Annotated in this window: 52 protein-coding genes and 1 tRNA gene (2 of these 53 running past the window's edge); 31 read left to right on the forward strand and 22 right to left on the reverse strand. The window is 63.0% G+C overall.

Going from position 1 to position 56,894, the window contains the following annotated elements; translation table 11 throughout:
• On the forward strand, positions 1-487 hold the end of the coding sequence (locus BTM36_RS09800) for a serine hydrolase (protein ID WP_077236098.1). Its footprint begins 701 nt before the window's first position; only the last 487 of its 1,188 coding nucleotides appear in the window; its start codon lies beyond the left edge, outside the window; its stop codon occupies positions 485-487.
• A 124-nt stretch (positions 488-611) separates the two neighbouring features.
• Here BTM36_RS09800 and BTM36_RS09805 read toward each other — a convergent pair whose 3' ends face one another.
• Entirely contained in the window at positions 612-2,927 is a 2,316-nt protein-coding gene (locus BTM36_RS09805; RefSeq protein WP_077236099.1) for a penicillin-binding protein 1A, read from the reverse strand.
• Positions 2,928-3,270: 343 nt separating this feature from the next.
• Between BTM36_RS09805 and pilM the strand changes: the two genes are divergently transcribed.
• From pilM to BTM36_RS09845, 8 genes are all read left to right on the forward strand, one after another.
• The gene (gene pilM / locus BTM36_RS09810; RefSeq protein WP_077236100.1) at positions 3,271-4,170 is read left to right on the forward strand and encodes a pilus assembly protein PilM; all 900 of its coding nucleotides are present in this window, start codon (positions 3,271-3,273) and stop codon (positions 4,168-4,170) included.
• Positions 4,167-4,742, forward strand: coding sequence for a PilN domain-containing protein (locus BTM36_RS09815; protein ID WP_077236101.1), 576 nt, complete (start codon positions 4,167-4,169; stop codon positions 4,740-4,742). Before pilM ends, BTM36_RS09815 begins: the two co-directional genes overlap by 4 nt.
• Positions 4,739-5,317: a hypothetical protein gene (locus BTM36_RS09820; protein WP_077236102.1), complete on the forward strand. Its 579-nt coding sequence runs from the start codon at positions 4,739-4,741 to the stop codon at positions 5,315-5,317. The genes BTM36_RS09815 and BTM36_RS09820 overlap by 4 nt, the downstream gene beginning before the upstream one ends.
• Positions 5,314-6,009, forward strand: a complete 696-nt coding sequence (locus BTM36_RS09825; protein WP_077236103.1) for a type II secretion system protein N — start codon at positions 5,314-5,316, stop codon at positions 6,007-6,009. Before BTM36_RS09820 ends, BTM36_RS09825 begins: the two co-directional genes overlap by 4 nt.
• Positions 6,006-8,051, forward strand: coding sequence for a type IV pilus secretin PilQ (locus BTM36_RS09830; protein ID WP_077236104.1), 2,046 nt, complete (start codon positions 6,006-6,008; stop codon positions 8,049-8,051). The genes BTM36_RS09825 and BTM36_RS09830 overlap by 4 nt, the downstream gene beginning before the upstream one ends.
• 210 nt (positions 8,052-8,261) lie before the next feature.
• The gene (gene aroKB / locus BTM36_RS09835) at positions 8,262-10,070 is read left to right on the forward strand and encodes a bifunctional shikimate kinase/3-dehydroquinate synthase AroKB (RefSeq protein WP_077236105.1); all 1,809 of its coding nucleotides are present in this window, start codon (positions 8,262-8,264) and stop codon (positions 10,068-10,070) included.
• Between the two features lie 2 nt (positions 10,071-10,072).
• Positions 10,073-11,224 (forward strand): deoxyguanosinetriphosphate triphosphohydrolase, encoded by a 1,152-nt coding sequence (locus BTM36_RS09840; RefSeq protein WP_077236106.1) that lies wholly within the window; start codon positions 10,073-10,075, stop codon positions 11,222-11,224.
• A gap of 470 nt (positions 11,225-11,694) precedes the next feature.
• On the forward strand, positions 11,695-12,444 hold the full coding sequence (locus BTM36_RS09845) for a DUF5610 domain-containing protein (protein ID WP_077236107.1): 750 nt from the start codon (positions 11,695-11,697) through the stop codon (positions 12,442-12,444).
• A gap of 174 nt (positions 12,445-12,618) precedes the next feature.
• Here BTM36_RS09845 and BTM36_RS09850 read toward each other — a convergent pair whose 3' ends face one another.
• The 3 genes from BTM36_RS09850 to BTM36_RS09860 all read right to left on the reverse strand — a co-directional run bounded on the left by BTM36_RS09850 (position 12,619) and on the right by BTM36_RS09860 (position 16,201).
• On the reverse strand, positions 12,619-13,038 hold the full coding sequence (locus BTM36_RS09850; protein WP_077236108.1) for a hypothetical protein: 420 nt from the start codon (positions 13,036-13,038) through the stop codon (positions 12,619-12,621).
• A gap of 70 nt (positions 13,039-13,108) precedes the next feature.
• Positions 13,109-13,552, reverse strand: a complete 444-nt coding sequence (locus BTM36_RS09855; RefSeq protein ID WP_077236109.1) for a hypothetical protein — start codon at positions 13,550-13,552, stop codon at positions 13,109-13,111.
• 297 nt (positions 13,553-13,849) lie between these two features.
• Positions 13,850-16,201 carry a Tex family protein gene (locus BTM36_RS09860; RefSeq protein ID WP_077236110.1) on the reverse strand — a complete coding sequence of 784 codons (2,352 nt, stop codon included), beginning with the start codon at positions 16,199-16,201 and terminating at the stop codon, positions 13,850-13,852.
• A gap of 223 nt (positions 16,202-16,424) precedes the next feature.
• Between BTM36_RS09860 and pth the strand changes: the two genes are divergently transcribed.
• Entirely contained in the window at positions 16,425-17,003 is a 579-nt protein-coding gene (gene pth, locus BTM36_RS09865; RefSeq protein ID WP_077236111.1) for an aminoacyl-tRNA hydrolase, read from the forward strand.
• A 69-nt stretch (positions 17,004-17,072) separates the two neighbouring features.
• On the opposite strand, the gene BTM36_RS09870 is transcribed toward pth, so the two are convergent.
• Together BTM36_RS09870 and BTM36_RS09875 are read right to left on the reverse strand one after the other, a co-directional pair.
• On the reverse strand, positions 17,073-17,840 hold the full coding sequence (locus BTM36_RS09870; protein WP_006461481.1) for a DsbC family protein: 768 nt from the start codon (positions 17,838-17,840) through the stop codon (positions 17,073-17,075).
• Positions 17,841-18,023: 183 nt separating this feature from the next.
• Positions 18,024-19,256 (reverse strand): UbiH/UbiF family hydroxylase, encoded by a 1,233-nt coding sequence (locus BTM36_RS09875; RefSeq protein WP_077236112.1) that lies wholly within the window; start codon positions 19,254-19,256, stop codon positions 18,024-18,026.
• 85 nt (positions 19,257-19,341) lie between these two features.
• On the opposite strand from BTM36_RS09875, the gene BTM36_RS09880 reads away from it, so the two are divergent.
• Positions 19,342-19,417: transfer RNA gene (locus BTM36_RS09880), tRNA-Phe, on the forward strand.
• A gap of 325 nt (positions 19,418-19,742) precedes the next feature.
• The gene (locus BTM36_RS09885; RefSeq protein ID WP_168189770.1) at positions 19,743-20,528 is read left to right on the forward strand and encodes a sce7726 family protein; all 786 of its coding nucleotides are present in this window, start codon (positions 19,743-19,745) and stop codon (positions 20,526-20,528) included.
• Here BTM36_RS09885 and BTM36_RS09890 read toward each other — a convergent pair.
• From BTM36_RS09890 to BTM36_RS09905, 4 genes are all read right to left on the reverse strand, one after another.
• Positions 20,525-21,619 carry a beta family protein gene (locus BTM36_RS09890; RefSeq protein ID WP_077236114.1) on the reverse strand — a complete coding sequence of 365 codons (1,095 nt, stop codon included), beginning with the start codon at positions 21,617-21,619 and terminating at the stop codon, positions 20,525-20,527. The genes BTM36_RS09885 and BTM36_RS09890 overlap by 4 nt on opposite strands.
• Positions 21,616-21,981, reverse strand: coding sequence for a hypothetical protein (locus BTM36_RS09895; protein ID WP_077236115.1), 366 nt, complete (start codon positions 21,979-21,981; stop codon positions 21,616-21,618). Before BTM36_RS09895 ends, BTM36_RS09890 begins: the two co-directional genes overlap by 4 nt.
• Positions 21,982-22,491: 510 nt before the next feature.
• Complete coding sequence (locus BTM36_RS09900; protein WP_077236116.1) at positions 22,492-23,349, reverse strand: OmpA family protein; 858 nt, start codon at positions 23,347-23,349, stop codon at positions 22,492-22,494.
• A gap of 12 nt (positions 23,350-23,361) precedes the next feature.
• Positions 23,362-24,057 carry a hypothetical protein gene (locus BTM36_RS09905; protein WP_077236117.1) on the reverse strand — a complete coding sequence of 232 codons (696 nt, stop codon included), beginning with the start codon at positions 24,055-24,057 and terminating at the stop codon, positions 23,362-23,364.
• Between the two features lie 211 nt (positions 24,058-24,268).
• On the opposite strand from BTM36_RS09905, the gene BTM36_RS09910 reads away from it, so the two are divergent.
• Complete coding sequence (locus BTM36_RS09910; RefSeq protein WP_139347117.1) at positions 24,269-27,634, forward strand: autotransporter outer membrane beta-barrel domain-containing protein; 3,366 nt, start codon at positions 24,269-24,271, stop codon at positions 27,632-27,634.
• 72 nt (positions 27,635-27,706) lie between these two features.
• Complete coding sequence (locus BTM36_RS09915; protein WP_077236291.1) at positions 27,707-28,633, forward strand: alpha/beta hydrolase; 927 nt, start codon at positions 27,707-27,709, stop codon at positions 28,631-28,633.
• Between the two features lie 106 nt (positions 28,634-28,739).
• Here the strand turns inward: BTM36_RS09915 and mqo are convergent, their stop codons facing one another.
• Positions 28,740-30,389 carry a malate dehydrogenase (quinone) gene (mqo, locus tag BTM36_RS09920; protein WP_077236119.1) on the reverse strand — a complete coding sequence of 550 codons (1,650 nt, stop codon included), beginning with the start codon at positions 30,387-30,389 and terminating at the stop codon, positions 28,740-28,742.
• A 511-nt stretch (positions 30,390-30,900) separates the two neighbouring features.
• On the opposite strand from mqo, the gene cheD reads away from it, so the two are divergent.
• From cheD to BTM36_RS09935, 3 genes are all read left to right on the forward strand, one after another.
• Positions 30,901-31,512 carry a chemoreceptor glutamine deamidase CheD gene (gene cheD / locus BTM36_RS09925; protein ID WP_077236121.1) on the forward strand — a complete coding sequence of 204 codons (612 nt, stop codon included), beginning with the start codon at positions 30,901-30,903 and terminating at the stop codon, positions 31,510-31,512.
• A gap of 180 nt (positions 31,513-31,692) precedes the next feature.
• Positions 31,693-31,992 carry a type II toxin-antitoxin system RelE/ParE family toxin gene (locus tag BTM36_RS09930; protein WP_077236122.1) on the forward strand — a complete coding sequence of 100 codons (300 nt, stop codon included), beginning with the start codon at positions 31,693-31,695 and terminating at the stop codon, positions 31,990-31,992.
• 27 nt (positions 31,993-32,019) lie between these two features.
• Entirely contained in the window at positions 32,020-32,508 is a 489-nt protein-coding gene (locus BTM36_RS09935; RefSeq protein WP_077236124.1) for an addiction module antidote protein, read from the forward strand.
• A 90-nt stretch (positions 32,509-32,598) separates the two neighbouring features.
• Here the strand turns inward: BTM36_RS09935 and otnI are convergent, their stop codons facing one another.
• The 6 genes from otnI to BTM36_RS09965 all read right to left on the reverse strand — a co-directional run bounded on the left by otnI (position 32,599) and on the right by BTM36_RS09965 (position 38,927).
• On the reverse strand, positions 32,599-33,402 hold the full coding sequence (gene otnI / locus BTM36_RS09940; protein ID WP_077236125.1) for a 2-oxo-tetronate isomerase: 804 nt from the start codon (positions 33,400-33,402) through the stop codon (positions 32,599-32,601).
• A gap of 126 nt (positions 33,403-33,528) precedes the next feature.
• On the reverse strand, positions 33,529-34,842 hold the full coding sequence (locus BTM36_RS09945) for an MFS transporter (protein WP_006461465.1): 1,314 nt from the start codon (positions 34,840-34,842) through the stop codon (positions 33,529-33,531).
• A 322-nt stretch (positions 34,843-35,164) separates the two neighbouring features.
• On the reverse strand, positions 35,165-35,803 hold the full coding sequence (locus BTM36_RS09950) for an aldolase (RefSeq protein WP_077236126.1): 639 nt from the start codon (positions 35,801-35,803) through the stop codon (positions 35,165-35,167).
• A complete protein-coding gene (otnK, locus tag BTM36_RS09955; RefSeq protein WP_077236127.1) occupies positions 35,800-37,086 on the reverse strand; it encodes a 3-oxo-tetronate kinase in 1,287 nt (428 codons plus the stop codon). Before otnK ends, BTM36_RS09950 begins: the two co-directional genes overlap by 4 nt.
• A gap of 45 nt (positions 37,087-37,131) precedes the next feature.
• Positions 37,132-38,028: an L-threonate dehydrogenase gene (gene ltnD, locus BTM36_RS09960; RefSeq protein ID WP_077236128.1), complete on the reverse strand. Its 897-nt coding sequence runs from the start codon at positions 38,026-38,028 to the stop codon at positions 37,132-37,134.
• Positions 38,029-38,225: 197 nt separating this feature from the next.
• Positions 38,226-38,927: a FadR/GntR family transcriptional regulator gene (locus BTM36_RS09965; RefSeq protein WP_006461461.1), complete on the reverse strand. Its 702-nt coding sequence runs from the start codon at positions 38,925-38,927 to the stop codon at positions 38,226-38,228.
• Between the two features lie 252 nt (positions 38,928-39,179).
• Here BTM36_RS09965 and BTM36_RS09970 point away from each other — a divergent pair, with 252 nt between their 5' ends.
• Positions 39,180-40,121, forward strand: a complete 942-nt coding sequence (locus BTM36_RS09970) for a 5'-nucleotidase (protein WP_077236129.1) — start codon at positions 39,180-39,182, stop codon at positions 40,119-40,121.
• Positions 40,122-40,291: 170 nt separating this feature from the next.
• On the opposite strand, the gene BTM36_RS09975 is transcribed toward BTM36_RS09970, so the two are convergent.
• Entirely contained in the window at positions 40,292-40,945 is a 654-nt protein-coding gene (locus tag BTM36_RS09975; protein ID WP_077236131.1) for a hydrolase, read from the reverse strand.
• A 365-nt stretch (positions 40,946-41,310) separates the two neighbouring features.
• On the opposite strand from BTM36_RS09975, the gene BTM36_RS09980 reads away from it, so the two are divergent.
• Positions 41,311-42,213 carry a LysR family transcriptional regulator gene (locus BTM36_RS09980; RefSeq protein ID WP_077236132.1) on the forward strand — a complete coding sequence of 301 codons (903 nt, stop codon included), beginning with the start codon at positions 41,311-41,313 and terminating at the stop codon, positions 42,211-42,213.
• Positions 42,214-42,246: 33 nt separating this feature from the next.
• On the opposite strand, the gene BTM36_RS09985 is transcribed toward BTM36_RS09980, so the two are convergent.
• Complete coding sequence (locus BTM36_RS09985) at positions 42,247-43,134, reverse strand: AraC family transcriptional regulator (RefSeq protein WP_217349577.1); 888 nt, start codon at positions 43,132-43,134, stop codon at positions 42,247-42,249.
• 159 nt (positions 43,135-43,293) lie between these two features.
• Between BTM36_RS09985 and BTM36_RS09990 the strand changes: the two genes are divergently transcribed.
• A complete protein-coding gene (locus BTM36_RS09990) occupies positions 43,294-43,698 on the forward strand; it encodes a VOC family protein (protein WP_077236135.1) in 405 nt (134 codons plus the stop codon).
• Positions 43,699-43,709: 11 nt separating this feature from the next.
• Positions 43,710-44,009 (forward strand): hypothetical protein, encoded by a 300-nt coding sequence (locus BTM36_RS09995; protein WP_254426971.1) that lies wholly within the window; start codon positions 43,710-43,712, stop codon positions 44,007-44,009.
• Here the strand turns inward: BTM36_RS09995 and BTM36_RS10000 are convergent.
• Positions 44,006-45,217, reverse strand: a complete 1,212-nt coding sequence (locus BTM36_RS10000) for an MFS transporter (protein WP_077236139.1) — start codon at positions 45,215-45,217, stop codon at positions 44,006-44,008. The two genes, BTM36_RS09995 and BTM36_RS10000, sit on opposite strands and share 4 nt — an antisense overlap.
• 124 nt (positions 45,218-45,341) lie before the next feature.
• Here BTM36_RS10000 and BTM36_RS10005 point away from each other — a divergent pair, with 124 nt between their 5' ends.
• Both BTM36_RS10005 and BTM36_RS10010 read left to right on the forward strand, forming a co-directional pair.
• A complete protein-coding gene (locus BTM36_RS10005; RefSeq protein ID WP_077236140.1) occupies positions 45,342-46,235 on the forward strand; it encodes a helix-turn-helix domain-containing protein in 894 nt (297 codons plus the stop codon).
• The gene (locus tag BTM36_RS10010; protein ID WP_077236141.1) at positions 46,220-47,779 is read left to right on the forward strand and encodes a CYTH and CHAD domain-containing protein; all 1,560 of its coding nucleotides are present in this window, start codon (positions 46,220-46,222) and stop codon (positions 47,777-47,779) included. The genes BTM36_RS10005 and BTM36_RS10010 overlap by 16 nt, the downstream gene beginning before the upstream one ends.
• A gap of 21 nt (positions 47,780-47,800) precedes the next feature.
• On the opposite strand, the gene BTM36_RS10015 is transcribed toward BTM36_RS10010, so the two are convergent.
• Positions 47,801-48,658, reverse strand: a complete 858-nt coding sequence (locus BTM36_RS10015) for an IclR family transcriptional regulator (RefSeq protein WP_077236142.1) — start codon at positions 48,656-48,658, stop codon at positions 47,801-47,803.
• The gene (locus tag BTM36_RS10020) at positions 48,655-49,542 is read right to left on the reverse strand and encodes an IclR family transcriptional regulator (protein WP_077236143.1); all 888 of its coding nucleotides are present in this window, start codon (positions 49,540-49,542) and stop codon (positions 48,655-48,657) included. The genes BTM36_RS10015 and BTM36_RS10020 overlap by 4 nt, the downstream gene beginning before the upstream one ends.
• 733 nt (positions 49,543-50,275) lie before the next feature.
• On the opposite strand from BTM36_RS10020, the gene BTM36_RS10025 reads away from it, so the two are divergent.
• The 8 genes from BTM36_RS10025 to BTM36_RS10060 all read left to right on the forward strand — a co-directional run.
• Entirely contained in the window at positions 50,276-51,181 is a 906-nt protein-coding gene (locus tag BTM36_RS10025; protein ID WP_077236144.1) for an SDR family NAD(P)-dependent oxidoreductase, read from the forward strand.
• A 24-nt stretch (positions 51,182-51,205) separates the two neighbouring features.
• Positions 51,206-52,123, forward strand: coding sequence for a MaoC family dehydratase (locus BTM36_RS10030; protein WP_077236145.1), 918 nt, complete (start codon positions 51,206-51,208; stop codon positions 52,121-52,123).
• Positions 52,120-52,905, forward strand: coding sequence for a citryl-CoA lyase (locus BTM36_RS10035; RefSeq protein WP_077236147.1), 786 nt, complete (start codon positions 52,120-52,122; stop codon positions 52,903-52,905). The genes BTM36_RS10030 and BTM36_RS10035 overlap by 4 nt, the downstream gene beginning before the upstream one ends.
• Before the next feature lie 3 nt (positions 52,906-52,908).
• Positions 52,909-53,709, forward strand: a complete 801-nt coding sequence (gene paaG / locus BTM36_RS10040) for a 2-(1,2-epoxy-1,2-dihydrophenyl)acetyl-CoA isomerase PaaG (protein WP_077236149.1) — start codon at positions 52,909-52,911, stop codon at positions 53,707-53,709.
• A gap of 64 nt (positions 53,710-53,773) precedes the next feature.
• Complete coding sequence (locus BTM36_RS10045; protein WP_077236292.1) at positions 53,774-54,913, forward strand: ABC transporter substrate-binding protein; 1,140 nt, start codon at positions 53,774-53,776, stop codon at positions 54,911-54,913.
• Between the two features lie 74 nt (positions 54,914-54,987).
• The gene (locus tag BTM36_RS10050; protein WP_077236150.1) at positions 54,988-55,860 is read left to right on the forward strand and encodes a branched-chain amino acid ABC transporter permease; all 873 of its coding nucleotides are present in this window, start codon (positions 54,988-54,990) and stop codon (positions 55,858-55,860) included.
• Between the two features lie 7 nt (positions 55,861-55,867).
• A complete protein-coding gene (locus tag BTM36_RS10055; RefSeq protein WP_006461441.1) occupies positions 55,868-56,764 on the forward strand; it encodes a branched-chain amino acid ABC transporter permease in 897 nt (298 codons plus the stop codon).
• Positions 56,761-56,894, forward strand: partial view of an ABC transporter ATP-binding protein gene (locus BTM36_RS10060; protein WP_077236152.1) — the beginning only. It continues 673 nt past the right edge of the window; the window shows 134 of its 807 coding nt (coding positions 1-134); it begins with the start codon at positions 56,761-56,763; the stop codon falls past the right edge of the window. The genes BTM36_RS10055 and BTM36_RS10060 overlap by 4 nt, the downstream gene beginning before the upstream one ends.

Below are 56,894 nucleotides of genomic sequence, written 5' to 3' on the forward strand. Positions count from 1 at the left end.
GCTGTCGCGGGTACTGGCGCGCGCGACCGGCATGCCCCTCTCCGACTACGCGCAGCAGGCCTTGTGGGAACCGCTGGGCATGGAGCAGGACGCCAGCTGGAGCGTGGACAGCCGCAAGCACGGCGTGGAAAAGGCGTTCTGCTGCCTCAACACCACCGCGCGCGAATTCGCCCGCCTGGGCCTGCTCTATCTGAACCAGGGACGCATCGGCGAGCGCCAGGTGGTCAGCACCGCATGGGCCAACGAACCGCGCCGTCCGGACAACCGCAGCGACATCCTGGAATACCGGGATGGCTGGTGGATTCCACCGGGCAATGCGCAGGACCAGGACTTCTCGGCCATCGGCGTATTCGGACAGTACATCTACGTCAATCCGGCGACCCGCACCGTCATCGTCAAGCTGAGCGACTACGGCGCCGAACAGGACGAAGTCCTGACCACGCTGGCCATGCGCAGGATCAGTCATTACCTGGCTGGCCGGGACTGAGCATCTCGCTGCAGGCAGCAATAAAAAACCGCCGGTTGCGCTCTCGCGACCGGCGGTTTTACATGGGATCAGCAGAAAATCTAAACGATATAAATCATTATCTGATCGTTCCTTCCAGGCAGACTCAGAACAACTCGTTCTTCATCTGGGTCTTGGCCTTTTCTTCTTCAGGCGTGAGGCCACTGCGATCACCCATGCCCAGGTCACGCACCATGGCGCTGGGCGGGAACTCGGCGTAGTAATACTCGCCGCCCGATTCGATCACGCCGTCCGGGACCTTGCGATCCACGTTGGGCACATCCTTGAGCGCCTTGGACATGTAGCTGATCCACACCGGCAGGGCCAGGCCGCCGCCGGTTTCACGGTCGCCCAGGCTCTTGGGCTGGTCGTAGCCGATCCAGGCAATCGCGGTCAGGCCGGGCTGGTAGCCGGCGAACCAGGCATCCATGGAGTCGTTGGTGGTACCGGTCTTGCCAGCCAGGTCGGTCCGCTTCAGCGACAGCGCCTTGACCGCCGTGCCATGACGCACCACGTCGCGCAGCATGCTGTCCATGATGAAGGCATTGCGGGCATCGATGACACGGTTCGACTCATCCTCGGCGGTGGCCGGCTTGGCCTGCGAGAGCACTTCGCCGTTGCTGTCGGTGACCTTGGTGATCAGATATGGATTGACCTTGTAGCCGCCGTTGGCGAACACCGAATACGCACCCACCATCTGCAGCGGGGTGACGTTGCCCGCACCCAGCGCCAGGGTCAGGTAGGGCGGGTTCTTGTCGGCGTCGAAGCCGAAGCGGGTGATGTACTCCTGCGCATACTTCACACCCACGCGCTCCAGGATGCGGATGGACACAAGGTTGATCGACTTCTGCAGCGCGCGGCGCATCGAGATCGGGCCCTCGAACTTGCCGCCGTAGTTCTTCGGCTGCCACACCTGGCCACCGGTCTGGGTGAAGGTCAGCGGCGCATCATTGATGATGGTGGCCGGCGACAGGCCCTTTTCCAGCGAAGAAGAATAGATGAAGGGCTTGAACGACGAACCCGGCTGACGCCAGGCCTGGGTGACGTGGTTGAACTTGTTGCGGTTGAAGTCGAAGCCGCCCACCAGCGAGCGGATCGCGCCATCCTGCGAGTTCACCGAAACGAAGGCCGATTCCACTTCCGGCATCTGGGTGATGATCCAGGCCTTGCCGTCCTGGAAGACGCGGATGATGGCGCCGCGACGGATCTTCTTCTGCGGGGGGGCCTTGTCCGACAGCAGGTTGGCGCCGAAGCCCAGGCCGGCGCCGGAAATGCTGATCTCCTCGCCGGTGGAGAGCATGGCCGTGATTTCCTTGGGCTTGGCATCCAGCACCACGGCCGCGACCATGTCATCGCTGTCGGGGTGATCGGCCAGCTCCACTTCCACGGCGTCTTCCACGGCTTCCTTGGTGGCGTTGTCCGGCAGGTCCATGTAGCCTTCCGGACCGCGATAGCCATGCCGGCGCTCATAGTCGATGATGCCGCGACGCAGGGCGATGTAGGCCGCATCCTGGTCGGTCTTGGTGATGGTGGTGAAGACGTTCAGGCCGCGGGTATAGGTCTCGTCCTTGTATTGCGCGTAGACCAGCTGGCGCGCCATTTCGGCCACGTATTCGGCATGCATGCCGAAGGCGGAACTGTCGCCCTTGACCCGCAGTTCCTCATCCTTGGCTTCCTGGTATTGCGCATCGGTGATGTAACCCAGCTGGCGCATGCGCAGCAGGATGTATTGCTGGCGCGCATGGGCGCGCTTGGGATTGACCACCGGGTTGTAGGCCGACGGCGCCTTGGGCAGGCCGGCCAGCATCGCGGCTTCGGCGATGCTGATGTCCTTCAGTTGCTTGCCGAAATAGATCTGGGCGGCCGAGGCGAAGCCATAGGCGCGCTGGCCCAGATAGATCTGGTTCATGTAGACCTCAAGGATCTGGTCCTTGGTGAGGTTGTTCTCGATCTTCCAGGCCAGCGGGATTTCATAGAAGAACTTGCGCGTGGCCTTCTGCAGGAAGGTCGGCTCGTTGCTGGTCAGGAAGAAATTGCGCGCCACCTGCTGGGTGATGGTGGAAGCACCCCCGCCACCGCCGGAGAGATTGGAGAAGGTAGCCCGGGCAATGCCCTGGTAATCGACGCCGCCGTGCTCGTAGAAGCGGTCATCCTCGATGGCCAGCACGGCCTTCTTCATGATCTCCGGGATGTCCTTGAAGTGCACCAGGTTGCGGCGTTCCTCGCCGAATTCGCCGATCAGCACGCCATCGGCCGAGAAGATGCGCAGCGGGATCTTGGGACGGTAATCGGTCAGCGTATCGAGGTCGGGCAGCTTGGGATAGGTCAGCGCGACAATGAAGGTCACGCCCAGCGCCACCATCACGACCAGGCCCAGCACCGTGCCGAACAGGCCCAGGAGGATGCGCAGCGACCAGTGCATGCGCTTGCGCGGGGCCTTTCCTGCGGGTTTATCCGCCGCCGATGCCGGTTGGTGTTGATCGCCGCCGTTGGAAGATGAAGACATTCGAGATAAGCGTTAAAGCAGGCCGGAGCCGGGTTGGAAGAAACAAGCCCGCATTATAGCGGCTCGCCCTGACGGGCCGCGCGGCCAGGTGTTGCAAATAGACCAAAGCACAGGAGCGCGGTTCCGACCAGGATGGCCGGAAGTGAAGCAATTGACATCATTTACTGCAAATTGACAGGCATTCCTCAAGTTTCCGCTATTCCCCCGCCTTCCCGCCGGCCAGACAATTCCCCCTTTTCCCTTGCGAAAGAACTGCGGCATGGCTAGTTCCATCTTTCCTTCCCGCCGGATGTCGGCGCGCCTGTGCGCCGGAGTCGACATCGGTCCTGACCGGGTCCAACTGGCCTTGCTGCGCCGCTGCGGCCAGCGCGCCCAACTGCTGCGCCTGGATCAGCGCCTGTCGGCCAGGCCCCTGTGCCGCGATGGCCAGGTGGTCGACTTCGATGCACTGGTGCTGATCTGCCGCTCGCTGCTGGACAACCCGGTGTGCCAGGGCGCCACCCTGGCGCTGGCCCTGCCGGCCGCGACGCTGACCGGCCGTCGCCTGGTCCTGCCGGCCTGCTCCAGCGAGGTCCAGCGCCTGGCACAGGTGCGCGCCGAAATGGCCGCCCATGGCGCGTCGGCCGAAGAGCAGGTACTGGATTACCGGATACTCGGTCCACAACCGGCCTCACCCGCCGACGTCCAGGTGCTGGCGCTGGCCGCCTCGACGCTGGCCATCGAAGACCGGCTGGCACTGGCCGAGGCCCTGAATCGCTCCCTGGCGACGCTGGCACCGGAGGACCTGTGCCTGGCCGCCTGGTTGCGCGACGAGCGGCGTGCCGACCAGACTGCGGTCCTGCGAGTGGACCGCGGCGGCAACTGGCTGCTGCACGGCAGGGGCCCGGCCCACAACCTGCCGGCGCAGGCTGCCGCAGGCGGAGCGCTGCCCCTGCTGGCCAGCGTGGCACCGCTGCTCAAACCCCTGCCGCGCAGATTGCTGCTCAGCGGCGACCACCCTCAGCTGGGCGCCATCGGGCGCGCCTTCGTCAAATATGCCGGCATCGATGCGCAGCTCGCCCCCATCCCCTCACCGCTGATGCTGTCGTCCGCGATCGCTGCGCAAATCCCGGCCGACTATCAGTTGGCCCTGGCCCTGGCGTGGGAGGGCATGGCATGAAGCCAAGCTTCGCAAGTTTCGCAAGTTTCGATTTCTCGCGCACCCCGCAGCAGCGTCGCCGCCAGCGCGAACTGGGCTTCTATCGCTGGCTGGCAGTGGCTGCGCTGCTGGGCTGCCTGATCGCCGCAGTACCCGGCCTGCGGGTGTGGTGGCACACGGCATCGCTGCAGCAGGCCAATGCCATGCTGAGCCAGGAGCTGCAAAAGATGGCGCCCCTGGTGCAACAGACCAGCGCACTGCGCGCCCGCATCGAAGCGCTCAACACACAGCTGAGTGTGCAAGAACAACTGGCCCGACGGCGCCAGCAGGCCATCCAGTTGCTGCGCGGCGCGGCCCAGGCCGGCAACCCGCAGACCCGTCTGCAGCGAGTCATGCTGCAAGCCGGGCGGGCCGAGCTGCGCGGCCATGCGGCAACCGCGCAAGCGGTGCAGGAATACGCCGCCGCGCTCACCGGTGCCGGCCTGGACGGTGCCACCCTCAATGATCTGCACGCCGAAGATCGTGGTTACGCCTTCAGCATCGTCATCCCCTTGGCGCCACCCGCCGCGAACGCCACCCAGGAGCCAAAATGAAACGTGCAAGCCTGAGTACCCATCCGGCCCACTGGCCCCGGCCGGCACGGCTGGCGCTGTACCTGCTGACAACGCTGGCGTGCGCGGCCAGCGGGCTGTTGCTGGCGGTCGAAGAACTGGACGAATCGCGCCAGTCTGCCCAACGGCAACAGCAGGACCTGCGCGTGCAGTATCAATCCGCCCTGAACCAGTTGGCGCTGCGGGATGGCCTGCAGTCGCGCCAGACCGCGCTGGAGATGCAACTGGTCGCGCAACAGGTTCAGCTATGGCGCCCCGACCAGCAGCAACCCGAACTGTTGCATGCCAAGCTGGCGCGCCGCGCCGAGGAGCATGGTCTGGTACTGACCTCGTTCCAGCCCCAGCCCGGCAAACTGAGCGCCACCATCAGCCTGCGTGGCAAGCATGCGGGCCTGCTGCGCTTCGTCGAGCAGGTCAGCCGGCCACCGATGCCGGTGCTCTTCGAGAACCTGGAGATCACCAGCGAGCGCGGCACGCAGGCGGCCTTGCTGATGAAGGCCACGGTCTCCGCCCCCACCGGCAATGCCAAGTCGGCTTCCATGGAGTCTCCACCATGAGCGTGCTTTCCCTCGCCTCGCTGATGCTTGCGCCGGTGTTGCTGGCCGCGACCGCCTATGCCGCGCTGGTGACACTGGAACACCCTGACGAGGCCACGGCAACCCGGCAGTGGATCACCCTCAGCCGTGAACAGTCATTGCGCCTGCCACCCGCCACAGCGTCGGCCTCGCGCCCGCCTGCGGGAGAAATCGAACATCCCTCGTCCGACCTTCCCGATCCATTCCAACTCGAAGATGAAGCGGCGACAGCAACGCTCACGTCACGGCAGGCGCGCGGCAAAGCCAGCCCTGCGACGGAAAGCGATGAAGAGGAAGACCTTGCTGTTGCAGCTGTTACAGCCGTTGCCGCCCCATCACCATCCTCCGCCCCGGCAACACCCGCACGCCCGGCGCTGCGCCTGCTGGGTACGCTACGTCGTAACGATCAGCGGATCGCCCTGGTGGAGCTGGACGGCGCCACCCGCAGCCTGCAGGTCGGCGACCAGCTTCCCGGCGCGCTTGGCGAAGTGCTGGCGGTGCACGAAGACCAGATCGCCCTCCACCACGCCGGGTCGACCCAGACCATCACGATGGAAAATTACGCGGCCGGTGCACGCCCAACCGTGACGCCCTACGCACGCAATGCACGCAACCAGCGCCTGGCACCCCGCAGCAACGGGCGCCGCCTGATCCGCCCCCGGAGCCGGCAATGAGAACCCTGCTGCTCTTGTTCGCCGGTCTGCTGTCCCTGTCACCTTGGCCGACCCTGGCCGAGAACCGCCTTTACGGCATCGGTATCCAGTACCGCCCGCAAGGGCTCACACTGAGCCTGCAACTGTCCCATCCCGTGGACCCCGCACAGGTCGGCGCATTCCAGCTGCTTGATCCAGCACAACTGGTACTGGACCTGCCAAAGACCACGCCTGCCGACATGCTGCCCCGCGCGCTGGCCGGCAGCGGCCTGCTCAAGCGCGTGCTGGTGGCCGCCGACGACGACCGGCTGCGGCTGCAACTGCAGCTCAAGCACGCCGTCAGCCATCGTCTGCGGGTCGAGGATGCTCGCCTGCTGGTCGAACTCGACCAGCGCGCCGCGCCCGAGCCCGGCGCACTGCAGAACATCGACTTTCGCCGCGGCGGCGCCGGCGAGGGACAACTGATACTGGAGCTGGGCGCGGCCGATCAACCGCTGCAGGTCCGTCAAATGGGCCGGCGCCTGGTGGTGGACATCGGCGGCGCCAGCCTGTCACCGGACCTGCAGCGGCCGGTCGAGGTCGGGCGTTTCGCCACCCCCGTGACGCAATACCATGCCTACCCGTACGAACAAGGCGTACGCGTGGTGCTCGAGACGCAGGGCCAATGGCGCTACCAGGCCTATCAGAGCGGTCGCCGTCTGGTGATCGACGTGTTGCCCGTCACCGGCGGCAGCACCGTCCCCGCTTCCTCCGGAACACCGACCGACAAGCACGATGGCGGCGACAGGTTATCGCTCAATTTCCAGAACATCGACATCCGCACCGCCCTGCAGGTCCTGGCCGATTACAGCGACGTCAATCTCGTGGCCAGCGACGCCGTGGCCGGGCAGTTGAGCCTGCGCCTGAGGGATGTCCCCTGGGATCAGGCGCTGGACCTGATCCTGCAGGCCGGGCGACTGGAGATGCGGCGCACTGGCGAGGTACTGTGGATCGCCCCGCGCGAGGAAATGCAGGCGCGCGAACGCCAGGAGCTGGAACAGAAAGCCCTGATCGCCGACCTGGAACCGCTGCATGCCGAAAGCTTCCAGCTCAACTACCAGCGCGCCGACACCCTGCGCCGCGCACTCGGCATCGGCGAGGACGGCAACACCCAGGCCGGGCGCCGCAACACCCTGCTGTCACGCCGTGGCAGCGCCATGATCGACCATCACACCAACCAGCTGCTGGTGACCGACACCCTGGCCGTGCTGGCCAACGTGCGCAAGCTGATCGAGCGCATCGACGTGGCGGCACGCCAGGTCCTCATCGAGGCCCGCATCGTCGAAGCTGACGACAGCTTCGCCCGCAACCTCGGCGTCAAGCTCGGGCTGGCGGCGACCACCCGCGGCGCAGCGGTGGGCAACACTTATGCAGCCATCGGCGAGCAGACCCGGCAGACGCCACCCACACCGGGTCTCTACCTGAGCGAATCAGCCCTGAACCTGCGTGCCGAGCCATTGAGCGGCGCCACTCCGGGCAGCTTCGGGTTTACCCTCTTCAACGCCGCCGCCCAGCGCTTCCTCAACGTCGAACTCTCGGCCCTGGAAGCCGACGGGCGCGGCAAGATCGTCTCCAGTCCGCGCCTGATCACCGCCGACCAGCAGGCGGCCCTGATCGAACAAGGCGAGGAAATCCCCTACCAGCAGGCCGCCGGCAATGGCACCACCGCCACCGCATTCAAGAAAGCCAACCTGAAGCTGGAAGTGACGCCCCAGATCACCCCCGACGGCAATGTGATCCTCGACGTCGACCTCAACAAGGACAGCCGGGGCAACGTCACCCCGGGCGGCCTGGCGATCAACACCAAGCACGTCAAGACCAAGGTCCAGGTCGAAGACGGCGGCACGGTGGTCATCGGCGGCATCTATACCCAGACCGACAACGACCATGAAACCCGGGTACCGTTGCTGGGCGACATCCCCCTCCTGGGCGCCCTCTTCCGCAGCAACAGCCGGGTGCGCGACAAGACCGAACTGCTGATCTTCCTCACACCCCGCATCGTCGCACCGCCGCGCCCGTATTGACGCCCGTTGCCCCCCGGCGGGCTGTCCAGCCCGATTTTTCCCGGCGGCGGCACAAAGAACGGTAAAATCGCTGTTCCAGGCCCGTACCGCCGGGCGCAAGCCGGCCGGCGGCCGGCCCGGACACCGCCCACCGGGCGGCGGGTGACCGTGCCGTCAGATGCGCGGCGCCATCGACATTGGCCAGTAGCGTAGAGCGCAGAATTCTTAGATATGACTGGAAGCATCTTCCTTGTCGGCCTGATGGGAGCCGGCAAGACCACCATAGGCCGGGCCCTGGCCAAGAAGCTGAACAAGCGCTTCGTCGATTCGGACCACGAGATCGAGGCGCGCACCGGCGCCACCATCCCGGTGATCTTCGAGATCGAGGGCGAGGAAAGCTTCCGCCGGCGCGAAGCGGAGGTGATCCGCGAACTCTCGGCCCAGCCCGACATCGTGCTGGCCACCGGTGGCGGCGCCGTCCTGCGTGCCGAGAATCGTGAAAACCTCAAGAAGGGCGGCACCGTCGTCTACCTGCGGGCCAGCATCAACCAGATTCTCCAGCGCACCGGGCGCGACAAGAACCGCCCGCTGCTGCAGACCGCCGACCCGCGTCGCAAGCTGGAAGAACTCTCGCGCCAGCGTGACCCGCTCTACCGCGAGGTGGCCGACTTCGTGATCGAGACCAACCGGCCCAATGTCCAATTCCTGGTACAGACCATCATCAGCCATCTGGAACTGTCACCCAAGGAGGGTGCCTGGCAGCCCTCGCCGGAGGCTGATGGAGCGCAGGCCGATGAAGCCGTCGTCATCGAACGCAGCAGCGCGCTGGTCACCCGTACCGCCGACGGTACTACGGTGGTCGCCACCAGCCATTTCTCCCAGACCTTCCATGGCGCTGCCGGCGCCGAACCCAGCCATTACCGCATGAACCAGAACACCGCCTCCACCGCCATCCACCCGATCACCCTCAACGTCGACCTGGGCGAGCGCAGCTACCCCATCCACATCGGTCGCGGCCTGCTGGACGATGCGTCCCTGCTGCCGCAATACGTCAAGGGCAAGCGCGTAGCCATCGTCACCAACGATACGGTCGGCCCGCTGTACCTGGACAAGGTCGCCAACGCCCTGCGCGCTGCCGGCAAACAGGTCAGCGAAATCGTGCTGCCCGACGGCGAGGAAGAAAAGAACTGGGCCAGCCTGATGAAGATCTTCGACCGCCTGCTGGCCGACAAGTGTGATCGCAAGACCACCCTGGTCGCCCTGGGCGGCGGCGTGATCGGCGACCTGACCGGCTTTGCCGCCGCCTCCTACATGCGCGGCGTACCCTTCGTGCAGGTGCCGACCACCCTGCTCTCGCAGGTCGATTCCTCGGTGGGCGGCAAGACCGGCATCAACCATCCGCTGGGCAAGAACATGATCGGCGCCTTCTACCAGCCACAGGCCGTCATCGCCGACACCGCCACCCTGCATACCCTGCCCGCGCGCGAACTGGCCGCCGGCATCGCCGAAGTCATCAAGCATGGCGCCATCATCGATGCGCCCTTCTTCGACTGGATCGAAACCAATATCGCGCAACTGGTCTCCAAGGACGATGCTGCCCTGGCCTACGCCATCCAGCGCTCCTGCGAAATCAAGGCCGACGTGGTGCGCCAGGATGAACGCGAAGGTGGCCTGCGTGCCATCCTCAACTTCGGTCACACCTTCGGCCACGCCATCGAAAACGGCCTGGGCTACGGCCAATGGCTGCACGGTGAAGCCGTCGGTTGCGGCATGGTCATGGCAGCCGACCTGTCGCAGCGACTGGGCTATATCGATGCCGGCACGCGGGACCGCATCCAGGCAGTCACCGCCGCAGCCGGCCTGCCGACGGTGGCCCCCAGCCTCGGTACCGAACGCTGGCTGGAACTGATGGAAGTGGACAAGAAAAACGAAGGCGGCCAGATCAAGTTCATCCTGATCAAACCGCTGGGCAGCCCCCTGATCACCAACGTGCCGCAGGAATTGCTCTTGCAAACCCTGGCGGCCTGCACCGGAGAGTAAACATGCACGCTGAAGCGCCCCCCCGTCTGGCTCCCTATGCCGCCCACTCGGCAAGCTCGCGGGGCCGGCGCTTCAGTGAAACCCCGCCCGGCTCGCGCAGCGAATTCCAGCGTGACCGCGATCGCATCGTCCACTCCACCGCCTTCCGCCGTCTCGAATACAAGACCCAGGTCTTCGTCAATCACGAAGGCGACCTATTCCGTACCCGCCTGACCCACAGCATCGAAGTCGCGCAGATTGCTCGCTCCTGCGCACGCAACCTGCAACTCAACGAAGACCTGGTCGAAGCCATCTCCCTGGCCCACGACCTGGGCCACACGCCGTTCGGCCACGCCGGCCAGGATGAGCTGAACCACTGCATGAAGCACCACGGCGGCTTCGAGCACAACCTGCAGAGCCTGCGCGTGGTCGATGAGCTGGAGCAGCACTATGGCGCCTTCGATGGTCTGAATCTCACCTTCGAAACCCGCGAAGGCATCCTCAAGCACTGCTCGCTGCACAATGCCCGACAACTGGGCGACATCGGCGTGCGCTTCCTGGAAAAGAAACAGCCCTCGCTGGAAGCACAGCTGGCCAACCTGGCCGACGAGATCGCCTACAACAACCACGACATCGACGATGGCCTGCGCTCGGGCCTGCTGACCATGGAGCTGATGAGCGAAGTGGATTTCTTTGCCCGCCATCTGCGCGAAGTCGAACAGACCTATCCCGGCATCACCGGTCGCCGCGTGATCCACGAGACGGTCCGCCGCATGATCAACGCGCTCATCGTCGACCTGATCCAGACCGCGAGCGTGCGCATCGCCGAGCTCGCGCCACGCGACATCGAGGATGTCCGCAACGCCCCGCCGCTCATTGCCTTCTCCGATGCCATGGCCGGCGAAGCGGCAGTGCTGAAGAAATTCCTGCGTGAAAAGCTCTACCGTCACTATCAGGTCAACCGCATGACCGCCAAGGCGCGGCGCATCATTGCCGAGATGTTTGCTGCCTTCATGGGCCAGCCCAGCCTGCTGCCACCGGACTATCAAGTCAAGGCAATGCATGATGACGCCCAGCAGCTGGACAAGCAGGCAAGAAAGGTCGCCGACTACATCGCCGGCATGACCGACCGTTACGCCATCCGCGAACATCGTCGCCTGTTCGTCATGGAATGAGCGGAGCAGGCTTTCCAGCTCATCCACATCCACATCCATATCTACATCCTCATCGTCGCTGAACGCGGCGTTTCGATACGCTGCGTTTTCTCTCAGCTCGTCCTTGGCAGCATGTCATCGTGATTTCATTGCATCACTGCAAATGAAATCCGCCTGCCACCACGGGTCGGACATTTCGTTACATTTTTTCTGAAAAATTTTTTATCGTGAGAGCCACCGTATCGACCCGCATCGGCTCGCCGCAAAGCCTTTACAGTAAAGGCTTTTCGTCAGATCGAACAAATCCACCGGAGCAAGTGGCACCACCCGGACTGGGAAACTGACACCTGTTAATTTTTGTCAATATCAAGTCCGTCACGACCGGGCCGTTATGCAGGAATGGAGTGGTTCGTCATCCGACGCACCATCATTTCCAGTGGATCCGTCTTCCCCCTTGATGCCCGGATCCCCTTTTTCTACAGGAGACCGTCATGGCCATCGGCAACACCACCGGCCTGGACAGCAAAACCCTGCTGCCCAGCACCACTTCCTCCAACTCCGCCAACGCCGCCAGCGGCGACAGCACCGCTTTGTCTGGCAGTGCGTCCGGCACCAGCAACGACAAGATCGCCGAAGCCAGAAAAGCGAATCTCTTGACCGAAGCAGGCGCCAAGGCACAGTTCAACCTGTCCATCGTCCAGTCCTCGCTGGAGGTGTCACTGCAGAGCGGTAACGATCCCCTGTCGCTGGTCTACAAGACCGCCATCGAAAACATCAACGACATTCTGCGCCCGCAGCTGGGCGACAATGCCGTGCAGAACGCTGCGTCCCAGGACAACTCGCCGGAGGGCACGGCCGGACGCATCGTCTCCTTCATCACCAACATGTTCGAGCTCTACAAGCAGAACAATCCCGACAAGGAAGACGCCGCCAACATCGACGACTACATGAACCTGATCTTCAAGGGCGTCGACCAGGGCTTCAAGGAAGCACGTGACATCCTGGAAAGCCTGAGCGTCCTGCAGGGCGACATCGCCAGCAACATCGACAAGACCTATGACCTCGTGCAGAAGTCGCTGAATGACTTCATCAACAATGTCAAGGGTGGCAAGCAGGATGGTGGCGATAGTGAAGGCAGCACTGACAACGGTGATGGCCAGGGCGGCACCGTGGTTGCCAGCGAGACCACCGTCAGTATCTCGGTATCGGTGAGCCAGACGCGGATCAGTACAACTGCCTGACTCTGACCGCAGATAGGGCGGAGTATCGTTGCGGCGATATGCCGATGGACGCCTCCGCCTCCTTTTCTCTGCTCTTCCGGACGCACAGTGGAATCGCAGATTCCGAATCCGGCGCAATCGCTTTCGCGCGCTAGGCGAACCACTTTGGCAGTCCTGGCACGCCGGTTCCACTGCTCATTGGCCGTCCTCATTGCCGACTCTCAGCACCTGGGTGACAAAGCCGATCAACACTGCCACGCCGGTCGCTGCGGCAGCCCATATGAAGATAATTTCGTAAGGATCGCGAAACCCGCGGAGAGCTCGGCTGAACTCGAAAAAGCTAAATGCAATGACGCCGAGGACCACCACCGGTGCCACGATGAAGCAGATGAAAAGTACCCAACCCACGAGGCTTGGCCGCGAGTAATGCACCAGCAGCATTCCGGCCAGAACAACCAGCAGCAACGAAAAACCATGTGTCGCAAGCAATGAGCCTAACCCGAGCGACGCCAGCATCAAAATGACAAAGCCCAGCAGCCTCGGATACTTCAGTTTTACGATTTTCATGATGTGGCAGCGCGTTCGCTGGTAGGTAGGGACATAGGGATAGGACATGGACGTCCCGGTTGAGCGGGCAGCGCGAACCAGGTCCTGAAACAATTCCAGGTAGCCCGGCCACCTACGTCTATCGGTCTTTTGGAAGATCTTTCAGCCATTCCATGGTCGCCTGCGCTCCACTTTCAATGCGGCATACGGTCGCGGCCTTGAAGAACATCCAGGAAAATGCCAGATTGAACAGTTGCGCAAGCAGCAGCGCCAGCCATTTCCCCGGCCCCGGCACCCCGAAGAGGATGGGCTCGAGCGACGCAGCCATATACCAGGCACCGGCGATGCCCTGCACTACGCTCAGTATCTTCACCAATGCCTCACCGATGCAACTGGGGCTGGAATAGTGCCACCACGGAACGACGAGCATCACGACCAGCACCAGAAAATTGATGAAGACCAGAAGGTCAAGCCCTGGCCTGATCAAGCCGAACATCGATGTCACCGTGCTGAACGTGATGAGAGCGAGCAAGGCTTTCATGAGCCGGGGATATTCCAGTCGAAATGCGTTCGTTGCTTCCATGCTGCTTTCCTTGTCGGATCGGGGGTAACCGGTCCACAGGGAAGTGATGTGAGGCCATGTGAGGCACATTCAGTTCATCGTCAGGCAAGGACCGGAAGGGCAGCCATGTTAATGAAGTCGCGACACTCTTTAGCGCGAGAGCGCACTTTAGGCGCGATAAATAAAAATACTTGGAGATCGCAAACCTGCAATCCAGATCGCCCATAAAAAACAGGCTGTTCCTCCGAGAGGAACAGCCTGTCCTTTTTACGGCGCCTTGCGAGGCAAGGCGATCAGCGCGTCACTTAGTGCGTCACATCAACCGCGCAGTTTCGCAAACGCCGCTGCCATGGCATTGTTGCTCGGTGCCTGCTCACGACCACGCTGGTTCTGGTGCTGCGACAGACGACGCGCATCGTTGCGGTCACCACGTTGCTCGTTGCGTGCACCCGGGGCCGGGGCGGTGTCGTTCAGGCGCATGGTCAGGGCGATGCGCTTGCGCTTCTCGTCCACTTCCAGCACCTTGACCTTGACCACCTGGCCGGCCTTGACCACGGTGTGCGGGTCCTTGACGTAGGTGTTGGACAGCGCCGAGATGTGCACCAGACCATCCTGGTGCACGCCGATGTCGACGAAGGCGCCGAAGGCCGCCACGTTGGTGACTACGCCTTCCAGGATCATGTCCGGACGCAGGTCCTTGATCTCTTCCACGCCTTCCTTGAAGGTGGCGGTGGTGAATTCCGGACGCGGGTCGCGGCCGGGCTTGTCCAGCTCCTTGAGGATGTCGGTGACGGTGGGCACGCCGAACTTCTCGTCGGCATATTTGGCCGGGGTCAGGCCCTTCAACAGCGAGGTCTGGCCCAACACGCTCTTCACATCCTTCTTGATGTCGGCCAGGATCTTTTCCACCAGCGGATAGGATTCCGGGTGGACCGCCGACGCATCCAGGGGGTTCTCGCCATTCATCACGCGCAGGAAGCCGGCCGCCTGTTCAAAGGTCTTGTCACCCAGGCGCGGTACTTCGCGCAAGGCAGCACGCGAGCTGAACATACCCTTCATATCCCGATACGACACGATGCTCTGTGCCACGCTGGCGTTCAGACCCGACACGCGTGCCAGCAGCGGAGCGGAAGCGGTGTTCACATCCACGCCCACGGCGTTCACGCAATCCTCCACGACGGCATCCAGCGAGCGCGCCAGTTGCGACTGGCTCACATCGTGCTGGTACTGACCCACGCCGATGGACTTGGGATCGATCTTGACCAGCTCGGCCAGCGGGTCCTGCAGACGACGTGCAATCGAGACTGCGCCACGCAGCGACACATCCAGATCCGGCAATTCCTTGGAAGCGAATTCCGAGGCGGAATACACCGACGCACCCGCTTCGGACACCACGATCTTGGTCAGCTTCAGTTCGGGACGCAGCTTGATCAGGTCCTGTGCCAGCTTGTCGGTTTCACGCGAGGCGGTACCGTTGCCGATCGAGATCAGCGAGACATTGTGCTTCTCGGCCAGCTGCGACAGGGTGTGCAGCGAACCGTGCCAGTCGTTGCGCGGCTGGTGCGGGTAGATGGTATCGGTGGCGACCACCTTGCCAGTAGCATCGACGATGGCGACCTTGACGCCGGTGCGCAGCCCCGGGTCCAGGCCCATGGTGGCACGCGGGCCGGCAGGCGCGGCCAGCAGCAGGTCCTTCAGGTTGCGGGCGAAGACGTTGATGGCCTCGGCCTCGGCCTTCTCGCGCAGGTTGGTCATGAGCTCCGTTTCCAGGTGCATGAAGACCTTCACGCGCCAGGCCCAGCGCACGGTGTCGGACAACCACTTGTCAGCGGCGCGGCCCTTGTTGGAGACGCCGAAGCGCGAGGCGATACGACCTTCGCAAGGATTATGGGGCGCATCCCACTTCGGCTTTTCTTCTTCGCTGTCCAGACGCAGAACAACGTTGAGCATCTCCTCGCGGCGACCACGGAACAGCGCCAGCGCACGGTGCGAAGGGATGGTGGAATAGGTCTCGGAGTAATCGAAGTAGTCGGCGAATTTTTCGCCAGCGTCCTGCTTGCCATCGATCACCTTGGATTCGACCACGCCATGTTCGGTGATGTACTCACGCAGGCTCTGCAGCAGCTCGGCATCTTCCGAGAAGCGCTCCATGAGGATCTGGCGCGCGCCATCGAGCGCGGCCTTGGTATCGGGCACGCCCGGATTGTCACCGTTGTCGGTGGTGAAGGCGGCCTTGATGTATTTGGCGGCCTCCTCTTCCGGGTTCAGGCCCGGGTCATTCAGCAGCGCATCGGCCAGCTCGGTCAGGCCGGCTTCGGCGGCGATCTGGGCCTTGGTGCGACGCTTGGGCTTGTAGGGCAGGTAGAGATCTTCCAGGCGGGTCTTGTCTTCCGCGTGGGTGATGGCGTCCAGCAGCACCGGCGTCATCTTGCCCTGCTCTTCGATGGACGCGATGATCGCGGCGCGGCGGCTTTCCAGCTCGCGCAGGTAACGCAGGCGCTCTTCCAGCAGGCGCAGCTGGATGTCGTCCAGGCCGCCGGTGACTTCCTTGCGGTAGCGGGCGATGAAGGGGACGGTGGCACCTTCGTCCAGCAAGGCGATGGCGGCAGCGACCTGAACCGGCTTGGCGGCGAGTTCAAGGGCGAGTCGTTGTTCGATAGAAGGCAGCATGGTGAAACCCAGTCAACAGTTAAGCAATTAAGCAGTTATGCGGTGAAGAAAAACAAGCGTTGGATGATACGCAATTCAGCCACCCGCGCCAATCTTGACATTGCCTGATTGCACGGGAAGGCAGGCGGCACGGGCGCATCCGGGCCATGGGGGATTGGACGGCGGCGGCCAAAGCCGGGATAATCGGCGCTTCCGCCTCGTGCAGCCCCTCATTTCTTGCAACATGACCATCCGTCTCATCGTCGGTCTCGGCAACCCCGGCCCGGAATACGAACAAACCCGCCACAACGCCGGCTTCTGGCTGGTCGACAACCTCGCCGGTCCGGTCCGCCTGAGCCGCGAGCAGCGCTTCAACGCCCTGGCCGGCAAGACCAGCATCGCCGGCAATGAGGTGTGGTTGCTGGAACCGCAGACCTACATGAACCGCTCCGGCCAGTCGGTCGGCGCGCTGGCGCGCTTCTACAAGATCAATCCGGACGAAGTGCTGGTGGTGCATGACGAACTGGACTTGCCACCGGGCGCGGCCAAGATCAAGAAAGGCGGTTCTTCCGGCGGCCACAATGGCTTGAAGGACATCACCGCCGCACTGGGCACCCAGGACTACTGGCGCCTGCGCCTGGGCATCGGTCATCCGCGCACGCTGGGACTGCAACAGCCGGTCGCCGACTTCGTACTGCACCGGCCGCGCAAGGAAGAACAGGCGCTCATCAACGACGCCCTGGACAAGAGCCTCAACGTCATCCCCCTGCTGGTGCAGGGCAAGTTCGAGGCCGCCATGATGGAACTGCATACGGGGAAATGAGCCTGATGCGCTGAACCACAACGCAACAGGAGCGCCCCAACCTGCGAGGCGCTCCCGTGCGTCATGGACTTATTTCAGCGAAGACAGTTTCTGTTCCAGGCCCTTGGCATCGACCGCGCCAGGAATGCGCGAACCGTCGGTGAAGAAGATGGTCGGCGTGCCGGTCACCTTGAGCTTCTTGCCCAGTGCCAGGACATCCTCATGCGGCGCATTGCAGGAGGCCGCCGCTGCCGGAGCTTCCTTGCCGTTGACCATCCACTCGTTCCAGGCCTTGCTCGGATTGGGCGCGCACCAGATGTTGCGCGACTTCACGATGGAATCCGGCGAGAGGATGTTGTACTGGAAGGTGTAGTAGGTGATGTTGTCCACTTCCTGCAGGGTCTTGTGCAGGCGCTTGCAGTAGATGCAGTTGGGATCTTCGAAGATGGCGATGACGCGCTTGCCATTGCCCTTGACGGTCTTGATCGCCTTGTCCAGCGGCAGGCCCGAGAACGGGACCTGGTTCAGCGAATCGATCTTTTCCTTGGTGTAGTCGCGGTAGCTCTGCGCATCCACCACGCGACCGATGAACAGGTACTGGGCCTTGGCATCGGTGTAGATCACGTCGCCATCGATCTGGATTTCATAGAGGCCGGAATACGGCGTCTTGGTCACCGCATCGACCTTGGCATCCTTGCCCAGCCGCGGCTCGATGAGCTTCTTGATGGTGGCCTCGGTGCTGTCAGCCGCCTCGGCCTGCGCATGGGCGCTCACGCCGACGACGGTGGAAACCAGCAGCAATGCCGCCATGCTCAGATGGCGCAATGGGCTCGCACCGGCGGTCAGAAATTTTTTCATACTCGTCCTGATTCAAATCAAACGCACACCCAATCCTTGACGCATCGGCCGCAAAGCCTTGCAAAGACTGGGGTTGCAGATGTCTCTCAAAAAAAATCGCGGGGCAGTTTTTCCGGCAACGGCAGGCCCAACCAGCCCTGCTGTCTCGCCAAAGGCCACTACCTTACCTGAAATCGCCGCGCTTCACTGTCCCAACGCGTGGGCAATCAGCCGGCGCTTGAGCAGCGGCAGACGGTTCACCAGGCTCATGCCGATATTGCGCACCAGGCGCACCGGCTCGGCCTCGGTGGAGAAGAGCCGATGCAGACCATCGGTGGCGATCTGCATCAGCAATACTTCTTCCTTGCGGGCGCGGGCGTAGCGACGCAGCACGCGGTCATCGCCGCAATCGTACTGGGGCTCGCGCTTGAGCAGGATATCGATCAGCGCGGCCACATCGCCAAAGCCCAGGTTCATGCCATGCCCGGCCATCGGATGGACCACATGGGCGGCATCGCCGATCAGCGCCACACGCGGCGCGATCATCGCATGCGGCTTGATCAGGCGCAGCGGGAAAGCCTTGGCCACCTCCGGCTGCAGCGGAGTGAGCGCCCCCAGCACGGGCGCGGCCCACTGCGCCAGACGCTCGGCCAGTGCCGACAACGGCAGGCGCAGCAGCTGCTCGGCCAGCGCCTGCGGCGCGGACCACACCAGCGAGACGCGGTTACCCGGCAGCGGCAGCAACGCGATCACGCCCTCGGTCGGACTGAACCATTGATAGGCCACGCCGCGATGCGGCAGCTCGCAGGTGAAATTAGTGACGATGGCGTTCTGGCCATAGGAGCGGTAATCCAGCCCGATATCGCACTGTCCGCGCACCCAGGAATTGGCGCCATCGGCCCCCACCACCAGTGAAGCGGACAGGGCCTGGCCGGATTCCAGCGTCAGCGTGGCAGTCTCGCCGCTGACCGCCAGCGCCGTGGCGCGGCCCTGCAGCACGCGCACATTGGGCGCAAAACGCAGGGCGGCGTCCAGCGCCTGGTCGAGATTGCGGTCTTCGACGATCCAGGCCAGGGCATCGGTGCGGGCGGCGTAGGCATCGAAACTGAGCAGGCCGGGCTGCGCCTTTTCCGGCAGGCCGTCGCCGTGGACGGTCATGTTATCCACAGGCGCGATGCGCGCGGCATCCATGGCATCCCAGACGCGGACCGAGGACAGCAGCCGATGCGCGGTATGGTTCAGCGCATAGACCCGCACGTCCCAGCTGGCCGGGTCCGGTGCGGCGGGCTTGGGCGGTGGCGCCAGCAGGGTCACCTTGAAGCCGGCCTGCGCCAGCCCCAGCGCCGCCGTCTTGCCGACCGCGCCGTCACCGACGATGCAGATATCAGTGCCAGCCGCGGCCGGCGAGGAAGATGGGGAATGTGAATTGGTATTCATGTCGGCGATTATAAACGGGGTGGCGGAAACTATTTTTCAAAAAGGACTTGCATATTTCTTCAAAGCCGCTATACTTGTCCGTCTTGGCCTGGTAGCTCAGTTGGTAGAGCAGAGGATTGAAAATCCTTGTGTCGGTGGTTCGATTCCGCCCCGGGCCACCAAGAATGTTCCAAAAAAAACGCCAGCCCTTAGCGGTTGGCGTTTTTCATTTCCGGGACGGAAAATCCTTGGCTCCAGTCCATTCTTGGACTGCTGTCTTTTATAAAAAACTCTTACTCCTGTTGTCAATCAGAGTCAGGGATCGCAGTAGAAAATTTGCACCTCCGGCCTCAAATGAGAGAAGTTAGTGCGATCTAACTGAAATAAAAGCCAAGCAAGACTTCGCTAAGAAGACCAAAACCAACTTAAATCCCACTTCTGGCTTAAACTCTGATTTACACCTAGATTTCATGAGTCATTCTGCTATCTGCCAATAGGGTGCTTTCCGTGTTAAACGAGCAAGATATTAAGGCCGCCGTCATCGACAAATTGTTCGCAAAACTGCAGAGGCACGATGCTGTCTTAATTAATGAAATGTCAGTGGGAAATGCGGAACGGAGAGCCGATATAGTAATTGCCAATGGTCATTTAGAGGCCTTTGAAATTAAAAGCGATCTGGACTCACTGAAGCGATTGGATGGGCAGCTGGCAGTTTATCTAAAGCGATTTGACAAAGTAACCTTAGTGCTTTCTTCAAAATTCATTGACTACGCTCTAGAAAACACACCGTCGCAGGTTGGCATTTGGGAAGCCGAGGAACTCCGGTCTGATTCTGTGCAGCTCAAAATTCGACGCCCAGGAAAAATCAAGGAAATCTCCGATAAAAAATTATTGTGTGATTTTTTGTTGAAATCAGAGCTAACCCTGCTGCTCAAGAACAAGGTGGAATTTAACCTCGGATCATATTCACGATCTGAACTTACAACATTGGCGCTAGATAATTCGCTAGCGTCCCTGCGGCGCTTTACGATTCAATCTATAAAAAATCGGTACCGTACGACTTTTCAAAATTTCCAGAAACTTCGGCAACGAGAAAAAACGCATCCTGGTGATATAGCGAACTTAAGTAAAAGCAAAACGAAAAGAAAAGAACTCGACACCCTTTTCGCAAAATACCTAACGGCTCCAAACAAGCATCATCACCGCGAACTAGATTTTTCCCGTTTATTTCCGGACGGAGATATACCAGAAGACATGCCTCGGCATATCTTGGTCCCGATTCAAAATAACTAAATCCAGCTCTCTTCATCTCCATTATCTTCTTTCGGAGGCATAGCATTCGCTGCCTCTAAAAATTCCAACTGATAATCGATATGTAAATTCACTCGAACTGAAATTGCAGCGATCGGTGAATTAATTGTTTTTCCGTTCCCAGCTGCTGTGTTTCGCACCATTTCCGCCCCCCAGCAGGTATTAGTTTTTAACGATGGATGATTTTTCAACAGAGTTTCAGCAGCATCTTTATAACCCTCGCTTTTAGTGCCTGGCCGACGCTCAAAATACCAGTAGTGATCAGAAGGCACATCAAGTTTAGGCAGGTATGTCCCGCCTTCGTCGTCATACACAACTGAATGAATTGATGCATGATCTCCGTAGCGAACAATGTCTGGTCCGATGGAGTCATACAGTATGTGCTCAAGCATAGATATTCTTCCGCTTGTTTCACTGTCGTCATTGCGATACTGCGTTACAGACCGTGGATAACTTGTCCCCGCAAGCACTCGCAAAGTCTCCGGAACCTCTTGCACTATCGTATTGATGGTATTTAATATGGTTTGCAGTACCCCCGCCTTAATAAGCTTCGTTGACACCTCTCTGATATACCCTGCATCTATAATAATCAATGCTTTTTCTGGCGCATTCAAGGCATAAAGCGAGGCCAGTGTGCTATCAAGTTCATTTTGATTAATCCTGACGCGAAATACCGGCGTCCTTCCCAGCTTCTCTATTGCGACTGCTTGTTGTACAACGTTTCGTCGGGTCGCGGTCGGCGCGAATTGAACAACTGGCACCACGGATTTGTTTTTCTCGATAAATTCCAACCAGTTCTTAAAGATAGAATCCGGTAGCATTAAATTACTTATGGATTCATTTTGATGCTGAATTTCTTTACTCAAGTCCAAAATGAAATTTCGACTACCAAGGCACTCTTCAACTTTGCCTAAGGCCTTATCCACCCCGTCAGTATTTCTCCATTTTCCCAATGTAATGATTGGAAGTATTTTGTCCTTTGCGTCGTCAGAAAGATGGTAGAGACCGTTCAATTCTGCCTGACGAGTTCGTAATATCGGAAAGTAAGCGTAGTTATTAAAGTTCATTTTCATGCGTCTTCATCTGGTTGGTTTTTCGCCATATGGGCGGCCAAGTTATTTCTGATATTTTGGATCATCGGCTCGGGATTGATCACTGATGTGAGTGCGATGGAAATATTTCTGTAGTTAATCAGCTCTTCTTCCTTCGAAAGTAAATCGTCACTGATTTTTTCGATTCGGCGTTCAAATTTCCCGATGACGATGAACGCTGAAATACTGAGCAGTAACGTGATTGCAAAGGACGCCGCCCATCCTGACAGCGAAATAATTTGAGCATTTTTCGGAGCATCAGTTAAAGCCACACCGATTCCAATGCTCCCGACACCTACGCCTAAGCTAACTATTGCGACAACTCTGTCGAAATTTATGATCATCTTCTTATTCCATCAAGGATTAGGAATACACAAGTTCTCTTTCTTTTACATCCCACTCAGCATACATATCTCAGCCCAAATGCTACGCAAAACTAACTAGCATGTGGCTCAAACAGCAGAAGCTCGCACATGACATCCAAGCGCCTATTAATTAACTTGCACTTCCAAACGTTTCTGTCGTCCATGGCACAGACCAAACGGCGCGTGTCCGCCAAGCCATATTAGTTGAGACCATGAAAGATGATTATCATTTTCAAATCAAAATCATCATTACTTGTCTTCTTACGAGTAGTAGCAGCATCCCTACGTTTTGCTCACCACTGTCCATCATCGTTACGAGTGTGGCTTTTACCCTGAGTGGGGCCTGGCCATAAACTCAAAGCAGAATCATCCAAAGGCAGATCAATCAATGTCTGCCGAGGTGACTGACTTGACCGTACCCCAGAATTAGTACCGGTCTAAAGTAAAAATTTCCGCCTTGTGAGTCTTTTTGTCCTCGCGGTCGATTCCCTACCTCGTCCCGCCATTCACAAACCTCACCTCCACCCGCCGATTCCGCTCATCACTGGCAGCCAGCCCCGATAAAGGCTGTGAATCCCCATACCCCGCCACGATCACCCTGCGCGCGGCTTCCGGTGCGCTACGCCCGATCAGCAGTAGTCGCGCTTCGCGCGCACGGGCGGCGGAGAGGGTGATGTTGTCGTCATAGACGGTGCAGTAGGCGCGGACATCCGTCACCGGTGCCTTGACCGGCTTGTCGTCGGTGTGGCCTTCCACATAGATGCGGCCTGCCGGGTTCTGCTTCAGGTAATCGGCGATGCGTTGCTCTACCTGCGCAAAGGCGGCCCGGGCTTCCGGTTCCACGCAGGCGCTGCCGCGGCGGAAGGCGCCTTCCTTCAGGGTGATCGTGCCCGCCTCGGTATCGATGGCAACCAATCGGGAAGCGCCCTGCTGCGCAAATACGTTCTGCACCTGACGCAATACGCCGGTCACGCCTTGCTCCCGCTGATCCTGTTCCCGCTGTTCCTGCGCCGCCGTGGGCGTGTCGGCACGCGACGCAGCCGGCGTCGTTGTCGGCTGCGCCGGCGCTGGTGCCGTCGAGGGCGTGGGCTGTGGTGGGGTCGGTGTCGGTGCTGGCGTAGTTGCTGGTGTAGTTGCTGGCGGCGATGTCGGCGTCGGCAATGGTGCCGCAGCCGGCACCGTGGCCGAGGCAGGCGGCACGCTCTGCGCTGTCCGTTGCTGCGCAAGGGCGGCCTGCGCGGCCTCGGTCCCGCCTGCGCGATGCACGGCCAGCAGCACCACCAGCACCGCCGCCAGGGCGGCCATCAGGCCGGTGGCGACCACCCATTCGTTGTCTGCCTGTTTCATCGCTGCCTCAGGTCAGGAAGAGCGAGCAGTCTGCCGCTGCAGGGCGTCCATCAACTCGGCATGGCGCAGGTGGGCGCGTTGCGCTTCGGCCTGTTGTGCCGCCAGCAGCGCGTTGCTGCTGTGGGTGATGGCGTCGATCAGGCGCTGCCGGTCTTGCGCCTCCAGTTGCGCGCGGGCGTGTGCCTGTTCGGTATCGAGCCGCCTGAGGGTGCTCACGCTCCAGGCCAGGCGCGTCTGTTCGCGCGCGCTGAGGGTGATGCAGATCTTCAGGATCAGGTAGGCCAGGATGCCCCAGGTGGCCATCCTGAACTTGGCGCCCAGCGCATCGATGACCGCTGCCAGTGCGCCCGGTGCCTGTTGCGGGCCGAGTACCGCAGCCGTATCGCCCAGGGCCAGACCCAGGCCGATGAAGCTGCCCAGCAGGCCCAGCATCAGCACCATGCCAGGCGCGACCTGCGCCCAGCGTTCCGGCGCGGTCGCGACGGCCTGGCTCAATTCTTCCGGGGTGGTGGGTGCAGGCAGGGCGCGGCCCTCGCCGGTGAGTGCGCCCAGGCGGGCCTCCCATTGCACCGGACGGGCGCTGCGCGCCAGCAGCAGCGGCAGCCCGATCACCAGCGCCAGCAATAGCAGGGCCACCACGAGCTGCAGGCCGCCATCGACCGCGCCATTCCATTGCGGCATCAAAAAATCCAGCACGGATCTATTCATCGCCGGCCCCCGTCTGCATCGTCCATCCCCTCATCCCTTCCCCCTTGTCGCTTGGTCGCTTTAGTCTCATTACCACCTGTAAAGAATGAAGATTAGCAGAAAGACCACACTCGGTGACCAAATGCCGCCTTCAGCAGACTGCTGTAATGAACCGGTCATAAGTCGTCAGCAGAATTTCAGTTCTTTACAATTTGCTATCAACTCTTTGCACATGGCGCGCTCCTCCTTCCCTCTTCGTCTGCTTCCATTGGTGCTTGCCCTGCAGGCGATCTACGCTCCCACCCACGCGGCCAACTACACGGTCGGCAACGGCACCACCGACACCACGGCCAAGACGCTGACCAAGAACGGCAGTGACACAATCACCGTCGATGCCGGTGGCACGCTGGCCTCGGGCAGCGCGGCCAGCATCAAGACCTCGCAGGACAACGACAACCTCTCCACCGTCACCATCAACAACGCCGGTACGATCAGCCAGACCAGCGGTCTCTCGGCCATCAGCATCAACAACAAGAAGGTCAACCTGATCCTCAACAATGCGCTGGGCGGGGTGATCACGAGTTCGTCGAGCGCGTCCAAGACGCCGACCATCCTGATCGGCAAGGGCAGCGATAGCTTCTCCATCGTCAACCTCGGCACCATCTCGCAGACCGGGCCGACACCGACCAATGCGGACAACGGCAAGAACTACGCGATCAATGCCAACGGTGACTACTCCACGACCGGCAACACCATCGTCAACGGCTCGGCCACCAACAGCAGCGCCACCATCAGTTCGTCGAGCTCGACCGCGATCAAGATGGGCTCCAACATCCTGCTGACCAACTATGGGCGTATCTTCACCACCAGCCCGGTCAACACCTCCTGCCCGGATTACCTCAGCGCCTGCGCCAGCGGTTCGCCGCCGAAGGCGGCCGATGGCATCTCCATCGATGACGGCATCAAGAATGCCGTCGTGGTCAACTACGGCAGCATCACCGGCGCACGGCACGGTATCGATGGTGGTGACCCGGTCGCCGCCACGCCTGACAGCAACCTGGCCAATGCCATCCAGCTCAACCCGCACCTCACCACCACCGGCATCAGCTTCGATGCCACCTATGCCGACGGCAGCACGCGCAGCAATGTCACCATCAGCAACAACGTGGTGATCAACCAGGCCGGCGGCGTCATCACCGGCAATAACGGCTCGGGCGTCGGTTTCGACAGTCACGGCGTGGTCTTCAACTACGGCACCATCGTCGGCAACTATGCCGGCAGCGGGCGCGTGTATGACGTACTGGGCAACGGTGCCACCACCAGCAATGGCGACGGTGACGGCGTGGACATCGACGGTACCGCCTATATCGAGAACTGGGGCAGCATTCGCGGCACTGGCGCCGGTGGTCTGGATTCCACCGGCCAGCCCAATGGCGCCGATGGCGTGGCCGCCGGCGGCGGCACGGTGATCAACCATGCGGGCGCGGTGATCTATGGCGATGCGCACGGCATCCTGATCGACGACGGCAATGACTGGTCCAAGGACGCCAGCAATCCGCTCATCACCTACAACAACGGCAATACCACCGGGCGCGGCACCAGCAGCGTCAATGGCAGCAAGGCCTACATCGTCAACGACGGCAGCATCATCGGCAACAAGGGTGTGGCCGTCGGCCTGGTGGGCAACTACGACGACACCCTGATCAACAATGCCAGCGGCGTCATCACCGGTGGCGCCCAGGCCACGCTGACCGGCCAGGGTGGCAGCACCACACCGGGGGCGGCGGTGCAGATGGGCGGCGGCAACGACACCCTGATCAACTACGGCCGCATCGAAGGCAAGAACGGCCTGGCCATCGACATGGGCGATGGCGACGACTCGCTGCAGTTGCTGGGTGGCACCGTGATCGGCACCATCAACGGCGGCGCCGGTACCGACACCCTCACCACCGGCGGCACCCAGACCTTCGCGGCGGGTGTGCTGTCGGGCTTCGAGAACTTCGTCGTGCGCGATGGCATCACGCGTTTCAACTATGACCTGGGCACGGTCAGCAACATGACCGTCAACCAGGGCGCCGTGCTGCAGGTCAATGGCGCCTTCGGCACCAGCGGCAACCTGGCCGTCAATGGCATGTTCCAGGCGGCCGATGGGACGGCGGTGCGCAGCATCAATGTCGGCGGCAATTTCTCGCTGGGCAGTGGCGCCACCCTGCAGGTCGGCGTGGCCGGTCCGCAGGCCGACCAGATCGTCACCGCCGGCAGCGCCACGCTGGCCAATGGCGCCACCGTGCAGCCGGTGGTCAAGACCTATGTCCCCAACAGCGCACGCTGGACCATCCTGTCGGCGGCCGGCGGCGTGTCGGCCGATGTGTCGCAACTCCAGGTGGCCAACACGGCCACGCTGAACTACAGCCTGCAGCTCAGCGGCAATGACCTGATCCTCAGCGCGCAGCGCACCAGCAGCGTCAGCGATGTCACCGGCAGTCCGCTGGGCCGGGCCCTGGATGCACTGGGCAACAACAGCAACAACGCACAGGTGCAATCGCTGCTGGCCTCGCTGGATGCGCTGCCCACTGCAAGCGCCTATCGCAGCGCGGTGCGACAACTGCAGCCCGAGACCAATCGTGCCAGCCAGCAGGCGGCACAGGTGGCCATGGGCAGCGTGTTCTCGGCGGTGTCCGGGCGCATTGATAGCGCCCGCAATGACAGCCAGGTTGCCAGCACCTCCGGCATGGATGGCAAGCGCGGCAGCGGCATCTCCACCGGTGAAGCGGCTGCCCGCAGCCGTGTCTGGCTGCAAGGCTTGGGTGCCTGGGGCAGGCAGGATGCGCGTGCCGGCGCCGATGGCTACAACATCAACGCCTACGGCATGGCGGCTGGCCTGGAAACCGACCTCTCCGCACGTGAAGTGGCCGGCCTCACGCTGGGTTACACCCGCGCCGGTACCCGTGGCAACGACAATGCCAGCGGCAATGATGTCGATGTCGATGCGGTGAACCTGGGCGGCTACCTCGGCCTGGACATGGGCGGCTGGACCCTGGACGGCTCGCTGATGGTGGGTGGCAATCACTACAGCAGCAAGCGCGCCATCAGCTTCCTCGACCAGAACGTGAACGGCAGCTACAACGGCTGGCAGCTCGGCGCACGGGTCGAAGCCGGCCTGCCCTTTGCCATCAGCCAGACCTGGTCAGGCCGTTGGCTGGCGGGCCTGCGCCTGTCGCACCTGGCCAACCAGGGCTATACCGAGAGCGGCAACGCGGCGCTGGCCCAGAACGTGGGCGCGACCAATGCCAATTCCGTACAGCCGACGCTGGGGGTGGAACTGAACCGGGTCAACGACAACGGCGACCGCCTGCAACTGCGCGCACGCTACCTGCGCGAGCTGGCCGGCAATCCGGATGTCACCGCCAGCTTCGTGGCCGGCGGTCCCAGTTTCACCACCGCCAGCGCCGCGCCCAATCGCGATGCCGTGCAACTGGGCGCGAGCTATCGCTTCAATGCCGCCCACGGCAGCTACGGTACGCTGGGCTACGATGCCGAAATCCGCGATCGCGCACTGGTGCATCAATTGACGGCACGGGTGGGCTGGCTGTTCTGATCCGGCGTCATTCCGCAAACGGCCCGCAGCGTCAGCTTGCGGGCCGTTTTTACTCGGGTGACAATGCGCGCCATGCGCTTACCCTTCCTACCTCATCTGCCCTATCGGAATCTCCTCGCCGGCCTGGCCATCCTGCTGGCCGGCTGTGCCGGCGATCCCCTGCAACATGCTGACGGGCTGGCCTCCGGCGCGGCCTTCCAGCGCCAAGAGATCGACACCGGCCGCTTCGTGCTCACCACCTACGTGAAGGCGCGGCCCGCGCCGGCCGTGCTGCGCGTCTATATCGAGGGGGATGGCCGTGCCTGGCTCAGCCGCACCCAGGTCTCGCCCGATCCGACCCCGCATGAGGCCATGGGCCTGCAGCTGGCATTGAGCGATGCCCGCGCCAATACAGCCACCAATACCGCCGCCGGTACCGCCACCGATACGGCGAACGGTACCGCCCTCCTCTATCTGGCGCGCCCCTGCCAGTTCACGCCGATGGCGCGCAACCCTGCCTGTGGCCCGGCCTACTGGACCGGTCTGCGCTATGCCCCGGAGGTGGTCGATGCCATGAACCAGGCCCTGAGCCAGTACGTGGCACGCTTCAAGCCGGCACGCCTGGAACTGGTCGGGTATTCCGGCGGCGGTGCCATCGCGGTGCTGCTGGCAGCGCGGCGCCAGGATGTCAGTGCCATCCGCACCATCGCCGGCAACCTGGACCACGTGGCCGTGAACCGCTGGCATCAGGTCTCGCAGATGCCGGGCTCGCTCAATCCCATCGACGTGGCGCAACGGGTGAGGTCTATCCCCCAACGTCACTTCAGCGGCGCCGATGATCGCGTCGTCCCCACCGTCATTACCCGCGACTTCGTGGCACAGACCGGGGCCTGCGCCGCCCTGCAGGTGGTGCCGGGCATGGCCCACGAGAGTGACTGGCCGGCCATCTGGCCGGGACTGCTGCGCCAGCCTCTGCCCTGCACTTCGCACACGGCTGCTGCCAGCGGCAAGACACAATAAAAAAGGGTAGCCACGGCTACCCTGGCTACCCTCTTTCGATTTCCTGGTGTGGGGATCAGGTCGCCGCATCACGGCTTGCCGATTCCGTCACACCGAGGCTGGCACCTTACAGCGCCATGTCGGCTGCGGCATTGGCCTTGGGCTTTTCCATGCTGCCCTTGGCGCTGTCCTTGCCACCGGCCTTGGGGGCGATCACCGGAGGCGGTGCCAGTTGCAGCACCTCGCTGGTATAGGCCCATTCCTTGGCAACCTGGTCGGGATGGTCATTGAGCCTGGTGCCGTAGCTGGGGACGATCTGGCGCACCTTCTGCTGCCATTCGGGCGTGGCCAGCTTGTCCTTGAAGACCTTCTCCAGCACGGTCAGCATGATCGGCGCCGCGGTGGAGGCACCGGGCGATGCACCCAGCAGGCCGGCCATGCTGCCGTCGGCCGAGGCCACGATCTCGGTACCCAGCTTGAGCACGCCACCCTTGCTGTCGTCGCGCTTGATGATCTGCACGCGCTGGCCGGCTTGCCACAGGCGCCAGTCTTCCTTCTTTGCGTTGGGGAAGTATTCCTTCAGGGCTGCGAAACGCTGGTCATCGGACTGCATCAACTGGCCGGCCAGGTATTCCACCAGCGGATACTCGTCGATACCGACGCGGGCCATCGGCCAGACGTTGTGGGTGGTGGCGGTGGAGAACAGGTCCCACAGCGAACCTTGCTTCAGGAACTTGGTCGAGAAGGTCGCAAAGGGCCCGAACAGGATCACCCGCTTGCCATCCAGCACGCGGGTATCCAGGTGCGGCACCGACATCGGTGGCGCGCCCACCGAAGCCTTGCCATAGGCCTTGGCCAGGTGGCGCTCGGCGATGGCAGGGTTGTCGGTGATCAGGAACGAACCACCGACCGGGAAGCCTGCGTAGTCGCGCGCTTCCGGGATGCCGGATTTCTGCAGCAGCTTCAGCGCCCCGCCACCGGCGCCGATGAAGACGAACTTGGCATCGGTCTCGGTGGTGCTGCCATCCTTGAGGTTCTTGTAGCCGATGCGCCAGCTGCCGTCGGCGTTGCGGGTGATGTCGCGCACTTCGCTGGAGAGCTTCAGGGCGAAATTGGGGCGGCTCTGCAGATAGCCGGCGAACTGGCGGGTGATCTCGCCGAAGTTCACATCGGTACCCAGCGGCGTCCAGGTGGCGGCCATCTTCTGCGCGGGATCGCGACCTTCCATCATCAGCGGTACCCACTTGGCGATCTGCGCGTGGTCTTCCGAATATTGCATGCCGGCAAACAGCGGGCTGGCCTGCAGCGCCTCATAGCGCTTCTTGAGATAGGCCACGTTCTCGTCGCCCCAGATGAAACTCATGTGCGGGGTCGAATTGATGAAGGAGCGCGGGTTCTTCAGCACGCCGTTCTTGACCTGCCAGGACCAGAACTGGCGTGAGATCTGGAAGGCTTCGTTGATCTCGATGGCCTTGGCGATCTGGATCTTGCCGTTCTTGTCTTCGGGCGTGTAGTTCAGTTCGGCCAGGGCCGAGTGGCCGGTGCCGGCATTGTTCCAGCCGTTGGAGCTTTCCTCGGCCACGCCATCCAGGCGCTCCACCATTTCCATGGACCAACCCGGTTCCAGCTCGTTGAGCCAGACCGCCAGGGTGGTGCTCATGATGCCGCCGCCGATCAGCAGCACGTCGACCTTCTTGACGTCGGCCGCCTGCGAGGCTGGTACGGTGACCAGCGCAACTACGAATCCCAGCAAGGCCAGGAAAGATTTTTTCAACATTGTCTAAACCGTTTGTGATGGAGAGAGGGCTGCCTCCCTGCGCCAGGCGCGGGAGTCGGACAACCGGTGCGGGACGCTTCCTGCACGCCTGCCGTGGAGGGCAGGCGCGACATGAGGCGCCACGTGCAATACGCGCCACTGCCGGGCGGCGTATCGGCGACCGGGCGTGGCCGCGCGGGGCCACGGCGCACGTAACGGGTCGGGGGTCGCTGCCCGCGGCGTGCCTGCCGGATTCAACTGCCTGTCCGATGCCTGTCTCCGGCATTTGGGGAATGCCTGTACAAATCGTCTCCGTCAGAGCGGACCGGGATCGGGTCATGTCGAGGGAGCGCAGGGTAGCACGGTGCCGATACCGGCAGCGATTGCGGATATCCCTCATTACCGTGCCGGCACAAGCCTGTTCTCGCTCAGGAAATCCCCGATACCGGCCGCGCGATGGCTGGCTGACAATGGGAACAGAAAAAACAGTCACCATCCCTCACAGGGATCACCAGAACAGCCAGGGGCCCGTATGCAGACCGTCATCAACAAGCCGGAGAATTTCGCTTCCTACGTCTATCACGACCGGGCCTTCGACTGCGAAACCGCCAAGATCCTGCCGGGCGAGTACTACTACACCGGCGCCGACATGATGATCGTCACCGTACTGGGTTCCTGCGTATCAGCCTGCCTGCGCGATCGCGTCAGCGGCGTGGGCGGGATGAATCACTTCATGCTGCCCGATGGCGGTGGCGAGGCCGATAGCCCCGTCTCGGCCTCGATGCGCTACGGCACCTATGCCATGGAAGTGTTGATCAACGACGTCCTCAAGGCCGGCGCCCGCCGCGAAAACCTGGAATGCAAGGTATTTGGTGGCGGTGCGGTGCTGCGCGGGATGAACGCGATGAATGTGGGCGAACGCAATGCCGCCTTCGTCAGGAGCTTCCTCTCCGCCGAAAAGATCCGCGTGGTGGCCGAAGACCTCAACGACATCTGGCCGCGCAAGGTCCACTTCTTCCCCCGCAGCGGCAAGGTGCTGGTCAAGAAGATCAAGGACGCCGGCGCCGACCTGGCCAGCCGCGAACGCGAATATGCCACCAGACTGCAGGCCAAGCCGGTAGGTGGGGAAATCGATCTGTTCTGAATTACTGCTCCACCAACGCCTTTTCTTCCCCTTCCGTATTGCGCACGACCGGTACGATGCCGGCGTGCGCGCTCGTCATTTCACGATTTTCAGCTTCTGGTAACATGGCGCTTCGGCAGCGAAGTATCCATATGGATACAATTGCGCGCGATATCGCGTTCAAGGATCAGGCTGCCGTCGATGTATACCATCAAGGAGACAGGAAAGTTCAAGACGTGGCTGGCCGGTCTGAAGGACCTGCGGGCGCGTTCGCGAATCGTGGCCCGCATCGTACGTGCGGGACAGGGTAACCTCGGCGACTGCGAACCTGTGGGCGATGGCGTCAATGAAATGCGGATAGCGTATGGCCCTGGGTATCGTGTCTATTTCGCCCGCGAAGGAGAGATGACCTATCTCCTTCTATGTGGCGGCAACAAGTCTTCTCAGGCGCGCGACATTCTGGCAGCCAGGGAACTCTGGCGGCAACTCAGGAAGAAGTGATTCGGCCAGGACATCAAGGGAGCCAGCATGACAAGTCGGAAATTCAGCAGCGGGGATCTGCAAGTCTCCGTGTTCGATCCGGTGGACTATCTCGACAGCAACCAGGCAATGGTCGCCTATCTCGAAGCCGCCTTCGAAGAGAACGATCCTGCCTTCCTGATGGCCGCACTCAGTGACGTCATCCGCGCCCGCGGCATTGCGGAAGTTGCCAGCAAGGCCGGGCTGGGACGGGAGAGCCTCTACAAGACCCTGAAGCCGGGCGCCGAACCGAGGCTGGGAACGATCCTGCGCCTGCTGGGCGCACTTGGCATCCGCTTGAGCATCAGCCCCGCGAGGGCAATTCGCAAAGCGAGAAAACCTGCCGCTGCCAAACCTGCGAAGCCTGCGACGAAAGGCAGGCCCATCAGGAAACCGGCTTCGCCTCAGTCTTCCGTCGCCAAGCCCCGACCGCGGAAGGCCCATGAAGAAAAAGGTCCCGCCAAGACCGGGACTGCGCGAAGTCAGCCCTCCGCCTGAACCCTCTGACCATCAACAAAAAATGCCGCCCGGCACAACACCGGGCGGCATTCCGTTGCGTCGACGCCCAACTTGCGGGCGCCTTGACGCTTACTTCTTCAGCGTCGTCAGACCCTGTTCGGCCAGGGCCTTCAGCCAGCCCAGGCCGGCCGAGGTAGCGCCGGCCGGGTTGTATTCGCAACCGATCCAGCCCTGGTAACCCAGCGAGTCGATCAGTTTCAGCAGGTAGGGATAGTTCAGCTCGCCCACGTCCGGCTCGTGACGTTCCGGCACACCGGCGATCTGGATGTGGCCGATGCCGGGCATGTCGCGCTTGAGCTTCACGGCGACGTCGCCCTCGACGATCTGGCAGTGGTAGCAGTCGAACTGCACCTTCAGATTGGGTGCGCCCACTTCGGCGCAGATGGCTTGCGCATCATCCTGGCGGTTCAGGAAGAAGCCGGGAATGTTGCGGGTGTTGATCGGCTCGATGACCACGGTCAGGCCGGCGGACTCGGCCTGGTGCGCGGCGTAGGACAGGTTGTCCAGGTACACGGCGCGGTGCTGTGCGCGATCCTGATCAGGCTTGATCAGGCCGGCCATCACGTGCAGGGTCTGGTTGCCGATCACGGCGGCGTATTCCAGCGCGGTGTCGATGCTGCGCTTGAATTCATCCTGGCGGCCCGGCAGCGAGGCAATACCACGCTCGCCGGCAGCCCAGTCACCCGGAGGCGCATTGAACAGCGCCTGGGTCAGGCCGTTGGCCTCCAGGCGCGACTTGATCTCTTGCGGCTGATAGTCGTAGGGGAACAGGAACTCGACGCCGGAGAAGCCATCCTTGGCGGCGGCGGCGAAGCGGTCCAGGAAATCGTGTTCCACGTACATCATGCTCAGGTTGGCGGCAAAACGCAGCATCGGGTTCTCCTTGATAACGAAGGGGGCCAGTGTAGCGCGAACGCGGATCGCCGCGCAGACACCGACGGTGCAGAAAACGTCAAAGCCCGCAGGCACAGGCATGCGGGCTTCGAACGGGACATCACATTACTTGTTGACCACGCTGGGCTTGGTCATCAGGGTGGCGACCGAACCTACCACCAGCATGATGGCCAGCATGTACATGCCGGTCGCATTGCTCTGGGTCAGGTCCTTGAAGTAACCGATCAGGTAGGGGCTGACGAAACCGGCCAGGTTGCCCACCGAGTTGATGGCGGCGATACCGACGGCAGCAGCAGCACCCGACAGGAAGGACGTCGGCAGCGACCAGAACAACGGCGCGCAGGTCAACACGCCAGCGGCAGCCAGCGACAGCGCGGCGATCGACACGGCGGTGTTGTCGGCGAACAGGGCCGCGCCCACGAAGCCCACACCACCCATCAGGGCCGGGATCACCAGGTGCCAACGACGCTCGCGCATGCGGTCGGCGCTGCGGCCGATCAGGTTCATGGCGACGATGGCGCAGCCGAAGGGAATGGCCGACAGCAGGCCGATTTCCAGGTTGCCCTTCACGCCGGTGGCCTTGACCAGGGTCGGCATCCACAGCGTCAGGCCATACTGGCCCATCACGAAGGAGAAGTAGATCAGGCACATCAGCCAGACACGCGCATCCTTGACGATGGCGCCGAAGCCGTGCTTGCTCTCCTTGCCCTTGGCGTCGCCGTCGATGTCAGCCTGCAGGGACTTCTTTTCGTCGTCACTGAGCCACTTGGCGCTCTTGACGTCGTTGTCCAGATACAGGACCGTGGCCACGCCGATCAGCACGGCGGGAATGGCTTCGATCAGGAACATCCACTGCCAGCCTTCCAGGCCGCCATTGTTGTGGAAGGCATCCATGATCCAGCCCGACAGCGGGTTGCCCAGGATACCGGCCACGGGGATGCCGGACATGAACACCGCGATCACCTTGGCACGACGGTGCGAAGGGAACCAGTAGGTCAGGTACAGGATGATGCCGGGATAGAAACCGGCCTCGGCCAGACCCAGCAGGAAGCGCAGGATGTAGAACTGGGTGGCGTTCTGCACGAACATGAAGGCCGCCGAGAGGATGCCCCAGGTGATCATGATGCGGGCGATCCAGATGCGCGCGCCGACCTTGTGCATCAGGATGTTGCTGGGCACTTCGAAGAGGAAGTAGCCGATAAAGAACAGGCCCGCGCCCAGACCGAAGACGGTCTCGGAAAAGCCCAGGTCCTGCGACATCTGCAACTTGGCGAAGCCGACGTTGACGCGATCCAGGTAGGCGATCACGTAGCACAGCATCAGGAAGGGCATGATGCGCCAGAAGACTTTCTTGTACAGACCGTCCTTGGTCTTGTCGTTGACGTCGAGTCCGACGCCGGTGTTGCTTGCGGTGGTCATGGTGTTACATCTCCCTAAGAGTGTCGCGGCTGCAGCTGAGGCCGCTGGTTGCTTGGTGCCCGTGGTCTGACGGGCAATTTATGGATTCAATCGGGGCGCCAGCCTCTCCTTCCGAAAGAGGCTGGCGCCCGGCATTGATGGACCGGTCTTGCGCCGGTTTTTTGTCCCATTCCCGCACCTATCTCCTGACGATGGGCGCAGGCAGGGCATGACGGCCATCGGATGGCCGCCATGATTGCGTTGATGCTGTTGGGTGGCGCGAGCTTCCTTGGGCCAGCCCGAACTTGCGCAAACTTGTCGGACTTGCCTGAAATCGCCTGGCCTACCAGCGCGCCTTGAAGGTATCGCGCAGATCCTGCAGCGCGGGCTCTTCCAGCGGCGTGGCGCGGCCACCGGCGAGGTACCACAGCTTGGCGGTTTCTTCCAGTTCTTCCAGGGCGAAAGCGGCCTTGGACACCGAACTCTCCCAGACCACCGGGCCGAGGCGTTCCAGCAGCACGCCGCGCACGCTGGTGGCGATCCTGGCGACCTGCTCGGCCACTTCCGGCGCACCCGGGCGGGCGTAGCGGATCAGCGGGATGTGGCCCACCTTCATCACGTAGTACGGGGTGATCGGTGGCAGCACGTCCTGTTCGCTGTACACGCCGTTGATGGTCAGCGCGACCAGATGCGTGGAGTGCGTGTGCACCACCGCATGCATCTCGGGATTGTTGTCGTAGATCGCGCGATGCAGCACCAGTGTCTTGGAGGGCTTGTCGCCCGAGACCCATTCGCCGGCCGCATTGACCTTGGCGATGGCGGCCGGATCGAGGTAGCCCAGGCAGGCGTCGGTGGGCGTGATCAGCCAGCCGTCATCGAGACGGGCGCTGATGTTGCCGGCCGAGCCTACGGTGTAGCCGCGCTGGTACAGCGAAGCACCGATGCGGCAGATCTCTTCGCGCAGTTGGCTTTCCTGGCTCATGCGGTTTTCCCGTCGAGGTAGCGCAGAGCCTTTTCGAAGAAATCGACGCTGCCGAAATTGCCCGACTTCAGGGCCAGTGCCACCGGTTGTTCATCCAGCGTGGCCGTGGCAGGCACGCCCGGATCGATCTGCGGGCCGATGCGCAGCGCCCGCACGTCCAGCGCCTGCACCACCGCGCCGGAGGTCTCGCCACCGGCCACCACGAACTGGCGCACGCCACGCTGCTTGAGGCTGGCGGCGATGCTGGCCAGCGCCTGCTCGACCAGATGGCCGGCCTTGGCCACGCCCAGTTCCTTCTGCACCGCCTTGACTTCGTCAGGGGTGGCGGTGGCATAGATCAGCACCGGTTCGTTCTTGATGCGCTCGTCGGCGAATGCCAGGGCCTGGGCCACCACGTCTTCGCCACGGGCCAGGGCCAGCGGATCGATGCGGAAGGCCGGACGCTTGGCCTTCCATTCGGCCACCTGGGCATTGGTCGCCTTGGAGGCGGAACCGGCCAGCACCACCGACAGGCCATCGACCTTGGGCAGTTGCGCGGCTTCGCCGGCGGCGGTGAGCAGGCCGGCGCGGCGGAAGTTCTCGGGCAGGCCCAGGGCCACGCCGGAGCCGCCGGTGATCAGTTTCAGTTCGGCGCAGGCTTCACCCAGGGTGAACAGGTCCTTGTCGGAGACGGCATCGGCAATCGCCATCTTCACGCCTTCGGTGCGCAGCGCGGTGAAGCGCTCCTGGGTGGCAGCCGCGCCACGGGCCACGGTGTCGTAGCGCACCAGGCCGACCTTGGACTCGGTCTGGCGCTGCAGCACGCGCACCAGGTTGGCGTCGGTCATGGGCGTGAGCGGATGGTTTTCCATGCCCGATTCATTCAACAGCGCATCGGCCACGAACAGGTAGCCACGATAGATGGTGCGGCCGTTTTCCGGGAAGGCCGGGCAGGCGATGGTGAAGTCCACGCCCAGCTCCTTCATCAGCGCGTCGGTGACCGGGCCGATGTTGCCTTCGTCGGTGGAGTCGAAGGTGGAGCAGTACTTGAAGAAGAACTGCGTGCAGCCCTGTTGCTGCAGCCAGCGCAGCGCGGCCAGCGATTGTTCGATGGCCTCGGCGGCCGGCACGGTGCGCGACTTCAGCGCGATCACCAGCGCGTCGGCAGCGACGCCGGGCATTTCGCTGGGCACGCCGATGGTCTGCACGGTACGCATGCCGCCGCGCACCAGCATGTTGGCCAGGTCGGTGGCGCCGGTGAAATCATCGGCGATGCAGCCCAGCAAGGGTCGGGATTGGGACATGGAAGCTCCTCGATTCTGTGGTGGTGACGGCGTCTTGCCGACGACTTATTTGGCCTTGGCCGGCGGCAGGTCGATGCCCGGGAAGATCTTGATGACGGCCGAGTCATCCTCGCCGCCATGACCGGCGGTGGAGGCCATCATGAACATCTGGTGGGCAGCGGCCGACAGCGGCAGCGGGAATTTGCTGCGGCGGGCGGTATCGAGCACCAGGCCCAGGTCCTTGACGAAGATGTCCACGGCCGACAGCGGGGTGTAGTCGCCATTGAGGATGTGCGGCACGCGGTTTTCGAACATCCAGGAATTGCCGGCGCTGTGGGTGATGACGTCGTAGAGTGCATCCGGATTGACGCCTTCGCGCAGGCCCAGGGCCATGGCTTCGGCAGAGGCGGCGATGTGCACACCGGCCAGCAGCTGGTTGATGATCTTGACCTTGGAGCCGATGCCGTGGGTATCGCCCAGGCGGTAGACCTTGCCGGCCATGCCGGCCAGCACGTCTTCGATCTTGGCATAGACCTCGGCGGGGCCGGAGGTCATCATGGTCATTTCGCCCGAGGCGGCACGCGCGGCGCCACCGGAGACCGGCGCATCCAGCAGCAGCAGGCCCTTGGCGGCCAGGCGCTGGCCCAGCTCGATGGCGAAGTCCGGCGCCACGGTGGCGCTGGAGATGACCACGCTGCCCGGCTTCATCTGCGTTACCGCACCGTTCTCACCGAAGAGCACGGTCTCGGTCTGGGCGGCATTGACCACCAGGGTGATGACCACGTCCACCGACTTGGCCAGCTCGGCCGGATTGGCGCAGGCCACGCCACCGGCGGCGGCGAACTTGTCCAGGACTTCCTTGCGCACGTCACAGGCATGCACGTTGAAGCCGGCACGCAACAGCGAGCTGGCCACGCCATAACCCATGGCACCCAAACCGATCACACCTACATTCCTGGACATAATTGCCTCCGCGTTGTTGGCGCCGCTGCCGATGAATGAGGGCAGGACGTTGCGCCGGGTTGATGATGCGACGCCGGCTCATGCCGGCGTCCGTATTTCCAACTTGGTCTGGAGGGAAGTCCCCGCCAGATCATCGAATCATGTGCTGCTCATTTGCTGCTTGCTTCTTACGTGCGGCTCATCTGACGCCGCCGGCTTCAGGCCTGACCCTGACTCAGGCGACGCGCCGCATTGAACATGTGGGTCTGCGCAGCATTGCGCGCAGCCATTTCATCGCCGGCACGAATCGCCTCGACGATGGCTTCATGTTCTTCGCGCACCTGGCGCGAGAAGTCCTCATAACGGGCCTCATTGCCGCGGGTGACCGCCGTGGCTGCCTCCAGGTACTGCGACAGGAATTCCAGTGTCTTGATGAAGTACGGATTGCGCGTAGCCTGGGCCAACGCCCGGTGGAAGGCCACATCGGCCGCCACGCCGTCACCGCCACCGGCGACATCGGCGCCGATCTGCGCCAGCGCATCGTCGATGGCGCGCAGGTCCTCGGCGCTGCGACGCTTGGCCGCCTGCGCTGCCACTTCGGCCTCGATGGCGCGGCGCAGCTCGACGATCTGCAGCACCGCGTCGGGCGAACTGACTTCGGTGTAATCGATGCGCAAGGGCTTGATGCCGGCCTGCTCGGTGACGAACACCCCACTTCCCTGACGCGGCTCGACCACGCCCTCATGCTTGAGCCGCGCGATGGCTTCGCGTACCACCGTGCGGCTGACGCCGAACTGCTGGGCCAGCACCGCTTCGGTCGGCAGCTTGCTGCCACGCGGGAAGGCGCCGGCATCGATGTTTTCCAGCAATTGCCGGGCTACCGTGTCGCTCAGGGCCTGGGCGGGGATTTTCTGAAACATGCTGTCTCGCGGTCGTTTTATCGTCAGGTTATCCGGTCATCATACAAATTTATTTTGAGGCCGGCAATCCGATTTTTTCTCTTTACGCGGAGTAACACCCCCTTTTTGCAAGAATTTGAAGGAGATGAAAGAAATTGGAGTGTTATATCCAGCCGTTCGCTCCAGACATCAAGAATGTGAATATCTGAGCCATAGCTGCATCGTCGGGCGGCTGGCTCTACAATCGATGGTTTCCCGCTACGGATTCGCCGCATGCCCTACGATCTCTCGGACAAGCTCGTCATCGGAATTTCCTCCCGCGCCCTGTTCGACCTGGAGGTGGAAAACGCCATCTACGACGAGCAAGGCGTCGAGACCTACGCTGACTACCAGCGCGCCCACGAGAACGATCCGCTGCAACCCGGCACGGCCTTCCCCTTGGTCAAGGCGCTGCTGCGGTTGAATGAACTGATCCCGGAACGCCGTCTGGTGGAAGTGGTGGTGATCTCGCGCAACACGCCCGATACCGGCCTGCGCGCCTTCAACGCGATCGCCGCCCACAAGCTCGACATCAGCCGTGCTGCCTTCACCGGCGGCGGCCCGACCGCGCCTTACCTGCAGGCGTTCAAGATCGACCTGTTCCTGTCACGCGACACCGGTGACGTGCAGGAAGCCATCGATGCCGGCGTGGCCGCTGCACAGCTGTATGCGGCGCCGCTGGACTACAGCGCGCCGGACAACCAGATCCGCATCGCCTTCGACGGCGACGCCGTGCTGTTCTCGGCGGAGTCCGAACGCATCTTTGCCGAGAAGGGCCTGGAAGCCTTCGCCCGCCACGAGCAGCGGCATCGCAAGAAGGCCATGAAGGAAGGCCCCTTCGCCAAGCTGCTGCTGGCCCTGTCGGCGATCCAGAAACAGTTTCCGCCCAAGCAGTGCCCGGTACGCATCGCCATCGTCACCGCCCGCAACAGTCCCGCACACCAGCGCGTGATCCACACCCTGCGTACCTGGAACGTGACGGTGGACGAAGCCTTCTTCCTCGGTGGCCTGAACAAGGCGGAAGTATTGCAGGCCTTTGGCGCCCACATGTTCTTCGACGACCAGGAGGGGCATGTGCAGAAGGCGGCGGTGGTGGTGCCGTCGGGACGCGTACCGTACAAGGGCGGGACGCTGGAGGGTGGACGAGTGGCGCGAAGCCGAGCCGGCAAGGGTTGAGGTAGGGACGCAGGACGGTCAGGATCGATGTCCGCCCAGCCTGCTACAAGGTCGTCTTCAGCAAGCACCGGCCCAGATGACGACCGGGTGCTTGCTTGCAGAGAGACCGCGCCAGCCGGACATCAACGGCACGAGCAGCGCGGGTCAACCCATTGCCATCCCTGGGGACATCAGCCGGCCTTGGCAGGTGCCGGCGTGTTGAGCAGCTGCTGCTCCCACAGGTAGGCGATGCCGCTGCCGCCGGCGTGGGCGATGATGACCTCGGTCAACGCGGCGGCGCTCTCGGCACGCGCCCAGTCACGTTGCCATTCGGCCGCCACGGCCAGCCAGGTCATCATGTTGGCACCAGCCCTGATCATGCGTTGGATGGCGAGGTCGTGCGCCTCGGTGGACACGGCGCCGGAGGCGTCGGTGACGACCGTGACATCCCAGCCCTCGCCCAGCGCCTGGATGGTCGGCATTGCCACGCAGACCTCGGTCCAGAGACCGGCGATGACCAACTGCTTGCGTCCGGTCGCCTTGACCACGTCGACGACCTTCTTGTCCTGCCAGGTATTGATGAAGGTACGATCAATCACCTCCTGACCCGGGAACACGTCGGTGATCTGCGGGAACAGCAGACCGCCGCGCTCGGCAATCACGGTGGTCAGGATGGTCGGCACGCCGAAGGCCTTGGCCGCCTTCGCCAGACCGACCGTATTGTTGATCACCATCTGCGGTTCGTGGCTATTCACGTTGGCGAGCTGGTAGGGCTGATGGTCGATCAGCACCAGTACCGAGTCTTCCGGACGAAGAAGCGAATCGAGGCCGTTACGAAAATTCATTGGACTATCCTTTGTTGCCGCGTGGAGTGGCGTGGGTTTTCAGGAAACGAGCACCGGCGCGATTGCCGGCAGCAAAATTATGCTGTCCCGGGGAGCGCGCAGATAGCACCACAAACTGCCAAACTGTGTTGCACGAAGTGGAACGCCAGCCGATCACGAGCCAAGCTCAGCCGCGCATCGTCCGGCGCCGGGCCGTTACTGGTGGCGGCTGTCGCCCCTGAGAATAGGGAATCGGGACCGGACCGGGACTGGGAAAACGCCGCAGCAAGAATGCGAGTCCGTACTCAATGGCGTGGTAGTTCAGTCGGCCATACGGTAGTACCATGCGGCCAGGCGTTCGGTCGCAACCAAAAGGGAGCCAGGAATTGGATATTGAAGAGCTGCGAACATTCGTGGAAGTTGCCGACACCGGCGGCATTTCCTCTGCCGCACTTCGGCTAGGACTGTCCAAGTCCATCGTCAGTCGCCGGCTTGCACGTCTCGAAAAGGAACTCGGCATCCAGTTGCTGGCCCGGTCCACCCGGGGAGCAGCACTCACCGAAGCAGGTACCACCTTCCGCGACTATGCGGCGCGGGTCTGTGCCGAGATCGATGTGGCCCGGGAAACGATCGCCCCGGCCGGTGAATTGCGCGGACGCCTGCGCGTGGCCGCGCCATTATCTTTCGGACCCACCCACCTGGCGCCGGTCCTGGCGGAAATGGCGCGGCGTCATCCGCATCTGCATATCCACACCTGCTACAGCGACCGGGTGGTCGATCTCATCAACGACGGTTTCGATTGCGCGATACGGCTCGGCCACCTGCAAGACTCCAGTCTGCTTGCCCGCTGCATCGGGCCGATCTACGGCACCGTCGTGGCCAGCCCCGACTATGTGAACGCGCACGGCGCTCCGGAAACACCGGAAGAGCTGCTGAACCATCAGGCCCTCATGCAGGGTAACGACACCTGGCAATTGGTAGATGCCGGCAAGATAATCACGGTACGTCCGCGTGGCCGCTTCAGGGCGGACAATGGAACGGCACTGGTAGCCGCCGCCCTGGCCGGTCTTGGCGTGGCCTACCTGCCCAATGGCCTCATCCATGAATACCTGGCCTCGGGCGAACTCGTTGCCGTGCTGACCCGCTTTCCGATTCCCGTGGCGGGGGCCTATGTGGTTCGCCCGCCCGGGCAGTATGCCGCCCGGAAGGTTGCCGTACTGACGGAAATGCTCATCGACTGCCTGGAGCGGGTACCGCATCTCACGCGACCGCCCGTCGCAAGGCCATAACGACAATTGCAGGATTGCAGGACAGCCTGACTTTCAGGCAGTTCCCTGCACAGGTCTCATCTCGCGCACTATCCTTTCGGCATCACGACCGGGAGGACTGCCGAACTCACGTGCGTATTCCCGGCTGAACTGGGTCGCGCTCTCGTAGCCCACTTCATGGGCGGCGGCGCTGACGTTATAGCGCGCGGCCACCAGCAGGGTACGCGCCTGCAACAGACGGATCTGCTTCTGGTATTGCAGCGGGCTCATCGCAGTGACCGCCTTGAAGTGGCGATGGAAGGCAGACACGCTCATGGCCACGCCATCGGCCAGGTCCTCGATGCGCAGAGCTTGCGCATAGTCGCGGCGTATTCTCTGGATTGCCGCATTGACCCGCGCCAGCGCACTGTCCGGCAGGGCGATGTCGCGCAGCATCCAGCCCATCGGCCCCTGCAGGACACGATAGAGGATTTCACGTTCATACACCGGGGCCAGCGCGGCAATGTCGGCCGGCTGCCCCATGAGGCGCAACATCCTGATCCAGGCATCGAGCAGTTCCGGCGTCACCGACGCCACCGAAAAACCGGCTGAGTTTTTCGGTCGCCCGATATGGTCCGGGAGGTCGCCCAGCAATTTGACGATGATGCCGGGGTCCAGCGTCAGGCTCACCGCAAGATAGGGATTCCCCTGTGCATCCGGATGGACAGTCCCGGCTGCCGGCAGGTCTACCGACATCACGAAATAGGTCGCAGGATCGTAATGCAGGGTGCTGCCGCCGACGGTCATGGATTTGCTGCCGCGCAGGATCAGGTTGACCATGGGATCGTAGACGGCGGCCAGCTGGTGCTGGGGAATCTCCCCCTGCACCATGGCCACGCGCGCAATGCCGGTCTCGGTACGCCGGTTCTCGGCCCCTGCGGCGAGCTGGCGTAGTTCGTTCAATTGATCTTCCATATGCGAATTAGAACCGGATGACGGCACGCCGGCAATGGAAAAGCAGAAACAGGCAGGCTTGAGGCAGGAACCGGCACGGCGAGTCTGCGCCTGAGTGGCTAAGCTGAAGGATTCCGACAAACCCTGCTTCACGAAAGAAACGACGCCATGCTGGATCACCTATTTCTGTCGGTCAGCGACCTTGAACGCTCGATCTCCTTCTACACGGCGACCCTGGCGCCACTGGGCATCACCGCACGCCATGACTATGACGGCAAGGATGGTCCGCCCGGACACCCTGACCTGAAAGGCTTCGGCGCCCGCGGGCGCATGTTCTTCTGGTTACGCGAGGGCAAGGTAGAAGGACAGGCCGCCCATGTCGGCTTCATCGCCAATAGCTGTGATGAAGTACAGGCAGCCTATGCGGCGGCAATGGCCGCCGGTGCCACCGACAATGGCGCGCCGGCAGCACGCACCTATTACGATCCACGCTACTACGCCGCCAATGTACTGGACCCGGATGGCTACAGCCTGGAGTTCGTCTACAAGAGCTGGCAACACCCGGAGGCATGATGGCGCAGGCAATGGAGATCACGCGCTTTCACCTCACGCCCGGCGTGACGATGAAGCAATTCATCGCGGCCAATGCCGATGTCGACGAATGGCTCAGGCAACAGCCCGGATTCATCCTGCGGCGCATCTGCGTACAGGACGACGGGATGGTCGTCGACATGCTCCTGTGGACCTCGGTCGCTAACGGCCAGCGGGCGGCCCGGGGCATCGTCACCGAGCTGGCCGGTTCACCCGTGCATGCCGCCATCGACCATGCCACGGTCGACTGGTCAGTCAGGTCTTGTCAGCATGCCGTCGATGCAGTGGACTAGGGCGACGCAATCACCCGGCCCGGCTTGCCGGCCAGCCAGCCCAGCACACCCATGAGTACCGCACCGGCCGCGCACAAGGCCAGGACCACGGTCCAGTGGCCGCTGGCATCGTGCAGGCGGCCCATCAGGATGGGACCGGCGGCGGCCAGCAGGTAACCCACGCTTTGCGCCATCGCCGACAGCGCCGCGGCCTGGGGTGGCGTCGATACCCGGGTGCCGACAAAAGCCAGGCCCAGGATCAGCACCGCACCCGTGCCAAACCCGAACAGCGGCACCCAGACGATGGAGGCCTGCGGCCAGGCAATCAGGCCGACCAGGCTCAGCACGGTGGCCGCCGACATGCTGGCGGCCACCGGACGATGGTCGCGGATGCGCCCACCCAGCGGGATCAGGAGCAAGCCCGGCAGGGCCGAGGCCAGTTGCATCAGGCCGTGCAGGTTGCCGGCCTCGACCGCGCTATGACCATTGGCCGCAAGTATCGAAGGCAGCCAGGCGGTGACCACGTAATACACCAGCGAATTGGTGCCGAGGAAAAAAGTCACCTGCCAGGCCAGGGGCTGGCGCCACATGGACGCAGCGCGGGCCGGCATGGCAGCGGGGCGGGTGGCACGGCGCAACTGGGGCAACCAGACCAGGACGGCCACCAGCGGCAGCACGATGAAGGTCGCCAGCGCCCATGACCAGCCCAGGGCGCCGGCCAGCGGCACCGCACACACCGAGCCCAGCGCCGAGGCGCCGCCCATGGTCAGGGCGTAGATCGCCGTCATGCGCGTGAGCTGGTCAGGGAAGTCGCGCTTGAGCAGGCTGGGCAGCAGGACATTGCCGCCGGCGATACCACAGCCGATGATGCAGGTTCCCACCAGGAGCGCGGCCATCGATCCGGTCGAGCGCAATACGATGCCGGCGGCGATCAGCAGCAAGGCCAGCAAGAGGGCGCGTTCCAGTCCCAGGCTTCGGGCCAGTCGCGCCGCCGGTGGCGAAATGAGCGCAAAGCACAGCAGGGGCAAGGTCAGCATCAGCCCGGCCGCCCCTGCCGAGAGCGCAAAGGTCTGCTGCAGCAGTTCCATGACCGGCCCCACGGCCGTGACCGGGGCGCGCAGGTTGGCGGCGATCAGCAGGATGCCGGCCACCAGCCACAGGCGGCCGGCGCGGCGCACAGCCGACGCGGTGGCGGCTGGGGAAGAGGAATCGGTGTCGGTAGCGTGCATGGCAGCGGGCGGAAAGATGGAGCGCCAAGCTTAGCCAATCGCAGCGTGGACGTATTTGGCTACAATGCCAGGATATTGCTAAAAACGGTCAACCCACCTTCCCCGCCGCCGTATGACCACGCGTATGCCCACTCTCTACGCCAGCCTCGTCGAACACGATCCGGACCGCCTGGCCGCCGCCGTGACGGCGCTGCGCGTGCATACCCACGAGAGCGAACGGGAAACGCCCTTCCACAGCCATCGCAAGGGTCAGTTGGTGGTGGCACTGCATGGCGCGGTCACCTGCGAGACGGCGCAGGGCATGTGGATCGTGCCGCCGCAATCGGCGGTGTGGATCCCGGCCGGCGTGCCCCACAGCAACCGGGTCACACTGGACGGCCAGCTGTGCTTCCTGTTCATCGATCCCGATGCGGCGCGCATGCCCACCACCTGCTGCACACTGGCGCTGACGCCCCTGCTGGTTCAGATGATCTGCCACCTGGCCGAACAGGCACAGGATTACGCCCCCCATGAACGTACTGCGCGCCTGGCCGCGGTACTGGTGGAAGAACTGGAACACAGCCAACGCCAGGCCCAGCCCGCACACCTGCCGCCACCGCTGCCCATGCCCCAGCATTCGCGCCTGCGCGAGATCGCCCGGCGCCTGGCCGAACAGCCGGCCGACCGCAGCACCGTGGCCGAGTGGGGTCAGCGCCACGCCATGAGCGAGCGCAGCTTTGCCCGCTTCGTCCAGGCCGAGACCGGCATGAGCTTCGGCCGCTGGCGGCGCCAGATCCACCTGATGGTGGCGCTGCAGCGCCTGGCCTCGGGCAGTTCGGTGCAACGCGTCTCGCAGGACCTGGGCTATGACTCGGTCAGCGCCTTCATCACCATGTTCAAGAAGACCCTGGGCAAGCCACCGGCGCGCTACATGGCGCAGCGCCAGGTGCACCCGCCGCCGCCCTCGCCAACTTCGCCACCGCTGCCGACGGCCCCCTACTTCCAACCGAAACGGACCCCCTCATGGAAACCGAACTGAAACTCCTGCTCGCCCCGGCCCACACCAAAGCCTTCATCCGTCATCCGCTGGTCAAGCGCCATGCCCTGGCTGCGCCGCGCATCAAGGACCAGGCCGGCACCTACTTCGATACCCCCGACCTGCTGCTGCGTCGTCACGATGCCGGCCTGCGGGTGCGCCGCACCGGCAATGAATTCATCCAGACCCTCAAGGCCGGCGGCGGCGTGTCCGGCGGGCTGCATCAGCGCAACGAGTGGGAGTCGCAGGTGGCAGCGGAGACCCCGGACCTGCTCGCGCTGCGTGCACTGGTGGCCAGCGACGACGAGCAGGTGGCCGAGATCCTGTCCGACGAGGTGGCGGCACGCATCACGCCCATCTTCAGCACCCGCATCCAGCGCATGGTGTGGGACCTGCGGCTGAAAGACGGCACCGAAGTGGAATGCGTACTGGACCAGGGGACGGTGGAACACGGCGCGCTGCAATCGCCGGTGTGCGAGATCGAGCTGGAGCTCAAGAGCGGTGACGTCAATGCCCTGTTCGACTTCGCGTTGCAATTGCTGCAGGACCTGCCCCTGCGCATCGGCATCCAGAGCAAGGCACAGCGCGGCTATACGCTGTTCCACCAGGCGCGGCGCGGCGATGCGGCGCCGATCTCCTCCGCCAGCCGCGCCACGGCGCTGCAACTGGCGCGCAAGATGCCGGTGGAACAGGCCTTCCTCGCTGTGGTGGGCAATTGCGTAGCGCAGATCCAGGCCAACGACATTGCCGACCAGGACAGCGGCGACATCGAACGCCTGCACCAGATGCGCGTAGGCCTGCGACGCCTGCGTTCTGCCTTCAGCCTGTTCGGCGAGGTGATCGCCCTGCCCGCCGCACTGGAGCAGGAATTCGCCTGGATCGCCGACGCCATCGGCCATGCCCGCGACTGGGACGTGCTGGCCACGCAGACCCTGCTCACCCTGCCGGGCCTGGCAGCAGACAGCATCGCGGGAATCGATCTTGAGGCGGTACGTCACGCCGCCCTGATCCAGGCGCGCAAGCAACATGCGCAGGCGGTCGAAACCGTGGCCTCGCCGCGCTACACCGCACTGGTGCTGCAATTCAGTCGCTGGCTGCTGCAGGCCGGCTGGCGCACGACCGCCACGGGAGACAACCAGCAATCCCTGGAACAACCCCTGGCACGCTTTGCCCGACAGCATCTGCGTCAGGATGAAAAGCGCCTGAACAAACGCGGCGCGCACATGGACGAAAGCGCTCGCGCCCGTCACCGCACCCGCATCGCCGCCAAGAAGATGCGCTATGACATCGAATTCTTCCTGGCCCTGTATGGCGAGAAGAAGAGCCGCCCCTATCTCAAGGCGCTGGCCCGCCTGCAGGATCAGCTCGGCCAGCAGAACGACCTGGTCGTGGCCGACGCCCTGCTGCAGCAACTGCAGCGCAGGCAGGCCCGGCTGGCGCCCAGCGTGGCCTGGGTCCGCGGCTTCCTGAGCGGACAGGCCGGGGATGGTCATGCACGGACACGGCGCCTTTGGAAGAAATGGCAGGCGCAGGACTTGCCGCGTTAGGTACCCTCAGCCGGAAGTCGCTCAGAAGCAGCTGGAGTCGACCTCTTCCAGTTCCAGCATCAGCAGCCGGGCAGTCTTCATCAAGGCTGGCGCCAGCTGTTCGCGGATCACCTCGCGATCCGGCAGCGCTCCCACGGCACTGCAGTTCAGGCCCATGCGCAGCGGTGGATTGCCCAGCGCCAGCGGGACGCTGATGGCAAAGGTATCGCGCTGGTATTCGCCGGCCGCCAGGCAATACCCATGGGCATCGAGCTCGCCGAAGGCACGCTCCATCCGTGCCACCACCTGCGGGCCGTGCTCGCCGCTTTTCTTCCATATGCCGAACAGCAGGCGCTGGCGCTGCTCCGGCGACTGTGACCAGACGTAGGCGCGTCCAATCGAACTGAGCGCCATCGGCACCGAACGTCCCACGCCCAGTCTCAAGGTGGCGATCTTGCGACCATTGCAATACTGGATATAGACCATGTCCAGCTGGTCGGCCACGGCCAGCCCGACGGACATGTCGAAGCGGTCGGCGAAGTCCTGCATGATAGGACGGGCCGCATCCTGTACCAGGCTATTGGACAGGTAGCGCTGCCCCAGTCGCAAGCCGCGCACACCCACCTGCACCCGCACGCCATCCGGTGCGCGATCCAGATAGCCCAGGGCCACCAGGGTGGCGGTCAGGCGCGAGACCGACGCCTTGGAGTAGCCACTGCGACGCACCAGTTCGGCATGCGACAAGGGCTTGGCGCTGCCCTGGAAAACCTTCATGAGCAACAGCGCGCGCTCCAGCGAATGGGTGGCGGCCTGTCCGGCCTCGCTACGCTCATCGGCCTGCCCCGCCGCTGCGGCCGGCAATTGACGTGCCGCACGCCGGTTCCCTGCAGCGCCACTCATGTACCCGCCCCCAGGCGCGCACACACGGCCAGCAGTTGCGGACCGATGCGCTGCTCGACACGGGCCTTGCTGAGGCTACGCGCAGGGCCGGCGCACAAAAGCACCATGGGCATGCGTTGCGCCAGTTGCAGCGGCGCCGCCAGTACGGTGATCTCCGGCCCCCAGTCACCGGTGGAGAGGCAATACGACTTGTCGGTGATCTGCTGCTGGGCATCGGCCAGCTTCTGGCGCAGCAGCATCCATTCGTCACGCTTGTGATAGGGGCGCATGTGGTCCAGCAGGTAATTGCGTTCGTTTTCATGCAGGCAGGCCAGCAAGGCCCAACCCACTGGAGAGGATGCCATCGGCAGGTGTTCGCCCACACCCAGTCCCACGGTCGCATTGCTGGAAGCGCTATGGCAGTTCTCGAAGAAGATCATGTCCAGTCCGTCACGTCCGGCCAGCGCCACGAAGACACCATTGTCGTCGGCCAGCTTCTGCATCAATGCACGCGCCTGCAGGACCACGTCGGCATCGACCATGGCGGCAAAACCCAGGGTGAGTACGGCCACGCCGAGCCGGTACTTGCGCCGCTGTTCGCTGTAGCCGAGATAGCCCAAGGCGGTCAGCGTCTGCGTCAGGCGTGACACCGTGGCCTTGGGCAGACCGGTGCGCGCGGCCAGGTCCTGGTTGGCCAGCCACTCGTCGGTACCGAGGAAGGCATCCAGCACGGCGAAGCCGCGTTCGACCGGCTTGATGACCGCACTCTCGCCGACCGTACCGGCATCGGCACCTGCGCGATAGCCGGGCGGATGGGGAGCGCGCAGCACCAGGCGCACATCCTTGATGCGTGCGCGCCGCTGCCGTGGGGCCTGCGGGTGAGGCTGGCGGGTCGCCGTGCTCATGCGCGACCGGCGGCCATGGATGCCGCTGCAATGATCAGATTCACCGGGTCTCCTTGCCCTCTATGGTCCGGCCTTGCGCAGAGCGCGAGGCGCGGGATTGTTTCCTGGACGCTACCTTGCGACAACGATCCGCCGAGGGTCAACCGATGAATATTTTATGTTCCGTACTTTGGAATTTCCAATGCAGTTTTGAATTTTCTCTTCAACGGCGCAGATCATCCGCAGATTCCTGACCAGCTTTGATGCGATGCAGCTATCCCAAATCCGCCTTGTATTCTGGGGACTTACAGAGGCACTCGGATTTTCTCTTGCGGCGCACAATTGGCCGCTGCCGGCCGGACGATCAGTGACACGGAGGATGGAAGAAAAAAATTCATTCCGATGTACGGAACATCGTCCCCGGCCGGCTTGACACTGTTTTGGCTCTTCCAGACTATACGCACATCGCAGTACCCGCAGCACCGTCAAGCCCATACAAGAACAGCAGAACACACGAGACACCGGCCACACCCGTCGTAGCAGTCCGCACGTGTGAGCAACACCATCACGTCAGCATCAGCAGCAGTTCGCTGCCGCCACTCCCGCAGGAGTCACGGCGCACAGCGTTCACCGGATCCCGGTCACGACCGGAACCGGCACCACCGATCAACCGAAACGACAACGCGCAGACCGGCGCGAGGGCGCAGCTTTGCCCGTCGTTTCCCGCACAGGAAAAAAGATGAGCACTCCCCGCATGCTGGAAGGAAAGGTCGTCATCGTCACCGGATCCGGTGGCGGCATCGGACGTGAAATCGCGTTGGCGATGGCGCAGCAGGGCGCCGCCGTGGTGGTCAACGACATCGGTGTCTCGCTCACCGGTGAAGGCGCCAGTGCGGGTCCGGCGCAGCAGGTGGTCGATGAGATCCGCCAGGCCGGTGGCCAGGCCGTGGCCAACACCGACAGCGTGGCCGACGCCGCCAGCGCGGCACGCATCGTGGAGCAGGCAGTGCACAGCTTCGGTCGCGTCGATTGCGTGGTCAATAACGCCGGCATCCTGCGTGACGCCCTGTTTCACAAGATGAGTGGCGACGAATGGGATGCCGTGATCAAGGTCCACCTCTATGGCGCCTATCACGTCAGTCGCGCTGCGGCGCTGCACTTCCGCGAACAGCAATCGGGCAGCCTGGTGCACATGACCTCGACCTCGGGCCTGATCGGCAATCTGGGTCAGGCCAACTATTCGGCCGCAAAATTGGGACTGACGGCATTGTCCAAATCGATCGCACTGGATATGCAGAAATTCAATGTGCGCTCCAACTGCATCGCGCCGTTTGCGTGGAGCCGCATGATCAGTTCCATCCCGGTCAAGAACGAGGAACAGCAGGCCAGGGTGGACAAGATCAAGCGCATGACACCCGACAAGATCGCGCCGCTGGCCACTTATCTGGCCAGCGACGCTGCCGCCGACGTCAATGGCCAGGTCTTCACGGTGCGCAACAATGAGATCTTCCTGATGAGCCAGCCGCGTCCGCTGCGCTCCATCCACCGTGGCGAGGGCTGGACCGCACAGACCGTGGCCGAGCATGCCATGCCAGCCCTCAAGGCCAGCTTCGTACCGCTGGATCGCTCCGCCGATGTCTTCCAGTGGGACCCGGTCTGAACCGGTCACGGCAACGAGCCCATCATGAGCATCGATTACCAGACCCTGAAGAACTGGCAATTCCCGGTCCTGCAGCACGCCTACGACGCCGATGACACCATGCGCTATGCCTTGGCAGTGGGACTGGGAGCCGCCGCCACCAGCGACGACGGGCAACGCGACGGAGCCCTGCGCTACGTCTACGAGGCCCGCCTGCAGGCCTTGCCAAGCATGGCGGTGATCCTGGCGCACCCCGGCCTGTGGATGGGCGCGCCGCAAGCCGGGGTGGACCTGCTCAAGGTCGTCCATGGCGAACAGCGCCTGCGTCTGCATCGCCCATTGCCGGCCAGCGGCAGCGTGGTCGGCCGCTCGCGGGTCAGGGCGGTGATCGACAAGGGGCGTAACAAGGGCGCGCTGCTGATCGTGGAGCGCGAATTGCGCGATGCCGGCGGCGAGCTGCTGGCAACGGTGGAACAGACCAGCTTCTGCCGTGGCGACGGCGGCTTCAGCGATGCGCACACGCCAGCCGATGCCCCGTCGGCGCCCATGCCAACGGTCCCGACGCGCGCGCCCGATCTGCATTGTGACCTGCCGACCCGGTCGGAGGCGGCACTGCTGTATCGCCTCTCTTCCGATCGCAACCCATTGCACGCCGATCCACAGACCGCCCTGCGTGCCGGTTTCGGGCGGCCCATCCTGCACGGCCTGGCGACCTATGGCATCGCCTGCCACGCCCTGCTACGCAGCTGCTGCGATTACGACGCCAGTCGCCTGTGCGCCCTGGCCACGCGCTTTTCCGCCCCGGTCTACCCGGGTGAAACCCTGCGTACCGAAATCTGGCGTGACGGTCGCCACCTGCAGTTCCAGATGCGTGCGCTGGAACGCGATGTGATCGTGCTCGCCAACGGTACCGCCGAAATGACCGATGCCACGCCTTCGAACTTCTCCACGGAGACCCCATGACCAGCAACAACCAGCCGATCCGCTCCGACATCGCCTTCAGCACGGCCGACCGCATCGTAGTGCGCGGCAAGAGCCTGCCCGACGACATCCTGGGCAAGATGAACCTGGGCGACTTCGCCTACCTGCAATTGACCGGCAAGACTGCCACGCCGCAACAATCCAACATGTTCAACGCCCTGTTGATCACGCTGGTGGAACACGGCATCACCCCCAGTGCGATCGCCGCACGCATGACCTATGCCGGTGCGCCGGAGTCGCTGCAGGCGGCAGTGGCAGCCGGCCTGTGCGGACTGGGTACGGTCTTCGTCGGCACCACCGAAGGCGCCGCCCGGATGCTCTACGAAGCCTTCGAACAGGCCGGCGACGAAGCTGACCTTCCGACCCTGGCAGTGCAGACGGTGGCGCACTATCGCGAGCGCCGGCAGATCATCCCCGGGCTGGGCCATCCGGTGCACAAGCCCATCGATCCACGTACCCCACGCCTGTTCGCGCTGGCGCAGGAGAACGGCATGGCGGGACGCTATGTGCAACTGATCCAGCTGATCCAGCAGGAGGCCGAACGGGCCTCCGGCAAGCAGCTGCCCATCAATGCCACCGGCGCGCTGGGCGCCATCTGCTGCGAGTTCGGCTTTCCCTGGAAGATCGTGCGCGGCTTCGGCGTGATGGCGCGCGCCATCGGCCTGGTCGGCCATCTGCTGGAGGAATCGGAGTCGCCCATGTCCTATCAGCTGTGGCACGAGATCGAAGCCCGCGCCAGCGCCCACCTGCGCGAGCAGGAGTAAGGGATGAGCGCCATGGAGGACAGTTCCGTACTGTGCAGCTTCGAGCAGGGCGTGGCCAGCATTACGCTGAACCGGCCGGAGCGGCTCAACAGCTTCAACGACGCCATGCATGAGCAGATTCGTGCCTTCCTCGATCGCATCGAAGGCGAGTCGGACTTGCGGGTGCTGGTGTTGACCGGTCGCGGACGCGCCTTCTGCGCCGGCCAGGACCAGAGCGACCGCGCGCCGCTGCCGCCCGGCCAGCAGCGCGATCTCGGTGCAGCCCTGGAGCGTTACTACAAACCCCTGATGCTGCGCCTGCGTGCCTTGCCGGTGCCCGTGGTGTGCCTCATGAATGGACTGGCGGTGGGCGTAGGCGCCACCCTGGTGCTGGCTTGCGACATCGTCATCGCCACTCGCTCGGCCTACTTCATGCAGGGTTTCTCACGACTGGGCTTGATGCCAGACGGTGGTGCCACGCAGTTTCTGCCACAGCGCATCGGCACGGCGCGTGCCCTGGGGCTGTGCCTGCTCAACGAGCGGCTGGATGCCGAACAGGCGGCCAACTGGGGCCTGATCTGGCGCTGCGTGGACGACGCGCAGTTCGAAGCGACCAGCCAGGCGCTGGTGCAGCAGCTGGCCGGCAGCGCCACCCGTGCCCTGGGTCTGACCAAGGCCGCCATCCATGCCGCCGCCCACAACGACCTGGCACGCCAGCTCGACCTGGAGACCGAGGGTCAACGTGCGCTCGGCCATACCGATGACTACCGGGAGGGCGTGAGCGCTTTCCGCGAAAAACGCAGCCCCGTCTTTCGGGGGCATTGACGGTACAAACCGGCGCGGCCATCCGACCAGCGCCTATCACAAGCGAGGAGACAAGGAGATGAACATGAGCAAGTGGAACAAGGCATGGACGGCCGGGATCATGGCCTGCGCACTAACAATGTCTGCCGCACCGGGTCTGGCGCACGCGGGGGACATGAGCATCGGCGCGCTGTTCCCGATGAGTGGCCCGAACGCCTCCTATGGCGACATCTTCGGTTCAGGTGCCAATCTGGCAGCCGAACACATCAATGCCGACCAGATGCTGGGCGGCAAGCTGAGCATCCAGTACGAAGACAGCCAGGCGCTGCCGCAACAGGGGGTGATCGGCATGAACAAGCTGGTCAACGTGGAGAAGGTTCCTTATGTACTGTCGGCCTTCACCGGCGTTTCCAAGGCTATTTCCACCATTGCCGGACGCAGCAAGACGGTCGCCGTCAACGGTGGCGGCGTGGGACCGGACCTGGCCGAACTCGGCCCCTATTTCTGGAACATCATCCCGCTGGCCAACTATGAAGTGCGGGCCATCATTCCCTACCTGATCAACGAGCGCAAGCTGAAGAACTTCGTGCTGGTCTATGTCGATGACCCGCTCGGCCAGGCCATCCGCAAGGAAATGGAAAGCGTGCTGCCCGGTGCCGGTGGCAAGCTGGTAGAAGCCCTGTCGGTGCCGGCCACGGCGCAGCAGTTCGGCGGCATCGCCGCGCGTGTGCGGGCCGCCAATCCGGACGTGATCTACGTGGCCTCCTACGGCTCGCAGCAGTCGCAGATCGTCAAGCAGTTCCGCGACAACGGCATCAAGCAGCAGTTCGCCAGCTATACCGCCTTCTCGATTCCGGAGATCAATGCCCTGCCCGAGGCCGCCGGCTCGCTCTACACCTCGCAGAACATCGACTGGAATTCACAGGATCCGGTGACGCGACGCTTCGTCGACGACTACCGCAAGAAGTACAACAAGATGCCCACGGCCTATATCGCCAACTACTACAACGCGGTACGCATGTTCGGCCTGCTGGCACAGCAGCTGATCAAGAAGGGACTGCCTGTCACCGGTGAGAACCTGCTCAAGCAGCGCATCGAGAGCGCCAGCTTCGACCTGGTCGGCGGCAAGGTCAGCTTCGCGGCCAACGGTACGGTCACCATGCCGATGCAGATCAACGAGATCGACGGCAAGGGTGGCAAGGTGGTCAGCACCTCGGCCCGCTGAGCCGCTATCTCGGCCATCGGTGCAACTACAGGAGCGTGCCGTCCGTCGCCGGACGGCACCCGGAGGATCCAGACATGCTATTGCTACAGCTATTGATCAATGGAGTACAGGTGGGCGCCCTGTATGCGCTCATTGCGGTGGGGTTTTCGCTGATCTTCGGCTCCACCCGCATCTTCCATTTCGCCCACGGCTCCACCTTTACCATCGCCGCCTACGTGTTCTATGACCTGCTGTCCATCGCGCAGTGGCACTGGAGCCTGGCGGTACTGGCTTCGGCTGCAGCGGCGGTCCTGTTCGGACTGGCGCTGAACCGCTTCGTGTATGTACCGATCCAGAAGCACGAGGGATCGTTCTTCACCGTCTTCGTCGCCTCCTTCGGGGTCGGCATCGTGGTACAGAACCTGTGCGGCATGCTGTTCGGACGCAGCTTCGTGGCCGTCAGCACACCGCTCTCGCGCAGCGTCGAATGGCTGCCGGGGCTGTATGTGTCACCGCTGGCCGGCATTGCCATCGTGATCGCGCTGCTGTTCTTCTTCGCACTGCAGCTCTTCCTCATGCGCACCCATACCGGCATGGCCATGCGCGCCCTCTCGGAGAACCCGGAACTGGTGCGCGCCTACGGCCTGTCGCCGCGCCGGCTGTCGATGATGGTGTTCGCACTCGGTTCGCTGCTGGTGGTGCCGGCAGCGCTGCTGTCGGCGGCCGGCTCGGGACTCAATCCAGCCATCGGTCACCACGTCATGCTCATCAGCCTGGCCGCCACCATCGTGGGCGGTGTGGGCAGCCTGCGTGGCGCCGCCTACGCCGGCCTGTTGCTGGGCCTGGCCGAAAACCTGGCGCTGGCCTGGTTCGAGCCGCAATGGAGCGAGGCCATCACCTTCATCGTGCTGTTCCTGTTCATCCTGTTCCGCCCCTCCGGCTTCTTCGGTCGGGTCGCCACCAGCTGAGGCCACCATGCTTGCCTATCTCCTGAATCTGGCCACGCTCATGTGCATCAATGCGGTGCTGGCCATCACGCTCAATTTCATCATGGGCTATGCCGGCATCTTTTCGATCGCCCATGCCATCTTCTTCGGCGTAGGGGCCTATAGCGCGGCCTGGCTGGCGCTCCACGCCAGCGCCAACATCTTCCTGGTGATCCCGCTGGCCATGCTGGTGGCCGGCGCCCTGTCGCTGGTACTGGCACTGCCGGCGTTGCGGGTACGCGGCGAATATTTCGTGGCCGCCTCGCTGGGGCTGCAGGTCCTGGGGGTGACCGTGTTTTCCGAATGGAAGTCGGTCACCGGCGGGCTGGGCGGCATGATCGGTATCCCGCCCGCCGAACTGTTCGGGCATGCCGTGGCCGATCCGGTGCAGTTCCTGCTGCTGGCACTGTGCTGCCTGATCCCGGTACTGCTGCTGACCAGCGTACTGTTGCGCTCCTCGTTCGGTCGCAATCTCAAGGCCATCCGCGACAGTGAGTCGGCCGCGCATGCCTGCGGCAAGAACGTGGCCGTGATCAAGACGTTGTCGGTGGTGATCTCGGCCATGCTGGCCGCGGTGGCGGGCGCCCTCTACGCGTTCTACATGGGCTTCATCAATGTCGAGAGCTTCATGCTCGACACCTCGGTACTGCTGATGGCCATGGTCATCATCGGTGGCACCGGCACCCTGCTCGGCCCCCTGGTAGGCACGGTGCTGCTGATGCTGCTGCCGGGCGTGTTCAGCTACATGTCCTTCCTGCCGCAAACCGAGATCGGCTCGATCCAGCAGATCGCCTATGGCCTGGCCATGGTGCTGCTGATGATCTATCGCCCCGGCGGCATCGTCGGTTCCTCGTCCGCACGACCCGCCAAGGAGAAGGCCGCATGAACGCCATCACCGAACACGAAGGCGCCATGCAGGCTGCGCTTGCGCCGCAGGGCGATGGCGAAGTGCTGCTGTCGATACGCCACCTCAACAAGAGCTTCGGCGGCTTGAAGGTGACCAACGATGTGAGCCT

The sequence above is a fragment of the Herbaspirillum sp. VT-16-41 genome, from assembly GCF_001994935.1.
Classification (GTDB): Bacteria; Pseudomonadota; Gammaproteobacteria; order Burkholderiales; family Burkholderiaceae_D; genus Herbaspirillum; species Herbaspirillum frisingense.

Coding starts and splice junctions, on each gene's coding strand:
- BTM36_RS09805 (WP_077236099.1), bottom strand. CDS start 2,927: ATGCACTGGTCGCTGCGCATCCTCCTGGGCCTGTTCGGCACGGTGCTG.
- pilM (WP_077236100.1), top strand. CDS start 3,271: ATGGCTAGTTCCATCTTTCCTTCCCGCCGGATGTCGGCGCGCCTGTGC.
- BTM36_RS09815 (WP_077236101.1), top strand. CDS start 4,167: ATGAAGCCAAGCTTCGCAAGTTTCGCAAGTTTCGATTTCTCGCGCACC.
- BTM36_RS09820 (WP_077236102.1), top strand. CDS start 4,739: ATGAAACGTGCAAGCCTGAGTACCCATCCGGCCCACTGGCCCCGGCCG.
- BTM36_RS09825 (WP_077236103.1), top strand. CDS start 5,314: ATGAGCGTGCTTTCCCTCGCCTCGCTGATGCTTGCGCCGGTGTTGCTG.
- BTM36_RS09830 (WP_077236104.1), top strand. CDS start 6,006: ATGAGAACCCTGCTGCTCTTGTTCGCCGGTCTGCTGTCCCTGTCACCT.
- aroKB (WP_077236105.1), top strand. CDS start 8,262: ATGACTGGAAGCATCTTCCTTGTCGGCCTGATGGGAGCCGGCAAGACC.
- BTM36_RS09840 (WP_077236106.1), top strand. CDS start 10,073: ATGCACGCTGAAGCGCCCCCCCGTCTGGCTCCCTATGCCGCCCACTCG.
- BTM36_RS09845 (WP_077236107.1), top strand. CDS start 11,695: ATGGCCATCGGCAACACCACCGGCCTGGACAGCAAAACCCTGCTGCCC.
- BTM36_RS09850 (WP_077236108.1), bottom strand. CDS start 13,038: ATGTCCTATCCCTATGTCCCTACCTACCAGCGAACGCGCTGCCACATC.
- BTM36_RS09855 (WP_077236109.1), bottom strand. CDS start 13,552: ATGGAAGCAACGAACGCATTTCGACTGGAATATCCCCGGCTCATGAAA.
- BTM36_RS09860 (WP_077236110.1), bottom strand. CDS start 16,201: ATGCTGCCTTCTATCGAACAACGACTCGCCCTTGAACTCGCCGCCAAG.
- pth (WP_077236111.1), top strand. CDS start 16,425: ATGACCATCCGTCTCATCGTCGGTCTCGGCAACCCCGGCCCGGAATAC.
- BTM36_RS09870 (WP_006461481.1), bottom strand. CDS start 17,840: ATGAAAAAATTTCTGACCGCCGGTGCGAGCCCATTGCGCCATCTGAGC.
- BTM36_RS09875 (WP_077236112.1), bottom strand. CDS start 19,256: ATGAATACCAATTCACATTCCCCATCTTCCTCGCCGGCCGCGGCTGGC.
- BTM36_RS09890 (WP_077236114.1), bottom strand. CDS start 21,619: ATGAAAATGAACTTTAATAACTACGCTTACTTTCCGATATTACGAACT.
- BTM36_RS09895 (WP_077236115.1), bottom strand. CDS start 21,981: ATGATCATAAATTTCGACAGAGTTGTCGCAATAGTTAGCTTAGGCGTA.
- BTM36_RS09900 (WP_077236116.1), bottom strand. CDS start 23,349: ATGAAACAGGCAGACAACGAATGGGTGGTCGCCACCGGCCTGATGGCC.
- BTM36_RS09905 (WP_077236117.1), bottom strand. CDS start 24,057: ATGAATAGATCCGTGCTGGATTTTTTGATGCCGCAATGGAATGGCGCG.
- BTM36_RS09910 (WP_139347117.1), top strand. CDS start 24,269: ATGGCGCGCTCCTCCTTCCCTCTTCGTCTGCTTCCATTGGTGCTTGCC.
- BTM36_RS09915 (WP_077236291.1), top strand. CDS start 27,707: ATGCGCTTACCCTTCCTACCTCATCTGCCCTATCGGAATCTCCTCGCC.
- mqo (WP_077236119.1), bottom strand. CDS start 30,389: ATGTTGAAAAAATCTTTCCTGGCCTTGCTGGGATTCGTAGTTGCGCTG.
- cheD (WP_077236121.1), top strand. CDS start 30,901: ATGCAGACCGTCATCAACAAGCCGGAGAATTTCGCTTCCTACGTCTAT.
- BTM36_RS09930 (WP_077236122.1), top strand. CDS start 31,693: ATGTATACCATCAAGGAGACAGGAAAGTTCAAGACGTGGCTGGCCGGT.
- BTM36_RS09935 (WP_077236124.1), top strand. CDS start 32,020: ATGACAAGTCGGAAATTCAGCAGCGGGGATCTGCAAGTCTCCGTGTTC.
- otnI (WP_077236125.1), bottom strand. CDS start 33,402: ATGCTGCGTTTTGCCGCCAACCTGAGCATGATGTACGTGGAACACGAT.
- BTM36_RS09945 (WP_006461465.1), bottom strand. CDS start 34,842: ATGACCACCGCAAGCAACACCGGCGTCGGACTCGACGTCAACGACAAG.
- BTM36_RS09950 (WP_077236126.1), bottom strand. CDS start 35,803: ATGAGCCAGGAAAGCCAACTGCGCGAAGAGATCTGCCGCATCGGTGCT.
- otnK (WP_077236127.1), bottom strand. CDS start 37,086: ATGTCCCAATCCCGACCCTTGCTGGGCTGCATCGCCGATGATTTCACC.
- ltnD (WP_077236128.1), bottom strand. CDS start 38,028: ATGTCCAGGAATGTAGGTGTGATCGGTTTGGGTGCCATGGGTTATGGC.
- BTM36_RS09965 (WP_006461461.1), bottom strand. CDS start 38,927: ATGTTTCAGAAAATCCCCGCCCAGGCCCTGAGCGACACGGTAGCCCGG.
- BTM36_RS09970 (WP_077236129.1), top strand. CDS start 39,180: ATGCCCTACGATCTCTCGGACAAGCTCGTCATCGGAATTTCCTCCCGC.
- BTM36_RS09975 (WP_077236131.1), bottom strand. CDS start 40,945: ATGAATTTTCGTAACGGCCTCGATTCGCTTCTTCGTCCGGAAGACTCG.
- BTM36_RS09990 (WP_077236135.1), top strand. CDS start 43,294: ATGCTGGATCACCTATTTCTGTCGGTCAGCGACCTTGAACGCTCGATC.
- BTM36_RS09995 (WP_254426971.1), top strand. CDS start 43,710: ATGGAGATCACGCGCTTTCACCTCACGCCCGGCGTGACGATGAAGCAA.
- BTM36_RS10000 (WP_077236139.1), bottom strand. CDS start 45,217: ATGCACGCTACCGACACCGATTCCTCTTCCCCAGCCGCCACCGCGTCG.
- BTM36_RS10005 (WP_077236140.1), top strand. CDS start 45,342: ATGCCCACTCTCTACGCCAGCCTCGTCGAACACGATCCGGACCGCCTG.
- BTM36_RS10010 (WP_077236141.1), top strand. CDS start 46,220: ATGGAAACCGAACTGAAACTCCTGCTCGCCCCGGCCCACACCAAAGCC.
- BTM36_RS10015 (WP_077236142.1), bottom strand. CDS start 48,658: ATGAGTGGCGCTGCAGGGAACCGGCGTGCGGCACGTCAATTGCCGGCC.
- BTM36_RS10020 (WP_077236143.1), bottom strand. CDS start 49,542: ATGAGCACGGCGACCCGCCAGCCTCACCCGCAGGCCCCACGGCAGCGG.
- BTM36_RS10025 (WP_077236144.1), top strand. CDS start 50,276: ATGCTGGAAGGAAAGGTCGTCATCGTCACCGGATCCGGTGGCGGCATC.
- BTM36_RS10030 (WP_077236145.1), top strand. CDS start 51,206: ATGAGCATCGATTACCAGACCCTGAAGAACTGGCAATTCCCGGTCCTG.
- BTM36_RS10035 (WP_077236147.1), top strand. CDS start 52,120: ATGACCAGCAACAACCAGCCGATCCGCTCCGACATCGCCTTCAGCACG.
- paaG (WP_077236149.1), top strand. CDS start 52,909: ATGAGCGCCATGGAGGACAGTTCCGTACTGTGCAGCTTCGAGCAGGGC.
- BTM36_RS10045 (WP_077236292.1), top strand. CDS start 53,774: ATGAGCAAGTGGAACAAGGCATGGACGGCCGGGATCATGGCCTGCGCA.
- BTM36_RS10050 (WP_077236150.1), top strand. CDS start 54,988: ATGCTATTGCTACAGCTATTGATCAATGGAGTACAGGTGGGCGCCCTG.
- BTM36_RS10055 (WP_006461441.1), top strand. CDS start 55,868: ATGCTTGCCTATCTCCTGAATCTGGCCACGCTCATGTGCATCAATGCG.